The 52,240-nt window shown below is 61.3% G+C and carries 48 protein-coding genes, 1 pseudogene and 1 riboswitch; of the genes and pseudogenes, 21 read left to right on the top strand and 28 right to left on the bottom strand.

What is annotated here, in order from left to right; all coding sequences use genetic code 11:
* Positions 1-64: 64 nt before the first annotated feature.
* The 7 genes from EDF58_RS21995 to EDF58_RS22020 all read left to right on the top strand — a co-directional run bounded on the left by EDF58_RS21995 (position 65) and on the right by EDF58_RS22020 (position 5,706).
* Positions 65-865, top strand: a complete 801-nt coding sequence (locus EDF58_RS21995; protein ID WP_132269464.1) for a type 1 glutamine amidotransferase domain-containing protein — start codon at positions 65-67, stop codon at positions 863-865.
* Between the two features lie 71 nt (positions 866-936).
* Complete coding sequence (locus tag EDF58_RS22000; protein ID WP_132269465.1) at positions 937-1,230, top strand: putative quinol monooxygenase; 294 nt, start codon at positions 937-939, stop codon at positions 1,228-1,230.
* A 10-nt stretch (positions 1,231-1,240) separates the two neighbouring features.
* Positions 1,241-1,375: a hypothetical protein gene (locus EDF58_RS26670; RefSeq protein WP_279388337.1), complete on the top strand. Its 135-nt coding sequence runs from the start codon at positions 1,241-1,243 to the stop codon at positions 1,373-1,375.
* A 124-nt stretch (positions 1,376-1,499) separates the two neighbouring features.
* On the top strand, positions 1,500-2,645 hold the full coding sequence (locus EDF58_RS22005; RefSeq protein WP_132269467.1) for an alkene reductase: 1,146 nt from the start codon (positions 1,500-1,502) through the stop codon (positions 2,643-2,645).
* 50 nt (positions 2,646-2,695) lie between these two features.
* The gene (locus EDF58_RS22010; RefSeq protein WP_132269469.1) at positions 2,696-3,454 is read left to right on the top strand and encodes an alpha/beta hydrolase; all 759 of its coding nucleotides are present in this window, start codon (positions 2,696-2,698) and stop codon (positions 3,452-3,454) included.
* A gap of 56 nt (positions 3,455-3,510) precedes the next feature.
* Positions 3,511-4,251 carry an SDR family oxidoreductase gene (locus EDF58_RS22015; protein WP_132269471.1) on the top strand — a complete coding sequence of 247 codons (741 nt, stop codon included), beginning with the start codon at positions 3,511-3,513 and terminating at the stop codon, positions 4,249-4,251.
* A gap of 39 nt (positions 4,252-4,290) precedes the next feature.
* The gene (locus tag EDF58_RS22020; protein WP_132269473.1) at positions 4,291-5,706 is read left to right on the top strand and encodes an NAD-dependent succinate-semialdehyde dehydrogenase; all 1,416 of its coding nucleotides are present in this window, start codon (positions 4,291-4,293) and stop codon (positions 5,704-5,706) included.
* Between the two features lie 204 nt (positions 5,707-5,910).
* On the opposite strand, the gene EDF58_RS22025 is transcribed toward EDF58_RS22020, so the two are convergent.
* From EDF58_RS22025 to EDF58_RS22035, 3 genes are all read right to left on the bottom strand, one after another.
* Positions 5,911-6,849: an HAD family hydrolase gene (locus tag EDF58_RS22025; protein ID WP_132269474.1), complete on the bottom strand. Its 939-nt coding sequence runs from the start codon at positions 6,847-6,849 to the stop codon at positions 5,911-5,913.
* 43 nt (positions 6,850-6,892) lie between these two features.
* A complete protein-coding gene (locus EDF58_RS22030; RefSeq protein WP_132269476.1) occupies positions 6,893-8,455 on the bottom strand; it encodes an arylsulfatase in 1,563 nt (520 codons plus the stop codon).
* Between the two features lie 343 nt (positions 8,456-8,798).
* Complete coding sequence (locus EDF58_RS22035) at positions 8,799-10,028, bottom strand: MFS transporter (protein ID WP_132269478.1); 1,230 nt, start codon at positions 10,026-10,028, stop codon at positions 8,799-8,801.
* A gap of 106 nt (positions 10,029-10,134) precedes the next feature.
* On the opposite strand from EDF58_RS22035, the gene EDF58_RS22040 reads away from it, so the two are divergent.
* Positions 10,135-10,749: a TetR/AcrR family transcriptional regulator gene (locus EDF58_RS22040; protein WP_132269480.1), complete on the top strand. Its 615-nt coding sequence runs from the start codon at positions 10,135-10,137 to the stop codon at positions 10,747-10,749.
* A gap of 352 nt (positions 10,750-11,101) precedes the next feature.
* A riboswitch (ZMP/ZTP riboswitch) is annotated at positions 11,102-11,180 on the top strand.
* Positions 11,181-11,215: 35 nt separating this feature from the next.
* The gene (gene folD / locus EDF58_RS22045; protein WP_132269482.1) at positions 11,216-12,100 is read left to right on the top strand and encodes a bifunctional methylenetetrahydrofolate dehydrogenase/methenyltetrahydrofolate cyclohydrolase FolD; all 885 of its coding nucleotides are present in this window, start codon (positions 11,216-11,218) and stop codon (positions 12,098-12,100) included.
* A 730-nt stretch (positions 12,101-12,830) separates the two neighbouring features.
* On the opposite strand, the gene EDF58_RS26175 is transcribed toward folD, so the two are convergent.
* From EDF58_RS26175 to EDF58_RS22065, 6 genes and pseudogenes are all read right to left on the bottom strand, one after another.
* Positions 12,831-13,334, bottom strand: a complete 504-nt coding sequence (locus EDF58_RS26175; protein ID WP_207913099.1) for an NmrA family NAD(P)-binding protein — start codon at positions 13,332-13,334, stop codon at positions 12,831-12,833.
* A complete protein-coding gene (locus EDF58_RS26180) occupies positions 13,331-13,693 on the bottom strand; it encodes an NAD(P)H-binding protein (RefSeq protein ID WP_207913100.1) in 363 nt (120 codons plus the stop codon). The genes EDF58_RS26175 and EDF58_RS26180 overlap by 4 nt, the downstream gene beginning before the upstream one ends.
* A 62-nt stretch (positions 13,694-13,755) precedes the next feature.
* Positions 13,756-14,418: a YafY family protein gene (locus tag EDF58_RS22055; protein WP_165921524.1), complete on the bottom strand. Its 663-nt coding sequence runs from the start codon at positions 14,416-14,418 to the stop codon at positions 13,756-13,758.
* Positions 14,419-14,958: 540 nt separating this feature from the next.
* Positions 14,959-15,545, bottom strand: a pseudogene (locus EDF58_RS22060) (transposase); the annotation flags it as partial.
* A 52-nt stretch (positions 15,546-15,597) separates the two neighbouring features.
* Positions 15,598-15,750 (bottom strand): hypothetical protein, encoded by a 153-nt coding sequence (locus tag EDF58_RS25980; RefSeq protein ID WP_165921525.1) that lies wholly within the window; start codon positions 15,748-15,750, stop codon positions 15,598-15,600.
* 76 nt (positions 15,751-15,826) lie between these two features.
* A complete protein-coding gene (locus tag EDF58_RS22065) occupies positions 15,827-16,495 on the bottom strand; it encodes a cation transporter (protein WP_132269486.1) in 669 nt (222 codons plus the stop codon).
* A gap of 66 nt (positions 16,496-16,561) precedes the next feature.
* Between EDF58_RS22065 and EDF58_RS22070 the strand changes: the two genes are divergently transcribed.
* Positions 16,562-16,966, top strand: coding sequence for a helix-turn-helix domain-containing protein (locus tag EDF58_RS22070; RefSeq protein WP_132269487.1), 405 nt, complete (start codon positions 16,562-16,564; stop codon positions 16,964-16,966).
* Positions 16,967-17,079: 113 nt separating this feature from the next.
* On the opposite strand, the gene EDF58_RS22075 is transcribed toward EDF58_RS22070, so the two are convergent.
* On the bottom strand, positions 17,080-18,060 hold the full coding sequence (locus tag EDF58_RS22075) for an aldo/keto reductase (protein WP_132269489.1): 981 nt from the start codon (positions 18,058-18,060) through the stop codon (positions 17,080-17,082).
* A 69-nt stretch (positions 18,061-18,129) separates the two neighbouring features.
* On the opposite strand from EDF58_RS22075, the gene EDF58_RS22080 reads away from it, so the two are divergent.
* Positions 18,130-18,528 (top strand): MerR family transcriptional regulator, encoded by a 399-nt coding sequence (locus EDF58_RS22080; protein WP_132269490.1) that lies wholly within the window; start codon positions 18,130-18,132, stop codon positions 18,526-18,528.
* On the opposite strand, the gene EDF58_RS22085 is transcribed toward EDF58_RS22080, so the two are convergent.
* From EDF58_RS22085 to EDF58_RS22125, 9 genes are all read right to left on the bottom strand, one after another.
* Positions 18,516-19,562, bottom strand: a complete 1,047-nt coding sequence (locus EDF58_RS22085) for an NAD-dependent epimerase/dehydratase family protein (protein ID WP_132269492.1) — start codon at positions 19,560-19,562, stop codon at positions 18,516-18,518. The two genes, EDF58_RS22080 and EDF58_RS22085, sit on opposite strands and share 13 nt — an antisense overlap.
* Positions 19,563-19,605: 43 nt before the next feature.
* A complete protein-coding gene (locus EDF58_RS22090) occupies positions 19,606-20,160 on the bottom strand; it encodes a TetR/AcrR family transcriptional regulator (RefSeq protein ID WP_132269493.1) in 555 nt (184 codons plus the stop codon).
* A 357-nt stretch (positions 20,161-20,517) separates the two neighbouring features.
* Positions 20,518-21,528, bottom strand: coding sequence for a tetratricopeptide repeat protein (locus EDF58_RS22095; RefSeq protein ID WP_132269495.1), 1,011 nt, complete (start codon positions 21,526-21,528; stop codon positions 20,518-20,520).
* Between the two features lie 17 nt (positions 21,529-21,545).
* Positions 21,546-22,439, bottom strand: coding sequence for a surface-adhesin E family protein (locus EDF58_RS22100; protein WP_132269497.1), 894 nt, complete (start codon positions 22,437-22,439; stop codon positions 21,546-21,548).
* Between the two features lie 37 nt (positions 22,440-22,476).
* A complete protein-coding gene (locus EDF58_RS22105) occupies positions 22,477-22,818 on the bottom strand; it encodes a hypothetical protein (RefSeq protein ID WP_132269499.1) in 342 nt (113 codons plus the stop codon).
* Positions 22,819-22,824: 6 nt separating this feature from the next.
* The gene (locus EDF58_RS22110) at positions 22,825-23,274 is read right to left on the bottom strand and encodes a lysozyme inhibitor LprI family protein (protein WP_132269500.1); all 450 of its coding nucleotides are present in this window, start codon (positions 23,272-23,274) and stop codon (positions 22,825-22,827) included.
* A 784-nt stretch (positions 23,275-24,058) separates the two neighbouring features.
* Positions 24,059-25,375 (bottom strand): oxygenase MpaB family protein, encoded by a 1,317-nt coding sequence (locus EDF58_RS22115; protein ID WP_132269502.1) that lies wholly within the window; start codon positions 25,373-25,375, stop codon positions 24,059-24,061.
* 23 nt (positions 25,376-25,398) lie between these two features.
* The gene (locus EDF58_RS22120) at positions 25,399-26,241 is read right to left on the bottom strand and encodes an oxygenase MpaB family protein (protein WP_207913101.1); all 843 of its coding nucleotides are present in this window, start codon (positions 26,239-26,241) and stop codon (positions 25,399-25,401) included.
* The gene (locus tag EDF58_RS22125; RefSeq protein WP_132269552.1) at positions 26,241-27,260 is read right to left on the bottom strand and encodes a cytochrome P450; all 1,020 of its coding nucleotides are present in this window, start codon (positions 27,258-27,260) and stop codon (positions 26,241-26,243) included. The genes EDF58_RS22120 and EDF58_RS22125 overlap by 1 nt, the downstream gene beginning before the upstream one ends.
* Positions 27,261-27,459: 199 nt before the next feature.
* Between EDF58_RS22125 and EDF58_RS22130 the strand changes: the two genes are divergently transcribed.
* Positions 27,460-28,038 (top strand): hypothetical protein, encoded by a 579-nt coding sequence (locus tag EDF58_RS22130; RefSeq protein ID WP_132269505.1) that lies wholly within the window; start codon positions 27,460-27,462, stop codon positions 28,036-28,038.
* Positions 28,039-28,287: 249 nt separating this feature from the next.
* Here the strand turns inward: EDF58_RS22130 and EDF58_RS22135 are convergent, their stop codons facing one another.
* Together EDF58_RS22135 and EDF58_RS22140 are read right to left on the bottom strand one after the other, a co-directional pair.
* On the bottom strand, positions 28,288-29,340 hold the full coding sequence (locus tag EDF58_RS22135) for a serine hydrolase (protein ID WP_207913103.1): 1,053 nt from the start codon (positions 29,338-29,340) through the stop codon (positions 28,288-28,290).
* Between the two features lie 2 nt (positions 29,341-29,342).
* A complete protein-coding gene (locus EDF58_RS22140; protein ID WP_165921526.1) occupies positions 29,343-30,047 on the bottom strand; it encodes a GntR family transcriptional regulator in 705 nt (234 codons plus the stop codon).
* A gap of 198 nt (positions 30,048-30,245) precedes the next feature.
* Between EDF58_RS22140 and EDF58_RS22145 the strand changes: the two genes are divergently transcribed.
* The gene (locus EDF58_RS22145) at positions 30,246-32,594 is read left to right on the top strand and encodes a TonB-dependent receptor (RefSeq protein WP_165921527.1); all 2,349 of its coding nucleotides are present in this window, start codon (positions 30,246-30,248) and stop codon (positions 32,592-32,594) included.
* A gap of 16 nt (positions 32,595-32,610) precedes the next feature.
* Positions 32,611-33,903 carry a hypothetical protein gene (locus tag EDF58_RS22150; protein WP_132269512.1) on the top strand — a complete coding sequence of 431 codons (1,293 nt, stop codon included), beginning with the start codon at positions 32,611-32,613 and terminating at the stop codon, positions 33,901-33,903.
* A gap of 128 nt (positions 33,904-34,031) precedes the next feature.
* On the opposite strand, the gene EDF58_RS22155 is transcribed toward EDF58_RS22150, so the two are convergent.
* Positions 34,032-35,630, bottom strand: coding sequence for an alpha/beta hydrolase (locus EDF58_RS22155; RefSeq protein WP_132269513.1), 1,599 nt, complete (start codon positions 35,628-35,630; stop codon positions 34,032-34,034).
* A gap of 329 nt (positions 35,631-35,959) precedes the next feature.
* On the opposite strand from EDF58_RS22155, the gene EDF58_RS22160 reads away from it, so the two are divergent.
* Complete coding sequence (locus EDF58_RS22160; protein WP_132269515.1) at positions 35,960-36,139, top strand: hypothetical protein; 180 nt, start codon at positions 35,960-35,962, stop codon at positions 36,137-36,139.
* A 284-nt stretch (positions 36,140-36,423) separates the two neighbouring features.
* On the opposite strand, the gene EDF58_RS22165 is transcribed toward EDF58_RS22160, so the two are convergent.
* Positions 36,424-37,176 carry a DUF6766 family protein gene (locus tag EDF58_RS22165; RefSeq protein ID WP_243654439.1) on the bottom strand — a complete coding sequence of 251 codons (753 nt, stop codon included), beginning with the start codon at positions 37,174-37,176 and terminating at the stop codon, positions 36,424-36,426.
* A gap of 81 nt (positions 37,177-37,257) precedes the next feature.
* Complete coding sequence (locus EDF58_RS26725; protein ID WP_347812903.1) at positions 37,258-37,383, bottom strand: isochorismatase family protein; 126 nt, start codon at positions 37,381-37,383, stop codon at positions 37,258-37,260.
* Between the two features lie 681 nt (positions 37,384-38,064).
* Here EDF58_RS26725 and EDF58_RS22180 point away from each other — a divergent pair.
* Both EDF58_RS22180 and EDF58_RS22185 read left to right on the top strand, forming a co-directional pair.
* Complete coding sequence (locus EDF58_RS22180; protein ID WP_132269556.1) at positions 38,065-38,730, top strand: murein L,D-transpeptidase catalytic domain family protein; 666 nt, start codon at positions 38,065-38,067, stop codon at positions 38,728-38,730.
* A gap of 61 nt (positions 38,731-38,791) precedes the next feature.
* Positions 38,792-40,243 carry a L,D-transpeptidase family protein gene (locus tag EDF58_RS22185; protein ID WP_132269519.1) on the top strand — a complete coding sequence of 484 codons (1,452 nt, stop codon included), beginning with the start codon at positions 38,792-38,794 and terminating at the stop codon, positions 40,241-40,243.
* 225 nt (positions 40,244-40,468) lie between these two features.
* Here EDF58_RS22185 and EDF58_RS22190 read toward each other — a convergent pair whose 3' ends face one another.
* Positions 40,469-42,034 (bottom strand): sulfatase, encoded by a 1,566-nt coding sequence (locus EDF58_RS22190; protein ID WP_132269521.1) that lies wholly within the window; start codon positions 42,032-42,034, stop codon positions 40,469-40,471.
* Positions 42,035-42,046: 12 nt separating this feature from the next.
* Positions 42,047-44,950 carry a TonB-dependent receptor gene (locus EDF58_RS22195; RefSeq protein ID WP_132269523.1) on the bottom strand — a complete coding sequence of 968 codons (2,904 nt, stop codon included), beginning with the start codon at positions 44,948-44,950 and terminating at the stop codon, positions 42,047-42,049.
* Positions 44,951-46,295: 1,345 nt separating this feature from the next.
* Between EDF58_RS22195 and EDF58_RS22205 the strand changes: the two genes are divergently transcribed.
* Together EDF58_RS22205 and EDF58_RS22210 are read left to right on the top strand one after the other, a co-directional pair.
* Positions 46,296-47,849, top strand: a complete 1,554-nt coding sequence (locus EDF58_RS22205) for an arylsulfatase (protein WP_132269525.1) — start codon at positions 46,296-46,298, stop codon at positions 47,847-47,849.
* A 311-nt stretch (positions 47,850-48,160) separates the two neighbouring features.
* Positions 48,161-48,418, top strand: a complete 258-nt coding sequence (locus EDF58_RS22210) for a PepSY domain-containing protein (protein WP_132269527.1) — start codon at positions 48,161-48,163, stop codon at positions 48,416-48,418.
* A 368-nt stretch (positions 48,419-48,786) separates the two neighbouring features.
* Here the strand turns inward: EDF58_RS22210 and EDF58_RS22215 are convergent, their stop codons facing one another.
* The gene (locus EDF58_RS22215) at positions 48,787-49,521 is read right to left on the bottom strand and encodes an SDR family oxidoreductase (protein ID WP_132269529.1); all 735 of its coding nucleotides are present in this window, start codon (positions 49,519-49,521) and stop codon (positions 48,787-48,789) included.
* 87 nt (positions 49,522-49,608) lie between these two features.
* Here EDF58_RS22215 and EDF58_RS22220 point away from each other — a divergent pair, with 87 nt between their 5' ends.
* Entirely contained in the window at positions 49,609-49,983 is a 375-nt protein-coding gene (locus EDF58_RS22220) for a helix-turn-helix domain-containing protein (RefSeq protein ID WP_132269530.1), read from the top strand.
* A gap of 487 nt (positions 49,984-50,470) precedes the next feature.
* Here the strand turns inward: EDF58_RS22220 and EDF58_RS22225 are convergent, their stop codons facing one another.
* Entirely contained in the window at positions 50,471-51,367 is an 897-nt protein-coding gene (locus EDF58_RS22225) for a LysR family transcriptional regulator ArgP (RefSeq protein ID WP_132269532.1), read from the bottom strand.
* Between the two features lie 72 nt (positions 51,368-51,439).
* Here EDF58_RS22225 and EDF58_RS22230 point away from each other — a divergent pair, with 72 nt between their 5' ends.
* Positions 51,440-52,060: a LysE family transporter gene (locus tag EDF58_RS22230; protein ID WP_132269534.1), complete on the top strand. Its 621-nt coding sequence runs from the start codon at positions 51,440-51,442 to the stop codon at positions 52,058-52,060.
* The last annotated feature ends 180 nt before the right edge of the window (positions 52,061-52,240 follow it).

A 52,240-nucleotide genomic window follows, 5' to 3' on the forward strand; every position in this document is an offset into this window, starting at 1 on the left:
ATATGTCGGAATGGGCCACTTTGCACTGGTCCGCAGCGAATGCGGTGAGACAATGGAGGCTCAGATGACCAAGACGAAAGTGCTCTTCCTCGGATCCAACGCCACGCAGATTGAACTGCGCGGCGGGGGCTCGGCTACGATCGGCCAGTACCTCAACGAGACGGTGGTGCCCGCAATGGCGCTGATCGAGGCCGGTTACGATGTCGTGCTCGCCACACCCGACGGCACAAAGCCTCACATCGACGAAGCATCGGATACGGTGCAGCATTTCGGAGGCGACCAAGCCGCCTATGAGCGCGGCCGACACTTCTTTGCCGAGCACCCGGCCATGAACGAGGTTCGCACCTTTGCCTCGGTCATCGAACAGGGGCTGGACAAGTTTGCAGGCGTGTTCGTCCCCGGCGGCCATGCTCCGGCGGTCGACGTAATGCAGAGCGGCGAGGCGGGCGCCATCCTGCGCCACTTCCATGCGGCGGCCAAGCCGACCGGTCTGCTCTGCCATGGCCCTGTCGCGGTCGTTGCCGCCCTGCCCGACCCGGCAAAGTACCGGGCGGCCCTGATCGAGGGCGACGACGCCAAGGCGGCCGACCTTGCGAAGGACTGGATCTATGCGGGCTACCGCATGACGGTCTTCTCGGCGAGCGAAGAGAAGATCGCCGAAGAGCACCTGCTGAAGGGCGAATTGTACTTCGACATGCCCAAGGCCCTGAGGCTGGCAGGCGGCGAGGTTTCGGCCGCTTCTGAAGATTTTGCCGCCAACGTGGTCGTTGATCGCGAACTGATCACGGGCCAGAACCCGGCCTCCGATCACGCGGTCGCAAAGGCCATGATCGCGGCGCTCGGCGGCCCGCAGACGGCGGCATGAGCACGCGCATGACAGGTGGCGCGCTGCGGATGCGCGCCACCAAGTCCACCCATTCATCAAGGATTATCCCTATGACCAACCCTGTGAAGATCGTCGCCGTCCTGACCGCCCGTCCCGGCGCTGCCGATCAGCTCCGTACCCTGCTCGACGGCATGCTCGTCCCGAGCCGGGCGGAAGCCGGCAACTTGCGGTATGATCTCTGGCAGGACCAGAACGAGCCCACGCGTTTCGTGCTGGACGAGCTCTACGCCAGCTCTGAGGCGGTTGCCGCGCACCGCGCGACCCAGCACTTCCAGGCTTATCTCGCCGCGATCGGCGATCTTGCCGAGCGGACTGCCTTCGTCCTCGATCCCGTTTCGGCCTGAGAAGGCCGCGATGCGCAACCTGAAGCACTGGATCGGCGCCGCGCTGCTCGCGCAGCCCTTCTACGCACAGGAAATCCAGTTGATTGGATTTCTGGCGCAGACATGGCGCCTCGGGTTACCGCAACGCCTGCGATCACGGCGTTAACCGCGCCACCATCCAACGAGACCGCAACAAAATATCGCCTCCGTCCCGCGCTGCCGGACTGGAAGGAGCAATGCCGCGCGCCTGCGAAAGGCACCGGTTGATCCACGTATTCCAGGAGATCATGATGACCCGCCACCCCGCTCTGTTCACCCCTGTCCCGCTCGGCCGGCACACCTTGCGCAACCGCATCGTGCTGCCGCCTCTGACTCGCCAACGCGCCGCCCAGCCCGGAGACGTGCCGACCGCCCTGATGGCGCGCTATTATGCCCAGCGCGCCGGCGCAGGCTTTATGGTCAGCGAAGGCACGCAGATCGAACCGCGCGGCCAAGGCTATGCCTGGACCCCTGGCATCTACAGCGAAGCCCAGATCGCAGGGTGGCGCGAAGTGACCAAGGCCGTCCATGCCGAAGGTAGCGTAATCTTCGCCCAACTCTGGCATGTCGGACGTGTTTCGCACGCCCAGTTGCACGGCGGAGCGCCGGTCGCCCCGTCGGCAATCCCGGCCGAGAAGGTCAAGGCCTTCATCGAAACAGCGCCCGGCACCGGCGAACTGGTCGCGCCATCTCTGCCCCGCGCGCTCGAGGTTGCTGAAATCCGCGAATTGGTGTCGCTCTACGTTCAAGGCGCCCGCAACGCGATCGCGGCCGGCTTCGACGGCGTCGAGATCCACGCCGCCAACGGCTATCTGGTCAACCAGTTCATCTCGGCGCACGCCAACCGACGCGAGGATGCTTATGGCGGCTCGATCGAGAACCGCTTGCGCTTCCTGCGCGAGATCGTCGCTGCGGTTTCCGACGCGATCGGTGCGGATAGGCTGGGCGTGCGCTTCACCCCGCTGTTCGAAAGCACCGATGTCGATCGCGTCTACATCGGGTTGGTCGAGCCCGATCCGCATCAGACCTATATTGCCGCGATCAAGCTGCTGGAAGAGTTCGGCGTCGCCTATCTCTCGATTGCGGAAGCGGATTGGGACAACGCGCCGGACCTCCCGTTCTCCTTCCGAGAGGCGGTTCGCGCGGCCTTCAGCGGGCGCATCCTCTATGCGGGCCGCTACACCGCGCAGCGTGCCGAGGATCTGATCGCTAGCGGTCTCGCCGATCTCGTCGCCTTCGGCCGCCCGTTCATCGCCAATCCCGACTTGCCAGCGCGGATCGCCCATGACTGGCCGCTCAATCCGCTACGTCCCGAGACGCTCTACGGCGGCGGGGCGGAAGGACTCACCGATTATCCTGCCTACGTTCCGAGCGGCGTCCGTTCGGTCGCCGCCTGATCCTTACCACAGTCAGCCACTCGCAAGATCGGGTGCACCGGAGATGTACGATGAAGAATATCCATGCCTTGCTGGGCGCCGCTGCGTTGATCGCATTCCCGGGCCTCGCCGCCGCCGCACCTGCAACCCCCGCCGTGCACAACGTGGTCCTCGTCCATGGCGCCTTCGCGGACGGATCGGGCTGGCAGCCAGTCGCCGAGATCCTGGAGAAGGACGGCTACACCGTCAGCATCGTCCAGGAGCCCGAAACCTCCTTGGCCGATGATGTCACCGCGACCAACCGTATCCTGGACCGTGTTCAGGGCCGCGCCGTGCTGGTTGGTCACAGCTATGGCGGCGCGATCATCACCGAGGCGGGAAACAACCCGCACGTAGCGAGCCTGGTCTATGTCGCCGGCTTCGTGCCTGACGAGGGCGATACGATCCTCTCGCAGATCCAGAAGAACCCGCCCGCCGCGACGAGCATCGCACCGACCTCTGACGGCTATCTGCTCGTCGACCCGGTCCGCTTTGCCGCCGATTTTGCCGCCGACCTGCCGCCTGCCCAGTCCTGTTTCATGGCAATCTCGCAAGTGCCGTGGAACAAGGCGATCCTGTCCACGCCCATCTCCGCTCCGGCGTGGAAGTCGAAGCCGGCCTACGGGATCGTCGCGCAGCAGGACCGCATGATCAATCCCGACCTCGAGCGCGCGATGTACCGCCACGCCGGCGTCAGCGTGACCGAGATCAAGGGCAGTCACGCCGTCTTCATCTCGCAGCCACGCGCTGTGGCCGACGTGATCGAACAGGCGGCCCGCGCGAGCCGCTGATCGAAGAACGGGCGGCGGCAAGCCGCCCTCAACCCCCATGCAAAGAGGAAAACGACATGACTGAGGGTATCGCAAACAAGGTCATTCTCATCACCGGTGGCAGCACCGGGATCGGCGCCGAGACCGCGCGCCTGCTCGCAAGCCGCGGCGCCAGGGTAGCGATTGCCGCCCGCCGCAAGGACAAGCTCGACGCGGTGGTCGCCGAGATCGCGGCGGAAGGCGGCGACGCTCGCGCCTACGCCCTCGACGTTACCGACAAGGCGCAAGTGGCAACTGTCGTGGCAGATATCGTGGCCGATTTCGGCCGGCTGGACGTCCTCATCAACAACGCCGGGCTGATGCCGATCCGCCCCATGGCCGAGGCCAATACCGACGAGTGGGACGCGATGATCGACGTCAACCTCAAGGGCACGCTCTACGGTATCGCGGCGGCGCTTCCGCGCTTCCTTGCCCAGAACAGTGGCCACATCATCAACCTGAGCTCGGTCGCAGGCATCAAGGTCTTCGCGCCGGGCGGCACGGTCTATTCCGGAACCAAGTTCGCGGTAAGCGCGATCACGGAAGGGCTTAGGCAGGAAGTGGGCGAAACGGTACGCGTCACCGCCATCGAGCCCGGCGCAGTGGAAAGCGACCTCAAACTCGGCACCTCGGGCACCGCGACCGATACGGTGATGGACTTTTACCGGCAGGCGATCCCAGCCAGTTCGGTCGCGCGCGCCATTGCTTATGCGATCGAGCAGCCCGCCGATGTTGGCATCAACGCTATCGTCATCCGCCCCACTCGCCAGAATTTCTGACAGCCCTAGCAGCCCTGCCCCCGTCCTCAGGAGCCCACGATGTCCGACACACTGACCAACGCCGCCCAGATCTTCGCATCCGAAGCCGTATCCCGCGACCCCGCCACCGACGCGCTGATCGCGCGCTACCCCTATCAGAACCCTGATGAGGTCGAGGCCGTCCTCCAGGCCGGTGCCGCCGCTTATCGGCTGTGGCGGGAAACCCCGATGAAGGAGCGCGTTGTCACCTATCACCGGCTTGCTGCGACGCTGCGCCAGCGCTCGGAGACGCTGGCCGCTCTCATCACGTCCGAAATGGGCAAGCCGATCGAAGCGGCCCGCGCGGAAGTCGAGAAGTGCGCTGCGACGATCGAATGGATCGCAGACAACGGCCCCGCCATCCTGGCCGATGAGCCCGTGTCAATCGAAGGAGGCGATCTGGTCCACATTTCCTACCTGCCGATCGGCACGATCCTGGCCGTCATGCCCTGGAATTTCCCGCTATGGCAGGTAATCCGGGCGTCCGGGCCGATCATGCTCTCGGGCAACGGCTTCCTGCTCAAACACGCGCCCAACGTGATGGGATCCGCCTTTGCCTTGGAGCAGGCCTATGAGGCGGCCGGCTTTCCGAAGGGGCTGTTCGCCCATCTCAGCACCGATAACGAGACGGTGGCTCGCGTGATCGAGGATCCGCGCATCGCAGCCGTCACGCTGACCGGCAGCATGCGGGCGGGCGCAGCCGTGGCCGCCACCGCCGCGAAGGCACTCAAGAAAAGCCTGCTCGAACTGGGCGGCAGCGACGCCTTCATCGTGCTGGCAGACGCGAACATCGATCTGGCGGTGGAGGCGGCGATCCAAGCCCGGTTCCAGAACACGGGTCAGGTCTGCCTCGCGGCCAAGCGCTTCATCCTGGAACGACCCATCGCCGAAGCCTTCACGGCGAAGTTCGTGGCAGCCGCGCGGGACCTGAAGATGGGCGATCCGCGCGATCCCGCCACGAAGATCGGCCCCATGGCGCGTAAGGATCTTCGCGCGGAACTTCACGGCCAGGTCCAGCGCACCCTTGCACAAGGCGCGACGCTTCTGCTGGGCGGGTACGAAGTCGAGGGAACGGGGAACTTCTACGCCCCGACCGTCCTCGCCGATGTAGCCCCCGGAATGGCAGCGTTCGACGAGGAGACGTTCGGCCCGGTCGCGGCGCTGACGATCGCCGATGATCTTGAGAATGCCATCCTGCTCGCCAACAGCAGCGACTATGGCCTGGGTGGCAATCTGTGGACCGCCGATGTCGCCAAGGCGCAGCGGATCGCCCGTCGGCTCGAAACCGGCGGCGTGTTCATCAACGGCTTCAGCGCTTCAAATGCCCGGATCCCGGTCGGCGGTGTCAAGAAAAGCGGATACGGACGCGAACTGTCGCAATTCGGCCTGCGCGAGTTCACGAACGCCCAAACCGTCTGGGCGAAAGCCCATCGCTGAGGATTGAAGCGTCCCGGGTTTTCCGGAGGCTCCGAACTGTGAGAAGGAGCATCCGGTATGAGCAAGATGGGAAACAGATCCCGCCTGAGTTCCATGACGGCGCGGTGCGAATGGTCGGTGCGGCGTCGTGGGACTTAGACGAGGTTCATTGCCGAGAGCGGAATGGCAACTTAACGCAGCATGCCGAACATGGGACTCTCGAATTCATTCTTCCCGAAAAGAACATTGTTCAGCGTAAACTTCGTTCCAGTCATTTTTGAGACTGACCACCGTAATCCCGAACTCTTCCGCGCGATCGAGAGCCTCTGCTAAAGGGCTGACGGCAAATTCCCGATCGTAAGCAAACTCCCGCTCCCCATCGTCGTGGTGAAGCAGGAGAGCCAGTCGCAGGCCGCTTCCCGATAAGGTGTATCTAAGCATCGCGAGATCGCCGTCGGAGTTCCCAAATGCGAAGATCGGCCGGCGTCCTATATGAAGAGCGATGTTCTGCACCTTAGCTTCCCGGTCATCAAAGCTTTGCAGTTCAGCGAGTTTCAGCAAACTCACTTTCCCGTCGGAGACTTCCATTCGGGTCCTGACGCTGGAGCCAACAACCTGCGAGCGAGCGATCCCGTAGACCTCTTCAGAGAAAGCACGAATGAGGTCGATCCCCCCTCCTGACACGATAAAAACGCGGAAGCCATTCTGCCGTAGATATTCCATGAGCTCCAGCTGCGGGCGATACACCAGATCGACGAAGCGTTGCCCGTTTGCCGGATTGCGGGCGTGAACCAGCCAATCGCGCGCATGCGAATGGAAATCGTCTTCGGTCATGCCCGCGTGTGCGATTGACGCGACTTCAAAAAAGCCTTGCTTTCCAAACTCCTTGATTGTGCCAATATCGTGTTCGAGGAACGCTTTGTATGGCTGGCGCGCTTTCAGGTCTGGATCTTCGTCCGCCATCTTTTGAAGCTGATCCCGCCCAAAAAAGAATTGGGTTTGAAGGGGCTGTTCGCACCACAGAGTGCCATCATTGTCGAACGTCGCGATCCGATCTTCCGGCGGGACAAATTCGCTTCCATCCGGGTTGGTCACGCATGCAATGAACTGAAGGATTGCAGTCTTCGCCGCTCCGTCAGCCCAAGTGGAAAGAGGAGTTGTCATTGGTTTTCTCCAGCCCCGGCTAAAGTGCTAACAGCGGCTGTGGCTAGCCTTGTGCAGCTTCCCCCCCCGCGGCGCCGGCGCCGGCCGAGAGTTTTGCCAAGGCGTCGTCGATAGTGAAGCTGTCAGGGTGTTGGGCGGGAGGGAACTCCGCGAAGGTCATCGCGAATTTCGCCGCCACGTCTTTGATATAGTACATGAAATAGACGTGACGAATGAACCATTCGTAGTAGGTGTTGGATGTCACATCCGCAAATTCAAATGGGTCCGTGCGCAAATTGTAGAGCTTCGGGACGCGCAGCTCGGTGAATGGCTCTGCCCAAAGCTGCATCGTACCCTTGCACCGCTGTTCGAGGAACACGGCCTTCCAATTGTGCGCACGCATAGCAACGATGTGGCCGTCGTCGTCGAAGTAGACGAAGTGCTGGCGCGGCGACTTTTCCTCTTCGCCGGTAAGGTAGGGCAGGAGATTATAGCCGTCGAGGTGTGCCTTGAACGTTTTTCCGTTGGCCTCAACGCCGCCTTTCTTGAGCTTTTCCTTGATATCAGGATCGCCGGCAGCAGCCAGGAAGGTGGGCAGCCAGTCGTTGTGGCCCACGATCTCGTTGGAAATCGTGCCGGCGGCGATCTTGCCGGGCCAGCGGATCAGTTTGGGAATTCGAAAGGCGCCTTCCCAGTTGGTATCCTTTTCCGACCGAAAGGGCGTCATGCCGCCGTCCGGCCAAGAGTTGCGATGGGGACCGTTGTCGGTCGAGTACATGAGCAGCGTATCGTCCGCGAGACCGAGTTCATCGAGGAGGTCGAGCATCTGCCCAACGTTCTTGTCATGGTCGATCATGGTGTCGTGATAGGGCGACTGCCACAATCCCGCCTGGCCCAGGCTCTCCGGCTTGGTGTGCGTGTAGAGATGCATGTGGGTGGTGTTAAGCCAGACGAAGAATGGCTCGTCGGCCTCCTTGGCGGCGCGGATGAACGCGGAAGCCTTGTCGACGAAGTCGTCGTCGCAGGTTTCCATGCGCTTGATGTTCAGCGGGCCGGTATCCTCGATCTTCTGCTTGCCGACCCGGCCGAACCGCTCGTCCTCTGTGGGATCATCGATCTCGGTGGCGAAGGAATGCAGGACACCGCGCGGGCCGTACTTCTTGGCGAAGTTTGGGAACTGCTTGGGATCCGGATAATCGTACATCTCCGGCTCCTCCTCGGCGTTGAGGTGATAGAGGTTGCCGTAGAACTCGTCGAAGCCGTGGACTGTCGGCAGGTATTCGTTGCGGTCGCCGAGATGATTCTTCCCGAACTGGCCGGTGCGATAGCCATGGTTCTTGAGCAGTTCCGCAATGGTGGGGATTTCAGCCTTCATGCCTGCCTTGGCACCCGGGATGCCGACCTTGGTCAGGCCAGTGCGATAGCCGCACTGGCCGGTGATGAACGAGGCGCGGCCGGCTGTGCAGCTCTGCTCGCCGTAGCTGTCGGTAAAACGAATGCCCTCGTTGGCAATGCGGTCGATGTTGGGCGTGCGGTAGCCCATGACGCCGTCGCTATAACAGCTGAGATTGCTGATCCCGATGTCGTCACCCCAGATAACGAGGATATTGGGCTTTCCCTTGGGCATCTCGCAAATTCCATTCGAGTTGTGGCGCTCAATGGAAAAGTGCCCGCCTACCCCGGCTAAAAACATCAAGGAAACCCCTGACGCCCGGCAATGATAATCCTTACATCGATACTACCGGGCGCCGAAGCCCTGGTTGGTCGGCAAGGCAAGCGTATAATTCGGCCCAAGGGACGCTTGCGGTGCGCCGCCTGTCGCCTGTTGTAATGTGTTGGCAGCTTAATGGCGACGCACAGCCCCACGTGGCTTCCGCAGCCTCCTATATGGCCGCAATCGACGGGACCTGACACTCAGCACGGCGGGCCGTAACGGCGACAATAGATCGATGGGAGCCGGCGCCGACCGGTCAGTGTCCCGAGGCTGCGCCGGAATGACGGCGCGGCCCTGCGGGGAACCCGTAACCACGCGCCGACCAGGCAATCACCAGCCCGCCGATCAACAGCGTAAGCATCGCCCAGGGGAAACTTGCAGCGCCCAAGTGATCAAGCAGCAATCCGCCCAGCACGCCGCCGCCGGCGATCGCCAGGTTCCATGTCACGACGTTCATAGACAGCGCGACATCGGCCTGATCGCCCGCGGTGTCGGCCAGCGCGGTCTGGAGCAGGGTCGCAGCGCCGCCAAAAGTCAGTCCCCAGATCGCAACCCCAGCGACAATGATGACTGGCTGCGGCGTCACCAGACCAAATAGAAGCGCAATGATGGCAAAACCGGCCAGGCTGGCAAGCACGGTGGTGCGCAGATGACGATCGACCAGACGACCCGTCATCCAAATTCCTGCAAGGGCGGCGATGCCGAAGACCAGCAGCACGAGATCGACTCGTTCCGCCAAGCCCGCCGGTGCCACGAACGGCGCGACATAGGTATAGAGGATGTTGTGAGCCAGCATCCACGTCATCACTACGCCAAGGACGGGTCGGATGCCGGGCGCTGTAAATACCTTGCCGATCGAAAGGCGCGAGGATGCCTTCCGCCCGGGGTAGTTCGGCACCTTGAGCAAGACCCATCCGACGAGCAGGAGTGCCAGCAGCGACATGATGCCGAATGCCGCGCGCCAACCGACAGCGCCGCCAAGCCAGGTGCCGAGCGGGACGCCCAGCGAGAGAGCGATCGGCGTGCCGACCATCGCGATCGCCATCGCCTTCCCCTGCTGGCTTGGCTCAACCATCTGCCGGGCGAAGGCCGCGAGAAGACCCCAGCCAAGTCCCGCCGCGCAACCCGCAAGGAAACGGGCCGCCAGCGTTACGCGATAGTCCGAGGACCACGCGGTGATCCCGTTGAACATCAGGAAGCCGAAGACGGTCAGCAGCAGCACATGGCGACGGGGCCAGGCGCTGGTCAGGATCGTCAAAGGGATCACTGCCAGCACCGAACCAAGCGCGTAAGCCGTCACGAGTTGACCCGCCAGTGCGGACGAAAGTGCCAGGCTTGCGGAAATCTGCGGCAGGAGGCCGGCGGGTAAAGTCTCCGTCGCGATGCAGATGAAACCTGTCATCGCCAGAGCCGACAGCGCGCCGACGGGAAGCCTTTCGTCAGCGCGGCTCGGTGAAACAGGCGGGTTATCAATGCTAGAAGCCATGGTCCAACTCGAATTATGGATGATTCGATCCAGAAATCATCGAAAGCGCGGCGCTTGTCAACGACTTCTGGATCGAGTAGTTCAGATCTCAGATTGGAGGAGAAACATGGCCCGCACGGGACGGCCCCGCAGCTTCGATCGTGATGCCGCCGTCACAATCGCCACGCATCTGTTCTGGCAACACGGTTATGAAGGCGTGTCGTTGGACCAGTTGCGCACCGCGATGGGCGGCATCTCCTCAGCGAGCTTCTACGCGGCTTTCGGTTCGAAGGAGGCGCTCTATCGTGAGGCCCTGTCTGTTTATCTGGCCACTTATGGCCGGGTAACGGACGCGTTGCGCGACCAGACGCTGCCGCCGCGCGAGCGGATTGAGCATGCGTTGCGCCGCTCGGCCATGATGCAGACGACACCGGGTCATCCCACCGGCTGCATGGTCACGTTGTCGGCAACCATCGGTTCGGATCAGACGACCGCTCTGAAAGGACTGACGGCGACGGAGCGCCAGGCCAATCGCCAAGCGATCGTTCTTTGCGTGACCAGCGCGATCGAGAACGGGACATTGCCGGCCGAGGTGGACACAGTCGGCCTTGCCGCGATGTTCGACGGGCTCCTGCTCGGTATTTCCCTGCTCGCACGCGATGGAATGACAGGGGACGTACTCAATGGCGCAATCTCGAATGCGATGCGCGCATGGGACATGCTGGCTATCGCGCCGCGTTGACCGCCATATTACGCATGAGCATTCGCAGTGAGGTCAGCATGCTTGAGCATCCCGGGATAGCTCTTCCATAGCTGCCGCTGGCATGGCGTCGTGGCAGATTACGTGAGGCTAGAGGATGCTTGTGGCTCTGCAATAGGCAGTCGTTTGGTTTGAGCGTGAGCCGACATTTTTGGCTCTACGCCGGAACGACGTGTCGTCGCCGCCGGCAGGGTGCCGCCAAGCCGGCTGAGATATTCTTGGCTCGTACCGGTTCGAACCGCGCTGCGGTGCGCCCTCGCACAGCCGTAACTGAGGTGACTTGCGCAATCCAAGAAGGGCAAATTTGACCGGATGACAGTCAAGAGCTAAGACGCCGCTTGCGCGTTACTGGCGATCAGATGGGCCACCATCGGGGACCGCGCCGCAGAAAGCCGCTCGCCTGGGCAGTCGGAGGAATCCGAGCAACCTTCCTTTGAGGGAGCCCGATATGAGCGCCAAAGTCATCGATGGAAAAATGTTTGCCGAGAGACTGGCCGGTCGACTTAAGGCGGCGCTGTCAGACTTCAGTGCACAGGTCGGACGGAAGCCGGGCTTGGCGGTCGTCCTGGCAGGCTGCGACCCCGCCAGTGAAATCTATGTCCGAAGCAAGGTCGGGATGGCCGGCGAACTGGGCATGGCGAGCATCGAACATCTGCTTTCAGCTGACATCGGGCAGAAAGAACTGTTACGCCTTATTGCGCAACTTAATGACGACGATGCCGTAGACGGTATTTTGGTCCAACTTCCTCTTCCTAAGCATATTGAGGAGGCTGCGATCATCAGCGCGATTGATCCTGACAAGGATGTGGACGGCTTGCATCCCCAAAGTTCCGGAAAGCTCGTTTCAGGAATCGCAGGCCCCGTCTCATGTACGCCGCTTGGATGCCTGATGCTCCTCAAGTCGGAATTGGGCAGCCTTGCCGGCCTGGATGCCATCGTGATCGGCCGGTCGATCCTTGTCGGCAAGCCGATGGCTCTCCTTCTGTTGAATGAGAATTGCACGGTCACAATTGCCCATTCGCGAACACGCGACCTTGCGGATAAAGTCCGGCGGGCGGACATAGTAGTGGCGGCGTCCGGCCAGGCGGAGATGATCCGAGAAACCTGGATCAAGCCTGGCGCTACCGTGATCGATGTAGGTACGACGCGAGTTGTTCGCGACGGCAAGAAAAGGTTGTTGGGTGATGTCCATTTTGGGTCTGCATTGACGGTTGCGGGTGCAATCACCCCGGTCCCAGGGGGCGTTGGTCCGATGACGATCATGACCTTGATGCACAACACGCTGCTCCTAGCCTTTCGACGTTGCGGCCTACCAGCGCCAGCCCTCTGGTGAGGATACTTACGATTAGCGGGATGTCTGGCCGATGTCCCGCTAACGACGCGACTTGGCGTTGGACAGCCGGCCTTTGGTTTATGGGCCTGTCAAAATCGTCGCCGAAATTTTGGATTTGGCGCTCTGCAGACTGGCGTTGTCCCTTAGCGTGATCGACCGCTTAGGGCCGGTAGGAGATTGTCCGGATTGGAGGCGGATTGCGGGCATAGCTGCCGACCGTTCTATGTAGAGTCTCGACCAGATATTGCCGTTCTCCGCGACGACGCGAACGTCTCGACCTGACAGGAGCCGCCGACCGTCCGTCAGAAAGCTGCCAGTTTGCAGCCGCCCCAATCTCGGTCGTCCAGCAGATCGCCACCGCCTTCTGAAGCCCGTCAAATCAGGCACCAGTTCTGTCGTCAACATGCACCTCATGGTCAAGACCACAGGTGAGGACGGTCGTCCCTTCGGCGCTACGCGAACGATGCTGACAATCACGGGCTGACCGTCGGCAGGCAGAGGCGCAAGCTATCTGGCGTGTTCGCGACCGATATAGCCGGCTTGCACCGCGCGGTATGAGCAGAGCGCCACAGCAAGCCGATCGTGTGAATTTTCAGTCTCCCGTTGAAGGCGGATCCGTTCGCCTGGGCGATAGCGACCGAGCTCGTCCTGACGCCTGCTTCCATCGGAGTTGGCAAAACGCTCGCCGACGCCAGTCAGGAGATACGCATTCATTGCCAGCGATGTAAGCTCAGGACCGCGAACAGAGGGCATCGACATAGGCCTGTAGTGTGATGTTGCCACGGATCGGATCGTCGGGAATCTCGAAGTCGCCATCGACGCTGACGCCGGTCATGCGGGCATAAGACCGGGCGGCGGGTTCGGAGAAGCCAAGCTTGAGGTAGGTTGCTTTCCATCGGTCACGCGGAGTTACAACCGGCTTCACGGGCTTGCCCAACGCGCTGGCGAATGCCTGAGCGACGTCGGCAGAAGAGTAGCGCTCCGGGCCTTCTACATAATGGATGTCAGTGCGCTCTACCGGTTCTTTAAGCAACTCGGCCGCGATCGCGCCGAGGTCCGTTGGTGCGACCATCGGTATTTTGAGATCAGCCGGGTACATGGTGGGCACGACGCCATCTTTTTGCGCCGGCTCGATCATCATGTCCCAGTTGCTCATGTAATAGGCGGCACGAATGACGCTGTATGGGATCGATTGCGCCTTCAGACCCTGCTCCATCTCATACAGGGTGTTCATGTCGCCGAGGTGGTCACCCCGTTGTGCGCCGTAGGTGGACTCCGCGACGATCTTATCGAGCCCCGAACCGTCAACTGCCGCCAAGAGATGACGTACTGTTTCCTTTTCGGTTTGATCGGTATCGGTGTCCGGTGCGGCGGCGGGTTGAGCAGGAACAGACGCTTTCCGAACCGGAAGACGTTGCGCATCGTCTCTACGTCATGAACGTCGGCGACAGCGATTTCTGCGCCCAGCTTTTGGAGGAGTTCGGCCTTTTCGGCGTCGCGCGTTACGACCGTGACGGTTTCACCTTGCTTCAGCAGTGTCTCGGCGGTTGCCGATCCGACATGCCCGGTTGCGCCCAGGACTATGAACATCATTCTCTCCTCTTCTGTATGCCTCGGAGATAGGGCAACGGGGTGACAATTTATGTCAGGAGGCGTCACGGCGCGACGCCTTTCTCTACCTCGCGATAGCTGGACATCAACCGGTCGCTGCTCATTGGGATCGGTTGATCGGTCATCTGCTCACCGTGGATGCGATCGGTACGGAAGTGCCGGAAAGCCCCCCTCGCCTCGCACCAGGCCGCAAGCATTTCCACGTGGTCGAAGAATCCTAAGACTACCGGCCAGACGACCCGTGACGATGAGCGTCCTTCGGCATCAGTGTATGCGAACGTCAGCTTCAGCCCAAGGCGGATCGCACTCCGGATCGTCGTGATCACTTTGCCCTGAGGCGAACCGGCAGGGCCGACTACCAGCCCGTTCAAGTACGCTTGGTTGACTGAGTCGTCGGGCATAACCTCCGCGATCTTCGCCATTGCGCTACGAGCCCCATCGCTCAAGGCAGCATCACCACGCCGCATAACGTACCGCAGCCCCAACATGATCGCGTCAGCCTCATCAGGCGAAAATGTCATTGGGGGGAGAAAACTACCGGGCTTGAGTATGTACCCGAAGCCGGCGACTCCCTCGATGACAGCACCACGGCTGACCAGCACGGCAATGTCGCGATAGATCGTGCGTTCAGATACGACGAACTCGCTCGCCAAAGCAGCAGCGGTGACCGGCACGTGCCGCCCTCGCATCGTCTGCACGATAGCCAACAATCGCTCCGATCTTGTCATCCGACCTAAACCGCTCAACCGGTATTTCGTTCTCGACGGTCGAGAAACGCGGAGGCCCCTTCCTCAATTCATCATCCTTCGCGACGGCAGCGATTGCCATCTCCCGCCTGAAACCTGCCCGACCGCACTCACCATACTTCCACCATGGGCTGTGGGACGCCGCACTGCCTCATGAATGGCGGGATCCGGCGATAACAGTCATTCAGCAGCACATGCCTTGATGACAGCTTCGTCTAACGATTTCGGGCGCTTTCGTACGGAATCCTGACATGGAGGAACCGGGCCCCCATCAACCGGGCTATGGGTGAAAGACCTTCCGTGTGGTCCTGGTTCAATGAGGCAGACGTGCCAGCTTGCGCGTCCTGGGAAGGGTGTCAGGGACTTCGGGGGCGTTTAGGCCGCGTTGGCTCCCTGATCCGGTATGCAATGTGCGCCGTGTTGATCAGGGCCGTGGCGTGGGCGCACATTTCGTATCGGCCGAGACGGAATGACCTCGGTTATGTTGCAGGGTGAGCCCTGCCGGACGCGGTGGAAGCCACGCGGCAGAACGTGGATCAGAAAGCGGCGGAAGAGATCTTCCGAGGCCAGTGTCATGACCTGCTGGCGTTCGGTTCCGTCGCCATGATAATCTTTGAACCCGAACATCACGCCGGCCTCGTCGAAGCAGATGGCCGCCGGTTCGAGAGGGCAACGCGGTGCGGGTAGCGCAAGAGATAGGCAAACGCCGCCTGCGGCCCGGCGAAGGGCGGCTTGGCATAGACCGTCCAGCGCTTCTTCCGGATCGGCGACAGCTTTCGCAGGAAGGGGTTGCGTGTCGAGAGGTACGCCAAGGTGCTGGAGAAGGCCAGCTTGCAGCCATCGAGAAACGCCAGTAGGCGGGTGAGGAAGCGTCGGAACAATCCGCCCAGCACCCGCACCGGCAGCAGGGACGCCTCGCGCGACGAAATCCAGCGTGTGCCCTACAGTGCGATGCCGCCGCCGGGCACGGTCATGTGTACATGCGGGTGATGGTCCGCGCCGATCCTCCACGTGTGCAGCACGGCTGTGATGCCGATATTGGCGCCAAGATGCTTGGAATCAGCGGCGATGGTCAGCAGTGTGTCCGCGCCCGTCCTCGTCCCAGCCGGGTCATAAGCAGAATGTCCGCCCGTGGACTCGCTAAATTTTTAATCGAACGCGGACGACAATCCCTATCTTATCCGCAGCCGAGCTTATGTCCAGCTTGGTGCCATGGGCGAACTCGTCCTTGGCAAGGTCAGCTTGTTCGTGAACGCGGAGAACCTGCTCAATGTCCGGCAGACCCATCACCATCCTCTACTTCTCCGCAGTCGCGCGCCGACAGGTGCGTGGATGGTCGCTGCTCGGGCGCCGACTGACGGCTTCGTCCTCAATGGGGGCGTACGGTTCCGGTTTGGCGAGGAGTAGCATGACTGTGGTCAAGGCTTTTTAACTCCAGCCATGCCTGGCGAATGATCTGCCAACCGCCCGAGACGCCAAGACCGGCCAGCACTGCCGCGACGGCGATGTCGGGCCAAGCCGTTCCGGTGCCGAAGACGCCCAGTGCAGCCGCAACCACTGCAATGTTGCCGATCGCGTCGTTGCGCGAGCATATCCAGACCGATCTGCGGTTGGCGTCGCCTTCCCGGTGCCGCCACAGCATGACGGCGCAGATCAGGTTGGCGACGAGCGCGACAACGCCGATGATGCCCATGGTCTCGGCCGTAGGCAGCGTTCCGTGTGCCGCCATCCACGCCGTGCTGGCGATGATCCAGATGCCCAGAAACAGTAACGACAAGCCTTTGGCGAGCGCTGCGCGGGCGCGCCAGCGCAGCGCAAGTCCGGCGACACCGAGGCTGATGGCATAGTTGGCCGCATCGCCCAAAAAATCGAGCGCGTCAGCCTTGAGCGATGCTGACCCAGCCGTGACGCCAGCGACGACTTCGACGCCAAACATGCCAGCGTTGATGATCAGCGCGATCCACAGGGCGCGTCGCCAGACGCGATCGTCTGTCTGTCCGCCATTTTCTGATGTTCCGCCGCAGCAGCCGCCAGCCATGTGCCATCTCCTTTTCTTCTCGATGACAGGCTATATGAGGCCTGTAGCAACTACAGGGTCAAGAGCATGGCGTTGACGATCGGGGAAATGGGCAAGGCGACCAACACGAAGATCGAGACGATCCGCTATTATGAGAAGATAGGCCTGCTGCCTAAGCCCGCCCGCACGTCGAGCAACTACCGGGACTATGGGCAAGCTGAACTTGGCCGCCTGTCTTTCATACGACGATCCCGTGACCTCGGCTTTTCATTGGATAAAGTGCGCGCGCTCCTTGGCGTTTCCGACGAAAAAAGCTGCAACTGCGCTGGAATCGACCGGATTGCCAGCCAGCACCTGCTGGAGGTGGATCGCAAGATTGCGGACCTCCGTGCCCTGCGGCGCGAGCTGAAGGCAGTGATCGATTCCTGCGATGGCGGCACTGTCGCTGAATGCCGGATCATTGAAGCTTTGGGGCCAGTCGCATCTACATAATTGCAGGTTTTCGCGCCAAAAGCTGAGGCCATCGCCCGGATTGCCACGTCCGGAGTTGGTCGGGCACTGTCAGCGGCCAAGCGCCCAGATCGGGCGCTTGGCGATAATTTTGATCAGATGGCAATTCCCGCGACTTCGCATGCGAGCGGTTCCAATTCGGCCATGGCGGTCTGATCGAGCGCCAGAGACGCGGCCGCCACGTTCTCCTGCAGGCGCCTGTGGCTCCGCGTTCCGGGTATCGGCGAGACAGCGGCCCCAAGTTCACCGGCCTTGGCATAAAGCCAGGCGATCGCGACCTGCGCCGAAGTGACGCCCTGCCCTGCGGCGATCCCTTCGATCTTGGCGACAAGGCGCATGTTCGCCTCCCGATTCTCGGCAGAGAAGCGCGGGAAGTAGGAACGTGCATCTCCTGCGCTCAGGTTTTCGGCAAGGGTCTGGCCGGTGAGCATTCCTCGTCCGAGCGGCGAATAGGGTACGAGCGTGACCCCAAGATTTACAGCCGCAGGCACGATTTCTGCCTCGATATCGCGGGTGAAGATCGACCATTCCGACTGAAGCGCGGCAATTGGGTGAACGGCGTGCGCCTCGCGCAGCTCTTGCGCGCCGACTGCGGAAAGACCCAAGGCACGCACTTTGCCCTCCGCAACGAGGTCCGCCATTGCTCCGATCGATTCCGCGAGCGGCACATCGGTGCTGCGGCGATGCATGTAGTAGAGATCGATGACCTCGATGCCGAGGCGTTGGAGCGAGTTATCGGCTGCTTGGCGGATGAATTCCGGGCGATTGTCGAGGCTCCAGTTATCCGGCCTCTCAGGCGTCCGGGCATAGCCGAACTTAGTCGCGATCACCGCCCGCCCCCGGTTTGCCTGAATGAAGGACGCCAGGAAGCGCTCGTTCTCACCCATACCGTAGACGTCTGCGGTGTCGAACATCGTGACGCCCAGTTCGAGCGCCAGCTCCAGTGTGGCAAGGGATTCGGTTTCATCGGTATCGCCGTAGAATTCGCTCATGCCCATGCAGCCCAGGCCCTGGATGCCGATGGCGGGACCGCCGCAACCGAGCGGGATCTGCGGAAGACGATTTATGCCAGTCATTGAAGAACTCCAGATATTGACAGGCAGGACCTATAAGTGTGGAGTATGGTCAATGGTCAAGACACCTTCATGCTGATTTCGCAGTTCGCCAGGACGGCCGGACTATCGGTCGACACGGTGCGGTTCTACATCGCCAAAGGTCTCCTGAAGCCCGAGCGCAGTGCGAGGAAGGGCGGCGCCAATCCCTATCAGGTGTTCAGCGCGGACGACGTTACCGCTGCACAGATGATCCGGCTGCAACAGTCGCTGGGATACTCACTCGCAGAGATCGGCGCGCTGGCAGAGGAATACCGCCGGGGCGCCGGCTCGCCGGAGCGGACCGGAGAAGTCCTGCGCAAGCAGATCGTCAGGCTTGAGGAACGCCAGCGCGAACTCGATGCCGCATTGGCGTTCCTCAAGGGCAAACTGGCATGGGTGGAAGCAGGCCAGCCCGGCACAGCCCCTCAGCCCAACACCTACCTTTGCTGATCCCCGCCGGCGGAAGCGAGGCGCTTGAGTTCCGCCATGCCTTCGTCGACCGAAACCACAGGGGTATATCCGAGATCGCGCTTGGCCTTGGTGATGTCGAGCGTCACCTCGACGGCCATCGTCGCCAGATCCTGCCGTGTCACAGGCGTCTTGATACGGCCCCCGGAAAGCCGTGCCGCGAACTCGCCCGCCCGGGCTACGGTGCCGACCAGCCAGGACGGCACTACCTTTTCGGGGGGATCGATCCCCTGCGTTTCCAGCAAGCGGGAGACAAAGCTGCGGAATGTCGTGGGTTCTCCATCGGTGATGAAGTAAGCCTCGCCCGCCCGGCCCTTCAGCAGCGCCAGTTCGATGCCATGGCAGACATTGGCGACATGCGTGACTGACGTCAGGTATTCGCCGCCGTTGATCCAGGCCATCTGCCCCGAACGAGCGGCTTGTGTCAGGATCGGCAAGGCGGTCGTGTCGTCGCGCCCCCAGACGAAGCGCGGCCGCACGATGACAGCCTCGAAGCCATTACCGCTCTGCGCCCGTACAATCCGCTCCGCTTCGGCCTTGGTACGCGAGTAGGCCCCGGGAAAGCGCGAAGGCACCGCCAGGTTCTCATCGACATTGATCAGCGCCCGGCCGCCCAGAAGCACCGATTCCGTGCTGACATGCACTGCCCGCCGCACACCTGCCTGCCGGGCCATGGCAAATATGGCCCGGGTTCCCTCAACATTGACCTGGACATGCTCGGGCGTCTCTGGACCGTGGCTCGTATGGGCCGCAGCGTGGACCAGCGAGCGGCATCCTTTCATCGCCTCGGTCACGGCCGGGCTGGAAAGCTGGGCGACAATGGGCCTTGCGCCGAGCACGCGGACCACATCGGCGGACTGCTGCGAGCGAACGAGGGCGACAACCTTGAAGCCCTTGGCGACGAAATGGCGGATCAGGTTCCGCCCGAGATAGCCGTTGCCCCCGGTCACAAAGAGCGGGGACAGCAGTTCTGGATCGGAGGCGCGATCACCTCCGATGGCTTGAAAGTCTTTCATGGAATTTTCTGCCTTGTAGGTTACGGGCAAAGGCCCGGCACGATCAGCCCGGAGGGCCGGATGCAAGCCAGCGGATATCCTCGAGCAGCGCTTCGCGCTCTTCGATGGACCATTGGTGGTAATCTAAGGTTTCGAGCAACTTGAGGCCCTCGAGCGCGAGATAGGCGAGCATCGGGCCTCTGGACGGCCCCGCCTCCTCGCAAATGCGGTCGATCACGGCGGTCTGGTTCTTCTGGATGGCAGCGCGCAGCGAGCGGTCCTGAGCCAGCGCCGCGCAGATGTTCAGCGCGACCGCGCGAAACTCGTCGGGAAATGGCTGGCTTGCTGCGGATATCCGCCCCTTCATCGTCGCATTGTCACTGCCCTCGAAGGGTTCTGCAGCTGCCTGGTTGAAGGCATTGTCGCGCACGACCGCGCGTTCGACCATGGCCTCTATCAGGGTCTGCTTGGTGCCGTAGTCGTACACCACGCTACCCTTGCTGATCCCAGCCTCCTGAGCGACGCCGTCCAGCGTCAGGCGCGCCGCACCTACCCTTGAAACGACGACTTCGGCCGCATCGAGAATGCGGTTCTGATCGATACTCTTCTTGCGGCCCATTGGCGTCGTCCATTTATATCTGACCGGACGGATATAAATGGACGACGCTCGACCGTCAATTGCAGATCGGCCTGTTTAGGCATCCGGAGGCCCAGTGGCAGCAGGTCAGATAAACAACCATGGCTGTAGCACCCTGCTCTCACCGTTCGGAGGCTTGGACAGTTTTGCCGCTGCTGGATCCAAAGCAGTCGGTCTCCCCTAGAGGTGAAAAATCGGCGATTAAATGACCGATAAGGGTCGGCGTGGTGGGCAAGGCCCGGGACGTTGCTACAGCTAGCCGCCACTACAGGGAAGTCTGGAAACCCCGAAACCGGTCGTGCGTGTAGACTGCTGTGACGACGGATTCGACGATGAACGTCAGAGACCAGGCTGCCTGGAGCTGTCTATTGCTTTTGAGGCGGTCGCCGCAGCGTACGCATTGGCGAGTGCCTTCCTCGCCTTGCCGGCAAAGGATGCCTGCGGGTCGAGCTTCAGTGATCGTTCAAACAAGGCGATCGCGCGGACAAAGTCGCGATCTCGACCGCTCCCCTCTTGATAGGCCTTGCCCAGCATGAGGCAGCTCTCCGGATCGCCGAGGCTGCATGCCTTGTCGAACAAGTCGAGGGCATAGCCCCGGTCTTTGGTCACTTCATGGCGCTGATGGATCATCATGGCCAGGTTCCCGCAGGCGCTTGCGTCGCCAGAGCTGCATGATCTGTCGAACAGCGCAGCCGCCTGCCCATAATCGCGAGAGACACCCTGGCCGTCGCGATAGAGGACGCCAAGATTGTAGCATGATTTTTCATCGTCGCCGTCGCAGCCCTGCATGAACAATCGGGCGGCCTCTTTCTGGTCACGAGGCAGGCCCTTGCCCAGCGAGAGGGCGGCGCCCAGGTTCATGCATCCATCCGGCGACCCGTTGTCGCAGGCTTGCCTGAAGAGGGCGGCAGCACGGTGCTCATCCTTCGCGACCCCATCCCCGTGAATATAGGCTAGGCCGAGGTTTGAGCAGCCGTTGGCATTGCCGCCGTCGCAAGCCTGGGCATAATAAGCAGCCGCCCGGTCCATCGACAGCGCAGCACCCTGTCCTTGCCCATAGGCGAACCCGGCCATGGAGCAGCTTGCCATATTGCCGAGCCTGCATGCCTTTATGGTCAGGTCTGTTGCCCGAACCAAGTCACGCGCGACATCTCGACCTTCACGGTATCGGTTGCTTAGTTCGAAACAGCTGCCGGCATCATCCTCTTCGCAGCGGGTGGCGAGGGTCGACGCGGAAGCCGGGGCTTCATCGAGTGGCAAATCGGGATCGGCTTCCTGCGTCGCTGCGGCGGCCTCCTGCGACCGCACAGGATGCGCCGTGGATACGACAGCCAGCGTCAGAACGATCATGGGCGTTATGGCCCACCTCAACCGCCTTCCCCATTCGCTCCGCTGCGGACGAGCCGCGCCTGAAAGCGCAGCGATTGCGGTGTAGCCTGCAGCACGTCGATCATGAAGTCGCCGATTGTGACCGTCTTTTGCGTCTGCGGAAAGCGCATCGGTTGGCCGGAGCCGGCGTGGACAAGGTCGTCGATGCTGTAGCCGCGCTTCTCGAACACCAGCTCGCCCTCCTTCACGCCGAGATAGGCGATGTCGTAGATCTCGCCCACCACATCCGTGTCGTAATCGCTGGTCGCCGGAATCTGAACGCCCTTCGCATAATCGCGTGGCGGGACGATCGCATTGCCTGCTAGCGCGGTCTGCGCCGTGCCGAAGGTGTCGACGCCCGGCGCCTTGGAGCGGATGACCGGCACTTTAGGGTCGAGGCGCATCCGTTCATGGAGCGCCGCCGGACTCTCCGAAGCCTGGGTATCAGCGATCAGCGCTTCGGCAAACGCTACCTCGTCGATCTGCAGCGGAAATCCATCGGCTGCCGTGCGGTCGTCGGCGCAAACGAACTGCCATTGCGCCTCCCCGACCGTGCCGGGCACGACTGCCTCCGGCGCATACGAAACCGCGGCCTCGTCGAGCCGCTTGTCATCGGTATCATAGCGCATGGCCAGATCCCACGTCTCGGTGCGCTTCTTGCAGTCCGCCTTCATGTAGACACGAATGAGCGCCGCCGGATTGGCCGGGTCGCGGATCACCTGGCTCGCTTGATAGCGAACGACATCGCCATCGCGCTGGATAGACCCTACATCGACGAACAGTACCCGGTCGGAGCCCTGTGCGACGAACCACCATTGCGAGGGCCCCGCCTGTACCGCCGTCGGCGCAGCGCCAAGCAGACCGCATAGGAGTGTACCGATCGTCCTGCTCACCAGATGCTCTCTTCTCGTTGTCATGCGCCTGAGCCTATTATGCATTCGGGGCACCTAATGGCTCAATCGATTTGCTATCTTTCGTGCAAGTGAAGCGCGATGCGCGCAGCGGCGCTTTTACGCTGACCGCATCGGCCCGCCAAATCTGCCCCAGGCTCGGGCTGGACGTCATCGCGCTGCGGTCGATCCTCATCCCCGCCTGAGGGGCCAGCTCGCGCTCGAAAAAGCGGATGCATGCCTGAACGGCGGCATCGGTGATCCCGGGAATCGTGACCTCATCGTCCCGGATGCCGGCCGGCAGCATTCCCGGGATCCGATCGGCCTTCACCACGTCGTGCGGGAGGGGCGTGGCGGCGAGAAGGAATGCTGTTACGATCATGTCGCTCTACCCTTCGATGCGCAGAATTTGCTGTAGATGCTCAAGTTCAATCGCGCGGTCGCGCACTGTGGCGGCTTGACTGGCCGCCTGCATCGGCACGTACATCGTTCCCTTTCGGGTTTCGAACAGGGCCGAAGTCGCCTTGGCATTGGTATCCCGAAACAGGAGCCATGCGCGCTGGGCATCGCGCAGATGGGCGGCGGCGTTGGCGGGAAGATCCCGCATCAGCGTCGCATAGGCCGCATTCATTCGGCGATCATAGGCGTTTGCCGCATTGTCTTGGCAGCCAGTCTGACCGGCGGTCGATGCATTCTCAGCATCGTCGAGGCAGCGCTGAAGCTGGCGTTCGGTAGAGTCCATAGCCTCCGCTGCTGAAAGCGCCGCGGGGAACAGCGTTGCACCGAGGAGGATGACACCAAGAGCAAGCCGGGCTTTTGACTGATCGGATAGCCACATAGCGTGATGATCTCTCAGGGCGTTACTGTTTTCAACAACTGTCTTCTGTTCCCGATGTATCGGGGCTGCGGCATTCGATCGTGGCAGGATCCGGCTACCTCATGGGTAACGGGCTTTGCATGACGATCGCCATCCTCCTCTTCGTGACAATCGCACCGCTGCTGTTTTTGGGTATGTTTGTTCTTTCGGGCAGGCTGGACCTCAGGATCGCAGAGCGGATACTTGACTGGACGATCGCAGCGCTGGCTATTCAGTGGCGGCGGGGCAGTGTGCTCAAGTGTCGCAGGCGGCGCAGCACTGGCCGCAGGCGGCGCCTTGTGCGCGCTTGGTTTCGATCACCAGACGCGTTGGATCGCGGCGATCGTGCTGGTCCCTGTCGGCTTACGGCGCATCGGGCGTGGTCTGGGGGCGTGGACCGTTTCGACCCCGATCGCCGTGAACTCGCGCCGGGCATTCACATGAGCGGCGCTGACGATCGCTCGCCTCGGCTGCAGCGGCGCTGGCTCGGGTGTTCATATTCGTTGCTGTCGTGTTTGCGACAGGGGTGGTGGCTGTCTTAGCATGGGATAGTCCGGTCATTTAACAAGCGAGCTGAGAGCGACAGGTGCTCGTCGCCTACTGCCGGTTAGCGAACGGGACGCACCAAGAAACGAAAAATTGGCTGCTGAACAAGGGACAAGAGTCGAGACCAACCTCCGGAACAACCCTTGGTAACACCGCCGTGCGGCATATTGACTTAAAATGAAACCACGCGTTTCCAAGCCCCTGCCGTCAAGAGGCAGGCTTATCCGTGGCTCAGCGTTTTCCCGTCGCTTACGAACTCGGCATGTCCATAGCGCTTCAACAAGCCGGACAGCCGACGAACCAGATGCCGATCGGCCACCTCGCGGATCACCGGCACTTCGGCCAGGACATCGAACAGCCTTAGCTGCGTGGTGATGCGCACCGCAGCAGCCAAAGCCAGCTTGCGGTCCAGCACGGTATAGCGGATTCCCAACGCGGCAGCGCGGCCGACGTCTCCCTTGAGGAAATGGCGAATGAAAAAGGCCTTGGCGAAGCTGCGCTCCAGCCGGCTATCGACAAGACCGCGCGGCGTCGGTTCGTGCGGGAGCCGAGCGGCCAGCGTACCTCTTACTAGTGCGCCGCACGTTTCGTCGTCGAAGGCGGGGCGTAATGTGGCCTGACGCGCCACCATCAGTCGCACGATCTCCTCCGGCGTCTCGCCCAGCAGCGTGCGCGGTAGGCCGAGCAGGAAGCAGCGATAGCGCGCGATCTCGATACGGGCTCGCTCCTGCCTGGTGAAAGGGCGCTCTTCACGCAACGCCTGGGCAGCGATGAGCAGCGACCCGATCTGGCCGGCCGGCATTTGATCCACCTGCGGGATCGGCACGCCGTAGATTTCAGGATCCCACTTGTCCGGGCGGCGCGTCACGTTCACGCGCACCATGGAATGCATCAGGCGCACCATCGCCGCGGCGTGGAAGGCCGCGCCATGGCGCTCAAGCGCGCTGGGCATCACCGTCAGCGTGAAGAAAGTGGCTGTCTCGTTCACCCGCTTGGCGGCCAGCGCGTCCGAGAGATTGCCAGTCAGCGCCATCGGCAGCGCCGAATAGCGGTTCATGAACGTCGCCAGAAATGCCCCCCGAATCGCAAAGGGTACCAGATGCGCGTAGTGATTGCGCTCAATCCGGGCCCCTTCGTTCACCAGATCCAGGTCGATCCAGTCGGGGCGCTCCTCCATCGCTGCAAGGAACGCGGCCAGTTCGGGGGGCGCCTCAGGCACTGAATCGATCCCTTGCGCGCAGGCGGTGCACAGCCATTGCACGAGCTGCCGAAAGCCATGTTCGTCCATGCGCGCGGCATAGGCATCGGCCACGGGATCGCCGGTCAGCGTGTAAGCTGCCATCATCGCCACCAGCGGTTCGTCCGCTCGTACTTGGCCATCCATTGCGGAAAACCCGGGAATGGTATCGCCGGAATCGCCGAATGCGAAACGTTCCGGCATCGAGGTCAGGTCCAGCCCACCGTAGATTTCGGGCACAAGCTTGGCTTGGCGATCGACGTCCTGCCACAGCTGCGGATGGTGGTTGCGCTGATGCATCAAAATGCTCCTTGGAAGGTTCCTCAAGCGGTCAGACGGCGCCGGGCCTGCGCCGCAGGCATCGTCGGTAGCGGGATGAGGCTCGAAGCGCCGGCCATGGCGCGAACCGCCAGTGCCTCACCGGGGCGAAGCCCCCGACCCCGAAGCTGCGCGAACCTGCGCACGGGTTCGGGCACGATAGAGACGGCAGCGCGCAGCAGCAGTCTCTGGAGCGGGCGCAGTGGAGCGGAAAGGATCGCGGCATCGTTCATGATCGCGAGAAATTCGCTCAGCACATCGGATGGTTCGAGACGCCAGGCGGTGCGGCTAAGGAGCGCTTCCCACCCCGCCGCCGACACGGGCGCATCGCGGGCGCCGTAAAGCTTCGCTGCCGGAGCGCCCTCGGCAAACGCGGCGTCCCACTCCCGTGCGGAAAGCAGACGGACGTAGCGATCATAAGCGGCAGTGAAGCCGAAAGTCGCGGTGGCCTGCACCCAGTCCAGCAATTCGGGGTTGTTGGCGCGGTAGGCGTCACCATGCACATTCGTGCCACTTACCCGCTCATGCATGGCGACCACCTGCGCGATCATCTCTCGGGCTTGGGACTGCGGGCCGTAAATCGTCATCATCGCGGCGAACCCGGTCCGGCGCAGGCGCATGGCGGGATCGCGCCGAAAGCTGGAGTGGTCCCACACGCCCGCCCGCACGGAAGGCTCTGCTAGTTCGAGCAGAACCGCCGCCACGCCGCCGATGAACAGCGAAACCGGGTTGGCGAAGACTTTCCAGGCTACGCCGTCCTTTGGTGCCAGCGCGGGTTCCCCGGCCGGGCGGGTGAAATTGAAATCCATGCCCGGCGGCGGGCGAAGCAGGTCGGCAAGCGGTGCCATCACACTGCCCCCTTGTCGATCGCCATGCGGCAGTCGCGCAGTTCATAGCCGGTAACCAGCGGGTTCCACCCCACTGTGGGCGCCTGCACCAGTTTGATGCCGGGAACGGACAGCAGCCGCCTCAGAAAGATTTCCGCCTCGGCCAGCGCCACGCCAGCGCCGGGGCAGCGATGCTCGCCGTCGCCAAAGGACATTCCCGCACCGCCGACGCGATCGGCGCGCTGGCGGTCAGGGTCGAGGTTGAACGGGCAGGCCCCGACTGCTCCGGGATCGGCATTGGCAGAACGTATGTCGAGCTCCAACGGAGGGCCATCCTCCACCGGGCTGCGATAAAGGTAGCCTACCACCGGCTCTAAGCGCAGGATTTCCTCCAGAATGCCCAGGCGTTCCTGGCGATCAACTGCCAGAAAGCGCGCACGCAATGCGGCATCGTCCAGCAGATGCCAGCCGGCCATGGTGATGAACTCCCGGGTGGTGACCATGCCCGCCGCCCCGTAAGTAAAGCACTCGACCAAAATGTCGCGGTCGCAATAACCTTCCGCGATGAGGTGGGAGATCACGTCCTGGCGCGGGGCCATGCGACGGGCGGCAATTGCAGGGCGCACATCGGCGAAGTGGAAGTGCAGCATGTGCCACTGGCCTTGCAGGAAGGCGGACAAGCGGGCCAGCCACCCCTCGCGCGTGGCCGCGCCGACCGAAAAGAAAGCATCGAGCCTGCGTGCCATGGCAGGCCTGTCGCTCTGCGTCAGCCCCACGATTTCGGCAGCGACGGCCACCGCCAGATCCAGCGCCATCGCATCGAGCTTCGCGGAGCCATCCTGGTTCAGCCGGTCTATCAACCGGTCTGCCTGGTTTTCGATCAGGGGGCGGTGCTGCTCTTCAACCACGCGCGGCGCGAAGAAGCGGGCGGTGGCTGCGCGCTGGCGACGGTGCGCCTCGCCCGAGAGGAACAGGATTGGCGGACGAGTAAGGCTGCCGGATCGCTTGATCAACTCCGCCTTGAAACCGGCCTGCCGCATCCCTTGCTCCCGCAGGACCTGTCGAACGGCATTGAACCCGGTCACCTGATTTGCCGCGGTTACGGCAAGCGCGCTACCTCCAGGAATTGAGCGGCGCCGATCCGCGTCGGCTTGCAAATTATTATGGACCGGACAGAAAGCACTTGGCATCTTTCGTCTCCATATATGACAAGTAACTCGTCATAACGTAGGATCGATCATGCAGGTTGCAACCAGCCCTAAGCGACAAGACGCCCGCGCAGTGCGGTCGCGCGCGGCCATGCAAGGCGCTCTCATCAAATTGCTGCGCGATTTCCCGCTTGCCGAGGTCACCGGGGCGATGGTCAGCGAAACAGCGGGAATTGGCTATTCCACCTTCTTCCGACACTATGCCGACGTTCGCGCCCTTTTGGTGGATGCGGTAGGAGAACTGGCTAACGACTTGGCGCAAAAGATGCTGCCCGCCCTGCTCGATGGCCAGGCAGGGCCGGCAGCGCTGGCGCTGATCCAGGAGATAGACCGCCGTCGCGCCGAGGTAACCGCCCTGATGGCCGGTGCGGGCGAGGCCATGCGCGTTGAACTGGCAGGCAGCATCGTGGACCGCTTGGCCGCACTGCCTGACATTTCGCCTGACTGGCTCCCCCAGCACCTCGCCCTGCGCGTCGCTGTGGCCGCCACGATTGAACTGTGCGACTGGTGGTTACTTGAACAACCCGCGACCCCGATAGCGGTGGTAGCGGACATGCTGGACAGGCTAGTCGTCGCGCCCATGACGGCCCACGGAACCGGTACCATTTAAGGCCCGGACCATGGTGCCCGGTAGAGCTCAGTCTCGCTTTTTCATTCCAGTCATCCTGCCACCACAGTCTATTCGTTTATTAGTCGATCTCACCGTTACCCCGATCGAGAAATGGTGATTTCAGTAAGGACCCGATGGTCGTCGGCGCTGTTGTGTGTGCGACAGGATCTGGTCGACACTTGGCGGACCGTCCCACCGAGAGATCGAAAAATAACGGCTGAGCGGCCGATAAGGGTCGTCTGCGAAATCTCATGAGCCAAGCAGAGCTGCGACGCGCCGCCAAACCTCATCGTCAAAATTTGTGTCGCTGGCCGCTGCGCCCGTACGCACGACTATCAGCTTTTTGCTGGGAATGATATAAAGTCGGCGGTCCAACGCCCCGAATGCAGCGACCATGTCCGCCGGTGCAGCGCCTATCAAAGGCCCATCTTTCCGGCCAGAAGCTCGGACTGTGAATGCGCTGCCGTTGAGCCACCACAGCCGTCCATAGGCCGGATTGGCGCCAGACGGCATGAACATCGCGTTGAGCCCGGCCTGCGACACGACGCGCCGGCCATCGGCGCCAATGCCGCCCTTGAGGATCATGGTCCCGAGTGCCGCGAGGTCGCGCGGCGATGTGACGAGGCCCGTGGCATTCCCGACACCCGCAAGCGCACCTGGACGTTGGCGCCATTCGGTATCCTCCATCCCGGTCGGCACCGTCAGCCAATCTTTCGTAATGGCGTCGAGGGGCTGCCCGGAGGCTGACGTCAATATCCGCTTCGTGACGGCGTAGACAGGGGTATTGTAGAAGAACTGCCTCCCCGCAGGCGCGACATAGGCGAACCCTTCGTCCAACCCCGAACTCATGGTGAGAACGTCCAGCACGCGGATGCGCGCTTCCTGATCGGGGGCGGCTCTGGACCACCCCGTCCCCAGATAAGCCGAGACCGGCTTTTCGACATCGATCAGGCCCTTGTCGACGGCGATCGCGACCAGCACCGACACGAAGCTCTTCTGCGCCGAGGCAACGTCTTCCAGAAGACTTCCCTCTTTCGTTCGTTCGTAGACGAAGGATGCAAAAACCTTATCCCTTTCCGGCGCGGGCCAGTTTTGCTCGACGAGAACATGTCCGTCCTGGATCAGAAGGAACCCGGTCGTGTGCTGACTCTCCAGATAGTTAATGAGTTCATGCATCGAGCCTGACATGCCGTGCTCCGTTTTGTCCTGAGTGGCCGGTTGCGGGGCCCGGGCATGCACGAGGCCGCCCGCACAGAGCAGACCGACGAAAAACAGGCCTATCGTCATCTTGCACTTAAACATCGTCACTTTCTCGTGGTGGATACCGCAGTTCGGCCGAACCCGCGAGCAAGCAGGATACGGGACACCGCGTCCTGCATGAAATTGATGAGCCCACGCGCGCCTTGAGCCGCTTTCTCGGCATCACGGGTCAAAAGCGCGGCACGAATGTCATGCCAAAAACTGTACGGACCGCTTCCATTCGCGTTGATGGCCAATGCCACGTAGGAAAAATGCCACCGCGTCTTGCGGCGAATGGATTCGATCATGCGCTGTGCATCCGCGCTGGCGTTGGCCGTCATGTCAGTGAAGATCGCTTCGCTGATGTCCATGATCTCTTCCGCTGCCGCGCCCTGATCGGCGGCCATGAGAAGGCTATCGATCTTGGCCAGCATCTGCGCGATCGCTGTATCCGAGGCTCGCAGGCAGGCGAAACGCGCGGCAAGCCCATAAAGCGCGGCCCTCACTTCATAGAGATCGAAGACTTCCTCGACGGTGGTTTCCGCTACCCGAGCCCCGCGATTTTCCTCCAGTTCGATCAATCCGTCATCTGCGAGCGTGCGCAGAGCCCGGCGCGCCACCGAACGACCGATGCCGAATTCGGCGCAAAGCTTCGCCTCTCGAATCCATTCTCCCGGCGTAATCTCGCTACGTTGAATGCGCAGCCGCAGCGCCTGCGTCACATCGCCGGCGGTAAGCCCGGAATCCGGTTTGGCGGCATCTAATTCCAAGCGTTTCCCTTCCTGCGACATGCCTCAGCGATCGCCGAATGAAGCGCGAGTTTATGGCCGCTCGTAAAGCGCCGCAAGTTTGATTGTCCAGACCACAACCAAAAATTGTCGTACAATATATTTGACATTGTCCCTCGATATGCGGATGACGCCATTAGTCAACTGATTTGGTAGAGAATGCAGGGTGGACAGGATTTAATGGGGAATTTGCTCGTCACGACCACAGGATTGGCGCTGCTGGCAGCGACGCCCGCCTTCGCGGAAACCGCCGCGAGCGCTCCCGATACGGCACAGGCGCAACGCGGCGAAAATGACATCACCGTCACGGCGCGAAGGAGAGAGGAAAGCATCAAGGACGTTCCCGGGACCATCGCGGCGGTCACGGCTGAGCAGCTCGATGCCAAAGGCCCGATTGTCGGAACCGCCGATCTGCTGAACACGACGCCCGGGGTCCGGTTCAACGATGTGGCCGCGGAAAACCTTGCCGAACTCTCGATCCGTGGATCGGGCACACAGCGTGCGACCAGTGCCGATTCAGGCGTTGGGCTGTTCGTCAACGGCGCCTATGTCGGCAGCAGCACGCTAGGCGGCCGCAATTTCAAGACGCTCGATTACTTCGACCTTGAACGATTGGAGGTGCTTCAAGGTCCGCAGGGAGGCCTTTACGGACGCAACTCGGAGTTCGGCGTCGTCAATATCGTGCTGGCCAAACCGCGGTTCGAAAACTCCGGTTATGTCCGCGACACGTTCACGGCGGAAACGAACCAGAACCGTCTGGCTGCCGTGGTCAACCAGCGCCTGAGCGACGATATCGCGGTACGCATCGGCGCGGAGACGTACGGCCAGTCGAAGGGCTTCTACTACGATCCCACCAATCGCAAATATTACGACCGTACCAGCGGCTGGACGGCGCGCGGCCAGATTCGCTATCGGGCCGGGCCGCTGGACGCCACATTGCTAATCGACGCGCAGGACCTCGATTTGCCGAGTTTCGTGAACAGCCTTGTCGTTCCCGGCGGCGGCGTCAACGCCCAGTTGCCGCAAGGGTTCACGCAGTCCCGCTTCACGATTGCGCACAGCGGCCAGGATGGGCTGCAGCAAAAAGTCCAGCGCGTGATGCTGCTGGCCGAATACGATCTGGGATGGGCAAAGCTGTCCTCGACGACGATGGGAACGCGCTGGCGTTCAAGCCAGCAATTCGCCGCTGCCGTCGATCTGGCAACCGAGATCGCGTTGCAGCAGTCCGGCCAGCTCGGGATCTATCCCTTCGGCCAGACCACCACCGACGTGAAGGACCGGACCTTCTACCAGGATCTGCATCTGGCGGGCGAGGCGGACGGAGGGCGGCTAACATGGCTGGTCGGCGCGGAAGGGCTGGTCCAGCGCGACACGTATCGCCGTACGGCAGCAACGTCGCCCTGCGTGTTTCGCCTCGGCAGTAGCCTGTGCACCGGCACCCCGACCGAGCCGGTATGCATCAAGCCGCTGCCGACATCGACCAACTGCCCCACACCCTTTCCGAACGCCTTCGGCACCGACAACAATACGCGTCAGCGCGTGAACTCTTTCGCGGCCTATGCGTCGCTTCAATATTCGCTGGGGCCCGTCACGCTTTCCGGCGAAGGGCGCTTCACGCATGACTACAAGCGCTCTGCGCTGACGGTCTATTCGCTTTACACGGACCGGATTGTCGGCACGCCAACGGAATTCTCGTTCAAGGCCGACCAGCCCACCTGGACCTTCACGGCCAGCTACAAGATGCCCGACGCCTCACGCACGCTGCTCTACGCCAAAGTGGGAACCGGCTACCGCGCGGGCGCCGTCAACAACGGCACGTACAACGCGGCCGCGCCCAATCCGTTCGTTGATACCTACGACAACGAAAACACGGTGAGCTACGAGACCGGGGTGAAGTCAAGCATCCTCGATACCGTGTTCGTGCGGGCGTCTGCCTACTTGTCGCGAACCACGGATGCCATCACCAGTATCAACGATGGATGCACCGTCACCAATGCCTGCGGCACGGCGCAGCAGATCTTCAACGTGAACGGCGGGACGATCCATGCGCGCGGTTTCGAGGTCGCTCTGGACGGGCGCTTCGACGTCGGCTCCGGTCGGCTCACGATCGGTCTCAACGCGGCCAATCAGCGCGCCCGCTTCAGCGACGTTCCCACCGGCCTTTCGGGCCTGCCAGTGCAAGGTTCGACGGTGGCGCAAATCCCTGACTGGACGATGTCCGCCAGCGCCGATTTCAGGCAGCCGATCACCGATGAGGTCAAGGGCTTCGTCAATCTGAGCTATTCGGGGCAGCGCGGTGGCGGTCAGGACACGGTGACGATCGCGACGCCTTACATCCCGATGTCCGACTTCGACAATTTCAACGCGCGCGCGGGCCTGGATTTGGCTAATGTCCAGGTCGCATTCTTCGTGCGCAACCTGACCGACCAGCAGGTGGAGGTCCTGAAGTTCCAGCAGGCCGGTTATCCGCTGTCGGTTCGTTACAACAAGCCGCGCACCTTCGGCGGCAGCGTCAGCTATCGCTGGTAATCCAAGGACGGACATGATGCACAAGACCGACAGGCGAAGCTTTCTTTCGGCAAGCGCTGCACTTTCCTTTGCCGCTTCCACGCCACCGGCTCCCGCTGCGCCGGCCCCGTCGCAGGAAAGCAGGGTCGCAGCGGATCTTGAGCGATACATCGGCTTCGGCAGCAAACAGGCAGGCGGACGCGGCGACATCGCTTGTGGTAAATGGCTGCTGTCCGAACTTGCAAGGCTCGGCTTCGCCATCGAACGGCAGAGCCTGTCGGTTCCCTATTTCGAAGCACAGCGCAGCGAACTCGTCTGCGGCGAGGCGAGGGCCGCGGTATGGCCGCAGCCAATCGTCAGGCAGACGAGGGCTGAAGGCATTACCGGCAGGCTGGTGCGGGTGGATTCCGAAGGGCGAGCGTTCGCCGCCCTTGAAGGGGCGATCGCTCTTGTCGAACTGCCTTTCGGCCGCTGGTCCACGGCGCTCGCCAAGCCGGTGATCACCCCCGTCAGGGCCGCCTTCGCCGCCGGGGCTGTGGCTGTGGTCGCCATCACCAGCGGCCCTACCGGCAAAGTGATCGCCCTCAATGCCGATGGTCGCAAGCCCATGTTCGCCGGACCCGTCGCCCTGATCGCTCCGGAAGACGCGCGCGGTTTCCTTGACGCTGCACACACAGGTGCAAACGCAACGCTATTCATGACCGGGACCGGCGGACAGCGCCCTACGTTTAATTTCATCGGGCGTATCGATCGCGGCAAGCCACAGTGGCTTGCCGTTTCCACGCCCCGCTCTGGCTGGTACGGCTGCGCAGGCGAACGGGGGCCCGGCGTTGCGGCCTGGCTTTGGCTGGCCCGCTGGGCGAGTGCGGCGATCAAGGACTACAACCTGGCCTTTGTCTGCAACAGCGGACACGAGTATGAAAATCTTGGCGCGCTGGAATCGCTAAAAGCCCTTGCCCCCAAACCCGAGGTAACGAAGCTCTGGCTGCACCTTGGCGCGAACGTCGCGGCGCAGGACTGGCACGACGGGACCGGCCAACCCCTCCCCAGCGTCGACCCCCAGCGGTATCTTTCCGTGAGCCGTTCTTTGCTTCCACTCGCCCGCACTACCTTCGCCGGCCTTGTCGGGCTAGAAGCCCCTTATGCCAGCGATGTCCTGTCGGCAGGAGAATTGAGCGAGGTTATTGCGGCAGGTTATGGAACCGTTGCAGGGGTCTTCGGTACCCATCGCTTTCATCACGTTTCCGGAGACGATGCCCGATGTGTGACGACTGCTAATGTCGTTGAAACCGCCGCGGCGTTTCAACGGTTCCTGACGCAGACGACATGAAGCTGGAGCATTTGTGCGACCAAGCCTGAATGATACAGCAGCAGCTAGCGAGAAAGCAAACAGGCCGCACCTGGCGAAGAGAAAATTGGCGATGAGCGTCTGGGAAGGGTCGGTAGTGCCTTATCTGTCTAGGCATCAGCTTCCAAGAAGGCCCTGATCGCAGCAGCCGCGCGCGGCCAAGCGTGTTCTTCCTCCAGAACCAAGTGGTTTCGAGTATCGAGTTGCACAAATTGGGAATCCGGAATCGCCGCGGCTAATCCTCTTCCCGAGGAAAACGGAATGACCGCATCTTTGTCCGCATGGAGCACCAGCGTGGGTCTTGAGACTTTGGGCACCAGATCTCGAACATCGATCTTGCCGAATGCCTCTTGAAGCCGCACGGCATTCTCGGGCGAGGCGGAAATCCTCTGCAGTTCGTTGAACCAATCTGCAGCCGGCGGCGGCATGTCGGGAAAGAATAGCGAAGTGAACATTTGTCGAAACGCGGCATTGTTCCGGCCCCAACCCGTTCCGGTCAAGGTGATCATGGCCCGGCGCATCGCTACCTCTTCCGGCGTGTCGCGCAATTCCCATCCCAGCGAATAGCCTCCGTAGAGTACCAGCTTGCGAACCCGCTCCGGGTTGCGGACCGCATAGGCGATCGCCACGCTGCACCCTTGCGAGACCCCGAACAGGTCGAAGCGCTCCAACCCGGCCGCATCCACCACGCTGGAAAGATCGTCGACGAATGCCTCAAAGCCGATATCGCGGACATTCCAGTCGGACAGTCCGTTGCCCCGTTCGTCGTAGCGGAACAAGGTGCGATATTGTGCTAGATTCCGTATCCAGTGGCTCCACACCGGACTGTCGAAATCGTGCTCGAGATGGTTGAGCCAGTTGGCCGTCTTCACAAGAGGGGGGCCGCTGCCGACGCTCGAATAGGCAAGGCCGGTGCCATCCCTCGCCGTGCAAAAACGCACCTGCTGATAAAGCTCTTCGCTGCGCGCGACCGCAGCCGTTCCGGCCGCCGGTCCGATCGGGCCGCGAAGCCCGTTGGGAATGGCGATCTCGGCCGCTTCGAGCGCTCTCACCGCCGCCCCGCGTTGCTGCTCAGCCTCTTGCACGCGCCCGCTTGAACGCAGCAGGTCGATCATGGCTGTACGGGCAATCGCGTCGTAAGGATCAAGCTCGCACCAGCGCCGCGCGAGCGAGAGGGCCTGCGCACGCTTCTCGTCCTGCTCCGCAAACCGGCCGACCAGTTCGCGCAGGATCGTCACCTGCCAGCGCCGGGTATCCTCGCGCATCGCCACAAGCCACGCCTGGAACGCCTCACTGGCGCGGATTTCGGCGCCTTCAAGAAATTCTCCTTCTTGCAGGACACAGGCCTCCAGCAACTCGGCCTTGATCGTGCAGACATTTGCGCCGGCCAAATCGCGCAGGCGGAACCAATCCCCTTCGATATCGGAGCCGTCCAGCGACACGTTCTCCCCTTCCGCGATCAGCCGGACACGATGGACATCGTCTACCAGCGGACGCAGCTTGGAGAGGCTCCAACGCAGCGCACCTCGAGGATCGTCGGGAACCTCCCACAGCAGCGAACACAAGTGTTCGCGGCGCACCGGCCTTTTGGCGATGGCCAGATACGCCAGCAAAGCCCGCGTCTTGCGTGAAGAAGGAAGCGATACCGTTTGCCCGTCGCGCCTGAGCGCCAAGGGGCCGACAAGATCAAGGGCAATCCGAGCCTTCATCCACCCTCCATCGCTCGCGCTTCCGATCGCCCCACCGGCGCTACCTTGCCGTGGTAAATTACCAGATGCGCCTTCAAACGCCAATTTCCACGCCGCCTTCCACGCTGGTTCCCATGCAGGGGGCCCACAAGGATCCCACCGGCCCAATCAAGGGCGGCGGGTTTAGAGTGAAAGGCACATACTCATGAACAAGTCTCTCCATGCATTCGCACATTGCTTCGCCCTCGCGGTGCTCGCAGCGCTGACGTCCAGCTTCGCCATCAGCACGGCCGTGGGCCCGATCGCACTGGCCTGACCGCAGGCGCGGCCCATTACCGGAAGGCAATCGTATGGACCGAACGTTCTCCTACGGCGACGTGCTCGCATCGTCGCAGCGGGCAGCCTTTCAGCTCGGCGATGTGCTGCCGCCCGATGCCGAGCTTGAAATCAGCTCTCCGTGCCTACTCGGAGTGCTGGCTCAAACCGCTTATTCCGGCCTCGCTTCCGGCGAGTGCAGGCATCGCGTTTGACCTTTCTTGGATCGGGCATAGCCCATCCACGATTGCGCGAGACGCTTGCCAGGCTCTCGCCCGACGGGGCTGGGAACCCCAGGGAATGGGGGAGCTCTTGCCAAGCGCGCAACGCTGTAATGGATCCGGTCCGCGAACTCCCACGCTGGCCGGCGGCATATGGCGCAGCTTATCGAGACCGGACAGGTGACAGCATATCACGACGTGCCCACATGCCCGATTTACTGCTTGCATCCGAAGGGGCGTCAGATGCTGTTCATTCATCTCCCCGTTCGTTCGATTATTTAATCTCCAGTCTGCGAGTTTGGCGCTGCTACCGGCTTTGATTCAGGGGATCCTGGCTGACGCAGAAATATCGAGAGAACCACCAGCACTGCCGTCGAAAGAAACTCGCTCTGCCAGTTCTGGAACGATTCAAACCACAGCTGCGCATCACCCAGGTACGCAAGCACGGTCTTAGGCGTTTCGCCATGTTCCAAGGCCTCCTGCGCCGAGGCGTGCGCGCTATTGATCCAATGCATTGCGAATGAGGCGACGAACAGGAGGATCAAGGTCAGGCCAAGCGAGCGAGCGTAAAGTGCGCGCCATGGCGAACCTTTGCGCAAGATAGACGGCGCGCCGTCTTCATGGGCCTGCTGGTCAAAATCATTGTCTCGGGGCGGAGCATCCGGATCCTTGGATTCTGCCGATCCACGCTGGACCAGGAAGGCTGTGAGCAGGACGTAGGCCGCCATCTGCAGGAACTCGCTTTCCCAATTCTCGAACACCGAGGACTGGAATTGAGGGCTGACGGCATAGGCAAAGAGTGTCAGCTCGGGTTGGGCATGGCGCCGGGCATCCTCCAGTTCCACATACCACCCCGAGATCCACTGGCCGAGAATGCAAAAGGCGAAAAGCGCCATGAGGGCGATCGTAAGTCCATTATCTTTCAGCAGTCGCATCAAACGCCTCTCACCGGATTTCGCCTTGAATTGAAACGCCCGAGAAACAATTGTGTTCGGCAGCCCCGCGTCTACCAGATCAGGCTGGCGAGCCATTGGTCGGAGCATTGCTGTCATGAGGCGGCCGTATCTGCCCCCCTGCTCTGCGCCATAATTTCAAGGGCCCATTGTCCCCGTTTATCGCTTTTCCGCAGCGAGAGCATCGTTCGGCACCCACGGGTCGTAATCGCGCATTTGAGCGTCTGCGGCGATAACCAGAACGCAGATGTCAGTCGCAATCCCGGTCGGAACCAGTTTGCTCACGCCCAGCTACGGCTTCAAACGTCCGGTGCATCCAGAGCTGAAGTCGGGCGTTATGCGGTGATCATCTAATAATTTAGGGGATTTTCCATGCGAAACCGCGAGAAACTAGCAGACCTAGTCGCCGGCCAATCGGGTCGGCAGCAGCGTAAGCAGTTCGTTCGATCACTGAAAGAAACTGCAGTTCGCGCGGTGGTGACAGCGTCAGTTACCTTCGCGGTAGGCTGGGTCCTCAAACGGATGTTCGAAAATTCGGTTGCCGACGCAGCGAAAGAGGGTGCGGCGGAGGGCGCTCAGCAAGACGTGGCGGAACAGAATAACGCCGGCAAGGCTTCGCACCCCTAGTTTCAGGCGCTAACATTGCCGCAGGGTGAAAATCGCCCTCTTGCTGTCAAAGGTTTACCTTCTATCAAAGCTCTGTCACGGTTCGCACCGCGAGAGATCTTTGGGATCTTGTGACGGGATAGTGGACCTACGCAAAGCGTATTCGAGGTTGACCGTCAGAAGATTTGTTCCACTCCCAGCGCAGCATTTTGAACATCCGGCCGCAACTTTAGAGCAGTTCACCGCTTAAGTGCAGAAGTGCTCCAACAAGAACGCGCAGAAACTATTTAAATACAGATTCATATGCCCATTATAAAAGGCATGCCTAAGCTCAATTTCCGACCCGACCGGCGCGCCGTAATGATTTCAAGTGCGGGAATCGCTCTCGCCGCGCTTTCCGGGCCGGCCACCAGGCCGTTTTTAAGATCTTCACACCCGGGCCGCCCGACCGCAGTTCCCGCTACCGCCCGCAATGCCGCGGGCATGCCGCAGACGGCGTTGGATGCAGCGCGCTTTTCTGTGGAGCCGAAGCTTCTGCGCCGGGCTCTCGCCGCGCTCGACCAACACTCCGTTTCGGTCAAGGCGCGCGACCGGATGGCCATCGTCGATTTCACCGCGCCATCTTCCGATCCCCGGCTGCACTTCCTAGATGTGGTGAGCGGCAAGGCTTCGCGCCTACTGGTCGCGCACGGCTCTGGCTCCGACCCAGGTCATACCGGGTTCCTCGAGCGGTTCTCCAACGCCTTGGGCTCCAATGCCTCGAGTGAGGGCGCCTTTCTGACGGGCGATTACTATACCGGCAAGCACGGTCGGTCGCAGCGTCTGGTGGGGCTCGACCCGACCAACAACAATGCGCTCAGCCGCGCCATCGTAATCCATAGCGCTTGGTATGCGAACGACGAGATGATCCCCGTCCATGGCAAGCTGGGACGCAGTCAGGGGTGCTTCGCGGTGGGCGAAAATAAGCTCAGCGATGTGTTCAGTTTCCTCGGTGAAGGGCGGATGGTCTTTGCTGCCCGCGCCTAGGGCAGCATGAAACCTACGAGATTTCCATTAGTTATCATACGGGTCTTACCAGGAGATCCGTGTGCATAGAAGTGTGATCGCTTGCTCGTTGCTGGCCCTGACGGTCGCGCTGCCCGGGTGCCATTCGAAGCCCGACAATACATCCCAGACCAACGAAGCGCCGCCGATCAACATGGACCAGGTGCACTGGAGCGACGGGGCGGTCCGCCAGTTGCGCGACGCAATCGGCCGCCGCGCTGCGCATGGTCTGGACCGGGTGCAGTTCGCTGTGGATGGTCAGCCGGGCAATGCCGAAGGCGACCGCGCCCTGACCCAAAGTGCGTTGCTTTACGCCTCGGCTCTGGCCCGAGGGGTGTCGGATCCGGCCAAGCTCTATGAGGTCTATACCATCGCCCGCCCCAATCCGAACCTGCTGAATGGTCTGGGCGCAGCTCTCAAAGATGGGAACCTGGATAAATGGCTAGATGGGCTGGCTCCGCAGGACGACGGCTACCGCGCGCTGTCGAAGTCCTATCTCGCGCTGCGTAAACAGGGCAATGCGCCCGCTTCCGCGATCCCCGATAAGGGCGAGCCGCTGAAGCCTGGCGCTGCCGACACCCGGGTTCCCGCGATCGCGCGCCAGTTGGTCGCCTCCGACTATCTCGATCGATCTGCTGAGCAGGGTGGCAGCTACAGCCCAGCAATGGTCCGCGCGGTGCAGCGCATGCAGGCCGACTACGGGATCAAGCCGGATGGCGTCATCGGCGCCGACGCTCTCGAAATTCTCAACATGTCGAATGCGGACCGGGCGCGGACGATGGCCGTGGCGATGGAACGGCTTCGCTGGCTCGACCGCAATCCCGCCCCTACGCGCATCGATGTCAACGTCGCCGCTGGACGGCTGCTCTACTGGCGCGACGGCAAGGTCGCCGACAGTCGCAAGGTGGTCGTCGGCGAGCCTGACAACGAGACACCGCAGTTGGGATCGCCGATCTATCGCCTCGTCGCGAACCCGACGTGGACAGTGCCGCGCTCGATCCAGACCAAGGAGATCGCAGGTAAGGGCAACGCTTACCTTCGCCGCAACAACATGGCTTGGAAGGACGGGTGGGTTGTCCAGCAGCCCGGCCCAAAGAACTCGTTGGGACTCGTAAAGTTCGACATGAAGAACGAGCACCAGATCTACCTGCACGACACGCCCGCCAAGCAGCTGTTCCAGAAAATCCAGCGTCAGCGCAGTCACGGCTGCGTACGGGTAGAAGATGCGTTGGGATTTGCCGAGATGCTTGCGAAGGACGAGGGCATTCTCGGTGAATGGCACCGGGCACGTGCGACCGGCAAAGAGACGTTCGTCAAGCTACCGCACGAGATTCCGGTCAGGCTGCTTTACCAGACGGTGGTGCTCGGCGAGGACGGCGAGCCCGTCATCCGCGCGGACCCGTATAGTTGGAACGACCCCGTAGCGACGGCGCTGGGCTTTTCGTCCGGCCACGCCTACCGCCTGCGCACTTCGGGATCCGACGTAGGGCCTTAAGCCAATACCGACGAAGGATCTCCCGCATGCGGGTACTGGCGGTCCCAAACCGACCGCCGCGTTACGCCTGCGCACGGCAGTGTCCGCGTTAGTGCTTGCGTGCGTTCGAAAATCAGGAATCACGAAAGGAAACCTGCCATCAACTGGCCGACGGTCGGATCCTGGCAGCAATAGCTGAGGATCTCGGCGCAGAGATGGCAGGTAGTCTATTGCTTCAGACTTTCTTCAAGCTCCACGCTTCTTCTGCGGCACAAAGAACGAGGGCGGGAATGGTGCCTGTCCGGCGCCCGAAGGACTACGCAGTTCGTTACGCCCTCCAGCATCGACGCTGAGCGGTATCTGCATTCCGTCGGTTTCCTCCAGGAGCGCAAAGAGCTTGCCGCTCAACCGTTCGACCAGCGCTTCATGTCCCGGTTGGGCGAGGAGGTTGTTGTTCTCGGCGGGATCATTGGACAGGTCGTAGAGTTCGTCCAGATCCCAGATGCCGTGGAAGTGGACGTATTTGTAGCGGTCCTCGCGAATGGCATGCACCGTCGGCGTCTGCGGGAAATTCCGCTCCCAATAGTATTCGTAGAGCAATTCCTGGCGCCAGGGCGCTTGCTTGTCACGCGCTAGCGGCAGCATGTTGGATCCCGCCATGTAGCTCGGCGCCTCCAGGCCCGCTGCTGCCAGGATGGTCGGTGCGATATCGATATTCGCCACGACGTTCTCGAGCGTGGTTCCCGCGTCAAACAGGGAAGGGCATCGTGCGAGCAAGGGAACCCGCATTGATTCTTCGTAGGCGGTGCGCTTGTCGATCAAACCATGCTCGCCGAACATGAAGCCGTTGTCGCCCATGTAGATGATCAGTGTATCGTCCAGTTCGCGGCGCTCCTCGAGCAAGTCCATGATGCGCGCCAAGCCTTCATCAACGGCCAGCAGCGTTTCCATGTAGCGCTTGTAGTAGTCGGCGATGTCGAGGTTGCCATGATAGGCATAGTCCACCCCGTGCCAGCTGTTGCGCTGGTTTTCGACCCACATCGGTCGTCCTGGCACACCCGCCTTCATGTTCTCGGGATAGCGGAACACTTCCTTGTCATAACGCCCCTTGTGCCGTTCGGCGGGCAGGAACTCCGCGTGGACCGCCTTATGCGCGAGGTGCATCATCCAGGGCTTGGATGGATCGCGCTTGTCGATCCAGTCGATCGCGTAGTCGGTCAACTCGTCGGTGATGTAGCCCTTTTGCGGCACCTTGCGGCCATCTACATTCAGGCCGTTCTCGCTGGGCAGGTAGGTCCCCTGCCCCTTGAAGCTCACCCAGTGATCGAAACCCGGCTGGGGGGCGTCACCTTCTGTGCCCATGTGCCACTTGCCGATGAAGGCCGTATCGTAGCCGGCCTTCTGCAGGAACTGCGGGTAGAAGATCAGGTCCGGCGGGATCGGGTGGTTGTTGTCAACGACCTTGTGCTGGTGGGCATAGAGTCCGGTCAGGATCGAGGCGCGCGAAGGCGAACACAGCGCTGTCGTCACGAAGGCGTTGCGGAAATGGCTACCTTCGCGCGCCAAGCGGTCGAGCGTCGGCGTTTCGCCAAAATCCTGAGCCTTCATGAAGCCCATCGCATCGTAACGATGATCGTCGGTCAGGACGAACAGGATGTTCTTCGGCTTCACCCCGGGACGGCGTTGCAGACGAAGATCTTGCGCAGCGACGGGCAGGCTCGCCGTCTTGGCACCTGCTGCCCAGGAGTAAAGCCCGAACGCCCCCCCGGTCCCTCCCAGTAATATGCCGCGGCGATCGAAGCTGTCAGCCATGTCGTGTCTCCCTTAGAAAGTCATGCGGACGCCGCCAAAAAGGCGCCGTCCGGAATCGAGGTAGTTCGCGGGCAGTCCCGTGGTGTATTCCACGATCTCGTCGCGATCGAGCAGGTTCACCGCTTCGAACACGATCGACGCCTGCGGGGTCACTCGGAAACTGACGCTCGCATCGAGAGTGCCGAACGCCCGGTTGATCCGTCCCATGGCCGGCGCCACGGCGGCCAAGGCGAGATACTTGCTGCGCCAGGAATAGGAAAGGCGCGCTGCCACGGGCCCTTTCTCGTAGTAGCCGATCAGATTGTAGTTGTGCTTCGATGCGGCCGTAAGCTGCGTGGGATCGCTGTTGTCGATGAAAGTGTAGTTGGCGATCACCCCCAGGCCGTCCAGGGGACCGGGCAACCAGGTGAAGGCCTGCTGGAAGTAGAGTTCGACGCCCTTCAGGTCGACGCCCGATCCGTTGACAAGCTGGCTCACGGTGAAATCCGTCTGGATCGTCGTCGTACCCGTCGTGCGAATGTAGGAGACAGGGAGCGACTGAATGCTGATTTCGCGACGAATCAGGCTTTCGAGGTTCTTGTAGAAGATGGAAGCGCCGACCAGCGCATCCTGCCCGAAGTAGTATTCCACCGTGGCATCGACATTGTTCGCCCTGAAAGGATCGAGATAGGGATTGTTGCGGGTAACGGTCAGGCCGTTGCCATTAGCCGTCGTGGTGGGAGAAATGTCGGCAAGGTTGGGGCGTGTGATCGTGCGGGAGGCGGAGAAACGCAGTTGCAGTTTGTCCGTCACCTCGTACTTCAGGTTCAAGCTGGGCAGGAAATCCCAATAGGAACGCTTTACGACCAGCGGTGCCGCGGCGGGAACACGCGTGGTCATGCCTGTTTCCACCTCAACGGTGATGCCGTTGAGATCGGGGCTGACTCCGGACGTGGTCTGGCTGGTCCGGACCGCGCGCAGGCCAATGTTGCCGGTCAACTTGCCGAAAGCCAAATCTGCCCGCCCGTAAAGAGCAAGCGTCTTTTCCTTGACGTCGAGAATCCCGGTAGCGTCGTTTGTGTAGTTGCCAGCTGCGATCAGCTGTTCCTTGCTGAAATTCTTCACGAAGCTTCTGGCATCGGAGCCCAGCCAGTAGCGCGGAAACGAAGCGTCGCCGTCGTAGCTTCCCAGGAACGAGCCCGAACCTGCACGGATCGGGATCATAAAGGGAGCTGCGCTGAAGGAGCCTGCCAGCGGTCCTGCCGGAAGGCCGCCATAGAGCTGGGACACGCCGGCAGCGGTGATCGTCAGAGTCTTGTTGTCGGCATAGACGGCGCGGTCGCTGTATTTCACGCCCGCTCGCAGCGACGTCACGCCGAGGTCACCAAGATCGCGGCGTACATCAAGTTTCACATCCCGAAGCCGGTCGCTGGTAACGCGATCGAGTTCACCGTTCAGGCTGAGCAGTCGGAAGTTGTTTGCGTCGAGTTTACGCGTATCGAAGCCGTCGAGATAGGTGATGCTTGGGATCGAATCTCCGGGATTGGCAACGACGCGGACGGTGCCGGTGATGCTGTCGGCAATGTTGAGGGTGTTGCGAACCTGGCGGGAGCGCTGCTCGGAGCCGTCGAGGATCACGGTCCAGCCCTCGCTCTCAAACTTGCCGCCGAAGACGAGGGAGCGGATATAGCCATTGCGATCCTGGTAACGTCCACCATCGCGTAGATCGATATTGCTGACCGTGAAGTCGGTTGCCGTTTCCACGCCGTCCAGAACCTGCGTTTTCGAGGCGATGACCCCGCCCGATCCCGCGAAGTTTTGCCAGTTTTCCTGCCGCACCGCCTCGACCTTGACCCGGGTGTAGAAAACGTCGGCATAGAGTTCGAGCTGGTCGGTAGGCCGGAACTGTACCGAGGCGATGCCGCTCAGGCGTCGGTTCCGCTCGGTGAACATATCGTGGATAATGAGGCCGGGAATGCGCACGAGTAGGCCTGGATCGATCCGGCCGTCACCGTTCAGATCGTCCGCGCCCCCGCCGAGCGGCACGCCCTGCGCTTCGGTCACGGTGTTCCAGCCGGTCTCGACCTGATGGGTCTGGGGTCGACGCTCGGTATAGGACCCGCCGAGCGTGATCCCGAGCCTGCCGTCCAGGAAGCTGTCAGCGAACAGTCCCGAAACGCGCGGAGATGCCTTACCGGAGTTGCTCTCGTGCTCCGCCTGCGCCGAGAGCGTGAGCACGCGGCGACCGACATCCAGCGCGCGCGGCGTGCGGACATTGACGGTGCCGGAAAGGCCGCCGTCCTCCAGATCGGCAGTCGGAGACTTGTAGACTTCCAGTGTGCGCACGAATTCGGGTGGCAGGGCCGAGAAGTCGAAGGACCGCGAGAAGCCCGCGAACAGATCGTTGAGCGCATTCGGCACGCTGCGGCCGTTGAGCGTGACCAGTGTAAATGTGTCCGGCAGGCCGCGGATGTTCACGCTGCGCCCTTCGCCGCGCGTGCGGTTGATCTGCACGCCGCTGATACGCTGGACCGATTCCGCGACGTTCACGTCCGGGTAGCGACCGATGTCTTCCGAGCTGATGACGTCGACGATACTGTCGGCATTGCGCTTGATGCGAACGGCCTGTTCGATTCCGCTGCGAATGCCGGTGACAACGATGTCCTGCCCCGGCGCATCGTCCGTTGGGGGTAGCGTTTCCGCGGTTCCCTCAGGAGTCCAAGTCCGCTCGTCGATGGCGTCAGCATTTGCCTCGACTGGGGGCGTGAATAGCAGAGCCGAGACGGCCGCTCCGATCAGCAACCGCGATTGCCGGATCGATTTCACGGCGAAATCGCCGTGCATAATGCCCAAGCTGGAGCGCGCGGGCGATTGCCTGTATGTGACGGGCGCCGACCAGCGCCCGGCGCGGCGAGCCGCGACGACGGAAAAAGACATGGCTTTCCTTTTGCACGCACCAGGACTCCGGCTTGGAGCCTGCTGTCCAGTTAAGCTGAAGGGAGGAATGTCTGACGCTGTCGTCTCGACAAGCGCCACAGATATCGCAGGAAAATTTCAACTCACCACAGGAATTCTTGTCTTGCGGGAAGCAGTTCTTCCAGCTGGCGATCAGCGATTGAATGACGTGCTTCCACCCGAGCGCAGCTAGATGACCGGGGGCAAGGCGATAGCTGAGGCTGGTTTACATCTGCCGAAAAAGCAGACCACCAGAGCGTTAAGATCGAAAATCAGGTGCTCGGCATCCAGAAAGGGCGGCCTGCGCTGAAGCGCTCTACCTGTGGCCGTCAGGGCCACAGGTAGATGTGTCATGGGATAATCAGAGTTTGATCCCGCCGCTCGCGAGCGGGTACCTTGGAACGCCGGACGCGAGGTTGAAGCAACCCGGGCGCTCAAATCCTGTCAGATATTGGCAATTCGCTTCTTTCTCGACCAGCATGGGCGGGTCCGCAACCTGCTCGTTTTGACCTCGCCCTCGACAGAAAGCTTCGCGGATACGATCTGATGCAGATCAGAATAAGTGTATCGTTTGCGATCGGAAATTCGAACACGGGCAACGGTCGTACAGCAGAAGAACGGCTGGCCGGTTCAGTTCGAGGTGATGACCGATGCTCGCGCCAGCCTTCTCAAATGGCTCGAACTCCGAGGAGGATCCTTGGAGGACTTTGCTTTTCCTAGCCGCACCGATCACCCAGCCCACTTAGCACCAGGCCGTATGCTCACCCTGCCGATGAATGGGTGACCCGGATCGGGCCTATCCGGCGAAGGCTATGGGACCCATTCTCTGCGGCGAACCAAGGCGCCGATCATCTACAAGGCAACTGGAAACCTTCGTGCGGGCCAAATTCTGCTTGGGCACACCAGGATTGAAAGCACGGTCAGATACCTTGAGGAGGACGTGGAGGCCTCCCTGACGTTGCAGAGGGCACTGATTCTGAAAATGGTTGGTTCCTTGCCGTGACGCCCAACAGCGTGGCGGCTGCTCTGGCGCCCTTGTCGGTCGTCCCACGTTTGATACCAGATCCCTAGGAGCCGAACGTCCGCTTCCTTGCCAACAGAGTTCGTAAGCGGAGCAGACAGGTGCGCTAATGGCAGTGACCAGATAGGTCGGTATCATCTTACGATCGCGAATGGCGGACATGCGTCTTTCAGAACCGGCGCTGTAACGCCGAAAATTCAAGTGCGTCCTGATTTCCTCCAATCTGGGTGTTATCCCCCATAGAACCTGCCCCGCAGACCACTAGTTTGCCTCTGCTCAAGCCCCTCGCTCAGCGGAGTATCAACGATGCCTAACGGAAAGCCCAACATCCTCGTCATCTGGGGTGACGATATCGGCATGTGGAATGTCGGGGCCTATGCTCACGGAATGATGGGCGAGACGCCCAACATCGACCGCCTTGCTCGCGAAGGCATGATCTTCACCGACCATTACGGCCAGCCCAGTTGCACTGCCGGACGCGCGGCCTTCATCATGGGCCAGCTGCCGGTCCGCACCGGCATGACCACGATCGGCATCCCGGGTTCTCCGCGCGGCATCCAGAAGGAAGACCCGACCCTTGCCGAAGTGCTGAAGGTCGCCGGCTACAAGACCGGCCAGTTCGGCAAGAACCACCTCGGCGACCGCAACGACTTCCTGCCCACCGTCCACGGCTTCGACGAATGGTTCGGCAACCTCTACCACCTCAACGCCGAGGAAGAGCCGGAGGAGCTGGACTACCCCGGCCAGAAGAACCCCGAATACCTCAAGAAGTACGGGCCACGCGGCGTACTTCACGCCTGGGCGACCGACGAGTTCGATGAGACCGACGACGGTGTTTTTGGCAAGCGCGGCAAGCAGAAGATCGAGAACACGGGCCCTCTCACCCGCAAGCGGATGGAGACGTTCGACGGCGAGGTAGTCGACAAGACGATCGACTGGCTGGAACGCAACAAGGAAGGCCCGTTCTTCTGCTGGTTCAACACCACCGCGATCCACATCCATTCGCACCCTCAGAAGAAGTACGTGCAGATGGCCGTCGACGAAGGCCGCGCCGAGGAAGACGTGGTGCGCGCTAAGATGATCGAGCATGACGAACAGGTCGGCGTGCTGCTCAAGTGGCTCGACGATAACGACCTCGCCGACGACACCATCGTCATCTATTCGACGGATAACGGCAACGAGATGATGCTCTGGCCCGACGGCGGCTATGCCCCGTTCCGCGGCGAGAAGGGCACGACTTGGGAAGGCGGCGTGCGCGTGCCGATGCTGGCGCGCTGGCCGGGCAACATCCCGGCGGGAAGCTGGTGCAATGGCGTGCAGAACCACGAGGACGTCTACGTGACGCTCGCGGCGGCGGCCGGACTGCCAGACATAAAGGAAAAGCTGCTCGAAGGCACCAAGCTGGCGGGTGAGCTGACCTACAAGGTCCATCTCGACGGCTTCAACCAGCTCGACATGTGGAAGGGAGCCAGCAAGGTATCGGCGCGCAGGGCCTACTTCTATTACGACGAAACCGAGCTGACCGCGATCCGGGTGAACAATTGGAAGATGCACATCGGCGTCAAGAAGGAGGGCAGCTGGTTCAACGACAAGACCTATCCTTCCGTGCCGTACCTGTTCCACCTGCGCATGGACCCGATGGAGAAGATGGACCCGGAAAGCCACGAATGGGGCTACATCGGCCGCAAATTCTTCGCCAACAAGCTCTGGGCGCCGACCGCCGGTACCCCCTTCATCGCCGAGCACCTCGCCAGCCTGAAGGCCTATCCCCCGCGCCAGGCGGCGGATACGCTGAGCATGCACAAGGCGCTGGAGGCGGCGATGGCCAAGCTCGACAACCCGGCTGCCAGCAGCAACTGACGATGGACGGGTCGGAGGTCTGGAAGCCCACCTCTGGCCCGCCTCGTTCTATCCATTCTATTGACGCAGTTGCCATGCGGCCTGTCACGTTCGCTTAAGGTGAATATCTAGCGTTGCCAAATACTCCGATCGAACGCCGCTTTGCGCCGTTGTCGGCTATTCAGCAACCCTCGGGCCGCGCTCCATAGCGGCCTGAGGGGTACGCCCCATAGCGCACGTCTGAGCGAAAAGCTTCCTCGTGGTGGACATATGGGAAGATAGTGGAACGTGTCGGATGGCTAAGCGATTTCTCCAGATCAAAGGAGAAAGCTATGATCAAAAAGTTGCTGCTTATCGCTGTAACCGCCGTCTGTTTTTCGAGCCCAGCATTAGCTGATATGCCCGGAAAAGGATGGATCAGTAGTGAGAAAGTAAAGAGCATGCTGTTGGAGCGGGGCTATAGAGTCACGAAGCTGGAAGCAGATGATGGGCATTGGGAAGGCGAAGCTACGAAGGCCAACGTCAACTACGATTTCCATGTTGATCCTCGCTCGGGCGCAATCACTAAAATGGAACGTGATAACGATTGATACTTCTTGATTTGAAAGATCAAATGGTTGGAAAGCTGGCACGCATAGGTCGGCTTTCCACCCATGTCAGCCTTTCTCGATTGAAGATCACTCGCTTGGAACCGGTAATTGACTGACCACCTCGATCGGTGGCAGGCAAAGGACCGCTAGCGGTGAATCCCGTCGTTCCTCCGGTGAGCAAAGAGCAGCCGCAGCTGGTCGCCTGCTGCCGGCGTAGATCGGCAGCTATCCCGATTTCTGCGCTCGGAATCCGACATTCCCCTATCGGCCCAAAACCCGTCGCTCGTTTCAAGGCCGTAGCTCCCAATTGTCGACGTCCGACCCCTATCGGATGGCCGGACGATTAAAGAGGAAAAGCGAAACGCTGCTCAAATCTGCGCAAGCCCACCATCGGCGAACACTTCGCTGCCGGTCATAAAGCTGCTGTCCGACGACGCGAGAAAGGCCGCAACCGCGCCGATCTCGGACGGATCACCGAAATGGCCAATCGGCGTACCGGCTCCCATCTCGATCATCGCTTCCTTGCCGACTGCCTCGCTCGCAAGCTCGGTCAACGTCGGTCCGGGCGAGAGCACGTTCACCCGGATGCCGGTCCCGCGCAGATCCTGCGCCCAGCTCCGCGCGAGATTGCGCACCGCCGCTTTGCTCGCAGAATAGACGCTGAACGCTGGCGTTCCCATGACCCCCGTGGTCGATCCGGTCAGGATAATCGAACCACCCGGTCCCATCAGCGGCAGGCCGGCCTGGACGGTGAAGAGGACGCCCTTCACATTGACGTCGAAGGCAGCATCATATTGCGCGCGGGTGATTTGCCCCAGCGGCACCAACTCACCGAACCCGGCATTTGCGACAAGGATGTCGAGGCGGCCATGCTCAGCCTTCACCGTCCCGAACAGCCGATCAAGATCGGACTGCTCGGTCACCGATCCTTGCACTCCGCGGGCCTTGGGCCCGAGCTTGGCGGCCGCCTTGTCCAACTTCTCCTGCCGGCGGCCGGTGATGTAGACGAAGGCGCCTTCCTCGATGAAACGCTGCGCGGTTCCGAACCCAATACCCGTACCTCCGCCCGTCACCACAGCAACCTTGCCATCCAATCTGTTCATGCTCGTATCCTCTTCGTTATGAAGTTGATCGTAGCTGGCAGCTCACCTACCTATCGACAAGTATGCACCTTTTGGTAAGTATCAATTATGGCAACGATACTCGATAGCGTCCCCGGGTTCTCCTGCGGCCTCGACGCGACGCTTAAAGTGATCGCGGGCAAGTGGAAGCCGCTGATCATCTACTTTCTGATCCAGGGGCCTAACCGCTATGGCGAACTCAAACGCGCGGTGCGGGGGGTCAGCGACAAGATGCTGATCCAGCAGCTCAAGGAGCTGGAAGCGGACGGCATTGTCACGCGAAAGGACTATCAGGAGTTGCCCCCACGCGTCGATTATACACTGACGCCGCTCGGGCACAGTCTGGCCAAGGCCCTGGAGCCGCTCTGCAATTGGGGCAGCGACAATATGGACGCGGTCGCGCAGATCCTCGGCGAGCGCGCGAACTGGAGCGAGGGCGGCTGACGCCCCGCAATCCTCGCAGGTTTGCAGGCGCAACGCCTCGAGTAGCAGCGTGAAGGCGGGCGTCGGGTTCCGCGGGCCCGGCTAATAGAGATGATCCCCGAGATCGGGTGCTACCAATCAGCGCGGATGCGCTGGCTTTAACGCGGACGTTGTTCCTTGGCCCCGCTTTTTCGAGTTCCTACACAATAAACAGTTTTAAAGTAAACTGACGTACCTGCTATGGTGCCGGAATGGATGAAATTGGTTCGATCTGCCTTACCCTCGAACGCGGGGAAGTAAGACAAAGCAGTTGATACGGAAGCAGCTCCTAAACGACGGCGTTCGACAAATCCGGTCGTCTACGTTCTCCCATAAGCAAGCGGAGGCGAGTCATGGAGTTTGGTCGCTGAAGAAGTTAGCACTGTACCTCCTGCCCGCCGCGCCCGAGATGGAACGTAGGGATACTCCGCCCGATTTCTCAATGAGAAAATTCAGCGTGTCAATGTCATTAGGTTTGAAACAGCCGCTCTTTCGCCGTTCCGCGAACGGTGTCTGTAAATGTCTGAAGCGCGGAAGCGTGTAACCGCGTGACGGTCCAGTATAGCTTCACGTTTAGAGGCGTACTAGGTGTCAGTTCGACAAGCAGACCCGCGGCTATTTGAGGTTTTGCTAAAATTTCCGGGTGCAAGCCCCACGCCATGCCTGCAAGTCCGAAGTTCAGGAAGCCGAAGGTCGATGGCACCCAATGCATTGGCCCATCGAGTTCGATCCTGTGCGTTTCGCTAGCCCAACGCGCCTGTAAGCCATCCCTGCGATCGAAACGCAGGCACGGTGCGCGGCGAAGGCTGTCTTCGGAGACGCCATCGGGAAAGTGCAGCTGCGCAAATTCAGGACTGCAGCAAGCCAGATATTGGAGGCTGCCCAATTCGATCGTCTTGCATCCCTGGACAGTGCCTGGATCTGACGAAACAGCGGCAATAACCTCACCGGAACGAAGCCGGTCCGCCGTGTGGGCCTCGTCTTCGATGAGGAACTCCAAAAGATAGCCTGTATCGCGGGCGAACTTGGCAGCCGCCTCGGGAAACCATGTTGCGATGCTGTCCGAGTTGACCGCTACTTTCAGCGTGACGGGGGGGCCCAATTGATCGCCTGCGATCGATAAAACGGGGGCTAAATCCGCTTCCAGAAGCTGCACCTGATCCACATGGGCGCAGAGCTTGCGGCCAAGATCGGTAGGCAGGCAAGGATGCCCTCGCACGATAAGGATAATGCCCAAACGTTCCTCAAGTGCGCGGATCCGCTGGGACACTGCAGACGGCGTAACAGCGAGCCTTTCAGCCGCCCGCTCGAAGGTTCCTTCGCGTACGACGGCGGAGACAGCGGCAAGAGCGGGATAATCAAGCATGGATTAGCTATGCTTCATCCAATTAAGAAGAACAAGTTTCCCTTAAACACATGAAATCGGCATGTGTCTCCAATGCACAGCATCCTGGCAACATTCCTTACCGGCTTCGCCATATCGGCAGCTTTGATTATGGCCATTGGCGCGCAGAACCTTTTTGTTCTGCGCCAAGGCCTGAAGCGCGAGCATGTTGGCCCCATCGTTTTGTTCTGCGGTTGCGCTGATGCTCTGTTGATCGCCGCGGGCGTTGGCGGCGTTGGGGCGCTGCTAGGTGCCGTGCCAAAACTGACCATGGCTTTGACCATCGGCGGCGCCGCGTTCCTGGCCTGCTACGGCATCAAGGCGTTTCAGCGAATGATGGCTCCAGAAGCCTTGTCTGTAACTGCGCCGGGGCGGATCACCCTCGGGAGCGCGCTGGGCGCGACGGCAGCATTCACATTCCTCAATCCGCACGTCTACCTAGACACAGTCCTGCTGATGGGCGCTGCTGGCTCCGCGCAGCAGCCCGAACTGCGGCCAGTCTTTGTGGTGGGCGCAGCGACCGCCAGCATCAGCTGGTTCGCGGCTCTCGGATATGGCGCCCGCATCCTGACGCCGATCTTTTCACGACCTGTGGCTTGGAAGGTTCTCGATGCCATCGTTGGCGTCGTCATGCTGGTGCTCGCAGCATCTCTTGTTGGAAGAATCGTTCCATAACCCAGATCATCTCAGGGACATGCACCTCGTCATCGCTTATCGGGTTGTGTAACCACAGGTCTGGAAATTCATTCGGGTCGGGACGGTTAAGCCGGTGCCGGGGCATGCCCCGGCACCGGCTGCCCATCTTCAGCATTCCACAGAGACACTACTCAACCGTGGAGCAGACGAATGGACAAT

Source organism: Novosphingobium sp. PhB57, from assembly GCF_004342985.1.
In the GTDB taxonomy this organism is placed as follows: domain Bacteria; phylum Pseudomonadota; class Alphaproteobacteria; order Sphingomonadales; family Sphingomonadaceae; genus Novosphingobium.

What these genes read in the sequence shown, in the direction of transcription:
- EDF58_RS21995 (WP_132269464.1), top strand. Translation starts at nt 65, where the DNA reads ATGACCAAGACGAAAGTGCTCTTCCTCGGATCCAACGCCACGCAGATT.
- EDF58_RS22225 (WP_132269532.1), bottom strand. Translation starts at nt 51,367, where the DNA reads ATGCTTGATTATCCCGCTCTTGCCGCTGTCTCCGCCGTCGTACGCGAA.
- EDF58_RS22165 (WP_243654439.1), bottom strand. Translation starts at nt 37,176, where the DNA reads ATGGCTCGCCAGCCTGATCTGGTAGACGCGGGGCTGCCGAACACAATT.
- EDF58_RS22180 (WP_132269556.1), top strand. Translation starts at nt 38,065, where the DNA reads ATGATTTCAAGTGCGGGAATCGCTCTCGCCGCGCTTTCCGGGCCGGCC.
- EDF58_RS22035 (WP_132269478.1), bottom strand. Translation starts at nt 10,028, where the DNA reads ATGGCTTCTAGCATTGATAACCCGCCTGTTTCACCGAGCCGCGCTGAC.
- EDF58_RS22205 (WP_132269525.1), top strand. Translation starts at nt 46,296, where the DNA reads ATGCCTAACGGAAAGCCCAACATCCTCGTCATCTGGGGTGACGATATC.
- EDF58_RS26180 (WP_207913100.1), bottom strand. Translation starts at nt 13,693, where the DNA reads ATGATGTTCATAGTCCTGGGCGCAACCGGGCATGTCGGATCGGCAACC.
- EDF58_RS22015 (WP_132269471.1), top strand. Translation starts at nt 3,511, where the DNA reads ATGACTGAGGGTATCGCAAACAAGGTCATTCTCATCACCGGTGGCAGC.
- EDF58_RS22155 (WP_132269513.1), bottom strand. Translation starts at nt 35,630, where the DNA reads ATGAAGGCTCGGATTGCCCTTGATCTTGTCGGCCCCTTGGCGCTCAGG.
- EDF58_RS22005 (WP_132269467.1), top strand. Translation starts at nt 1,500, where the DNA reads ATGACCCGCCACCCCGCTCTGTTCACCCCTGTCCCGCTCGGCCGGCAC.
- EDF58_RS22230 (WP_132269534.1), top strand. Translation starts at nt 51,440, where the DNA reads ATGCACAGCATCCTGGCAACATTCCTTACCGGCTTCGCCATATCGGCA.
- EDF58_RS22020 (WP_132269473.1), top strand. Translation starts at nt 4,291, where the DNA reads ATGTCCGACACACTGACCAACGCCGCCCAGATCTTCGCATCCGAAGCC.
- EDF58_RS22120 (WP_207913101.1), bottom strand. Translation starts at nt 26,241, where the DNA reads ATGGCACCGCTTGCCGACCTGCTTCGCCCGCCGCCGGGCATGGATTTC.
- EDF58_RS22095 (WP_132269495.1), bottom strand. Translation starts at nt 21,528, where the DNA reads ATGATCGTTCTGACGCTGGCTGTCGTATCCACGGCGCATCCTGTGCGG.
- EDF58_RS22150 (WP_132269512.1), top strand. Translation starts at nt 32,611, where the DNA reads ATGCACAAGACCGACAGGCGAAGCTTTCTTTCGGCAAGCGCTGCACTT.
- EDF58_RS22085 (WP_132269492.1), bottom strand. Translation starts at nt 19,562, where the DNA reads ATGAAAGACTTTCAAGCCATCGGAGGTGATCGCGCCTCCGATCCAGAA.
- EDF58_RS22090 (WP_132269493.1), bottom strand. Translation starts at nt 20,160, where the DNA reads ATGGGCCGCAAGAAGAGTATCGATCAGAACCGCATTCTCGATGCGGCC.
- EDF58_RS22190 (WP_132269521.1), bottom strand. Translation starts at nt 42,034, where the DNA reads ATGGCTGACAGCTTCGATCGCCGCGGCATATTACTGGGAGGGACCGGG.
- EDF58_RS22025 (WP_132269474.1), bottom strand. Translation starts at nt 6,849, where the DNA reads ATGACAACTCCTCTTTCCACTTGGGCTGACGGAGCGGCGAAGACTGCA.
- EDF58_RS22125 (WP_132269552.1), bottom strand. Translation starts at nt 27,260, where the DNA reads ATGCGGCAGGCCGGTTTCAAGGCGGAGTTGATCAAGCGATCCGGCAGC.
- EDF58_RS25980 (WP_165921525.1), bottom strand. Translation starts at nt 15,750, where the DNA reads ATGGTGATGGGTCTGCCGGACATTGAGCAGGTTCTCCGCGTTCACGAA.
- EDF58_RS22070 (WP_132269487.1), top strand. Translation starts at nt 16,562, where the DNA reads ATGGCGTTGACGATCGGGGAAATGGGCAAGGCGACCAACACGAAGATC.
- EDF58_RS26175 (WP_207913099.1), bottom strand. Translation starts at nt 13,334, where the DNA reads ATGAACACCCTGTATGAGATGGAGCAGGGTCTGAAGGCGCAATCGATC.
- EDF58_RS22075 (WP_132269489.1), bottom strand. Translation starts at nt 18,060, where the DNA reads ATGACTGGCATAAATCGTCTTCCGCAGATCCCGCTCGGTTGCGGCGGT.
- EDF58_RS22040 (WP_132269480.1), top strand. Translation starts at nt 10,135, where the DNA reads ATGGCCCGCACGGGACGGCCCCGCAGCTTCGATCGTGATGCCGCCGTC.
- EDF58_RS22010 (WP_132269469.1), top strand. Translation starts at nt 2,696, where the DNA reads ATGAAGAATATCCATGCCTTGCTGGGCGCCGCTGCGTTGATCGCATTC.
- EDF58_RS22135 (WP_207913103.1), bottom strand. Translation starts at nt 29,340, where the DNA reads ATGTTTAAGTGCAAGATGACGATAGGCCTGTTTTTCGTCGGTCTGCTC.
- EDF58_RS22130 (WP_132269505.1), top strand. Translation starts at nt 27,460, where the DNA reads ATGCAGGTTGCAACCAGCCCTAAGCGACAAGACGCCCGCGCAGTGCGG.
- EDF58_RS22210 (WP_132269527.1), top strand. Translation starts at nt 48,161, where the DNA reads ATGATCAAAAAGTTGCTGCTTATCGCTGTAACCGCCGTCTGTTTTTCG.
- EDF58_RS22115 (WP_132269502.1), bottom strand. Translation starts at nt 25,375, where the DNA reads ATGCATCAGCGCAACCACCATCCGCAGCTGTGGCAGGACGTCGATCGC.
- EDF58_RS22145 (WP_165921527.1), top strand. Translation starts at nt 30,246, where the DNA reads ATGGGGAATTTGCTCGTCACGACCACAGGATTGGCGCTGCTGGCAGCG.
- EDF58_RS22195 (WP_132269523.1), bottom strand. Translation starts at nt 44,950, where the DNA reads ATGTCTTTTTCCGTCGTCGCGGCTCGCCGCGCCGGGCGCTGGTCGGCG.
- EDF58_RS22160 (WP_132269515.1), top strand. Translation starts at nt 35,960, where the DNA reads ATGGACCGAACGTTCTCCTACGGCGACGTGCTCGCATCGTCGCAGCGG.
- EDF58_RS22000 (WP_132269465.1), top strand. Translation starts at nt 937, where the DNA reads ATGACCAACCCTGTGAAGATCGTCGCCGTCCTGACCGCCCGTCCCGGC.
- EDF58_RS22105 (WP_132269499.1), bottom strand. Translation starts at nt 22,818, where the DNA reads ATGATCGTAACAGCATTCCTTCTCGCCGCCACGCCCCTCCCGCACGAC.
- EDF58_RS22220 (WP_132269530.1), top strand. Translation starts at nt 49,609, where the DNA reads ATGGCAACGATACTCGATAGCGTCCCCGGGTTCTCCTGCGGCCTCGAC.
- EDF58_RS22110 (WP_132269500.1), bottom strand. Translation starts at nt 23,274, where the DNA reads ATGTGGCTATCCGATCAGTCAAAAGCCCGGCTTGCTCTTGGTGTCATC.
- EDF58_RS22215 (WP_132269529.1), bottom strand. Translation starts at nt 49,521, where the DNA reads ATGAACAGATTGGATGGCAAGGTTGCTGTGGTGACGGGCGGAGGTACG.
- EDF58_RS22080 (WP_132269490.1), top strand. Translation starts at nt 18,130, where the DNA reads ATGCTGATTTCGCAGTTCGCCAGGACGGCCGGACTATCGGTCGACACG.
- EDF58_RS22065 (WP_132269486.1), bottom strand. Translation starts at nt 16,495, where the DNA reads ATGGCTGGCGGCTGCTGCGGCGGAACATCAGAAAATGGCGGACAGACA.
- EDF58_RS22030 (WP_132269476.1), bottom strand. Translation starts at nt 8,455, where the DNA reads ATGCCCAAGGGAAAGCCCAATATCCTCGTTATCTGGGGTGACGACATC.
- folD (WP_132269482.1), top strand. Translation starts at nt 11,216, where the DNA reads ATGAGCGCCAAAGTCATCGATGGAAAAATGTTTGCCGAGAGACTGGCC.
- EDF58_RS26670 (WP_279388337.1), top strand. Translation starts at nt 1,241, where the DNA reads ATGCGCAACCTGAAGCACTGGATCGGCGCCGCGCTGCTCGCGCAGCCC.